Origin of the sequence: Nocardia sp. NPDC058114 (assembly GCF_042884695.1) — a bacterium.
GTDB lineage: Bacteria > Actinomycetota > Actinomycetes > Mycobacteriales > Mycobacteriaceae > Nocardia.
Map to the genome: position 1 here is coordinate 1 of NZ_JBHVTK010000010.1, position 57,671 is coordinate 57,671.

Annotated in this window: 48 protein-coding genes and 1 rRNA gene (1 of these 49 running past the window's edge); 25 read left to right on the forward strand and 24 right to left on the reverse strand. The window is 68.3% G+C overall.

What is annotated here, in order from left to right; all coding sequences use genetic code 11:
• The 5 genes from ACFVVI_RS28790 to ACFVVI_RS28810 form a co-directional block, all read right to left on the reverse strand.
• A 16S ribosomal RNA gene (locus ACFVVI_RS28790) occupies positions 1-986 on the reverse strand; the annotation flags it as partial.
• Positions 987-1,425: 439 nt separating this feature from the next.
• A complete protein-coding gene (gene bioD / locus ACFVVI_RS28795; protein ID WP_387447579.1) occupies positions 1,426-2,106 on the reverse strand; it encodes a dethiobiotin synthase in 681 nt (226 codons plus the stop codon).
• Positions 2,103-3,302: an 8-amino-7-oxononanoate synthase gene (locus ACFVVI_RS28800; protein WP_387447580.1), complete on the reverse strand. Its 1,200-nt coding sequence runs from the start codon at positions 3,300-3,302 to the stop codon at positions 2,103-2,105. Before ACFVVI_RS28800 ends, bioD begins: the two co-directional genes overlap by 4 nt.
• A complete protein-coding gene (locus tag ACFVVI_RS28805; RefSeq protein WP_387447581.1) occupies positions 3,299-4,576 on the reverse strand; it encodes an adenosylmethionine--8-amino-7-oxononanoate transaminase in 1,278 nt (425 codons plus the stop codon). Before ACFVVI_RS28805 ends, ACFVVI_RS28800 begins: the two co-directional genes overlap by 4 nt.
• Positions 4,577-4,636: 60 nt before the next feature.
• Positions 4,637-5,098 (reverse strand): MarR family winged helix-turn-helix transcriptional regulator, encoded by a 462-nt coding sequence (locus tag ACFVVI_RS28810; RefSeq protein WP_378992664.1) that lies wholly within the window; start codon positions 5,096-5,098, stop codon positions 4,637-4,639.
• A 35-nt stretch (positions 5,099-5,133) separates the two neighbouring features.
• Between ACFVVI_RS28810 and ACFVVI_RS28815 the strand changes: the two genes are divergently transcribed.
• The 3 genes from ACFVVI_RS28815 to treY all read left to right on the forward strand — a co-directional run bounded on the left by ACFVVI_RS28815 (position 5,134) and on the right by treY (position 10,285).
• Positions 5,134-5,679 carry a cupin domain-containing protein gene (locus ACFVVI_RS28815; RefSeq protein ID WP_378992663.1) on the forward strand — a complete coding sequence of 182 codons (546 nt, stop codon included), beginning with the start codon at positions 5,134-5,136 and terminating at the stop codon, positions 5,677-5,679.
• A gap of 67 nt (positions 5,680-5,746) precedes the next feature.
• Complete coding sequence (gene glgX, locus ACFVVI_RS28820) at positions 5,747-7,849, forward strand: glycogen debranching protein GlgX (RefSeq protein ID WP_387447582.1); 2,103 nt, start codon at positions 5,747-5,749, stop codon at positions 7,847-7,849.
• A gap of 48 nt (positions 7,850-7,897) precedes the next feature.
• Positions 7,898-10,285, forward strand: coding sequence for a malto-oligosyltrehalose synthase (treY, locus tag ACFVVI_RS28825; protein WP_378992690.1), 2,388 nt, complete (start codon positions 7,898-7,900; stop codon positions 10,283-10,285).
• Between the two features lie 72 nt (positions 10,286-10,357).
• Here treY and ACFVVI_RS28830 read toward each other — a convergent pair whose 3' ends face one another.
• On the reverse strand, positions 10,358-10,777 hold the full coding sequence (locus tag ACFVVI_RS28830; protein WP_387447583.1) for a hypothetical protein: 420 nt from the start codon (positions 10,775-10,777) through the stop codon (positions 10,358-10,360).
• Between the two features lie 26 nt (positions 10,778-10,803).
• Complete coding sequence (locus ACFVVI_RS28835) at positions 10,804-11,160, reverse strand: nuclear transport factor 2 family protein (RefSeq protein WP_378992660.1); 357 nt, start codon at positions 11,158-11,160, stop codon at positions 10,804-10,806.
• 158 nt (positions 11,161-11,318) lie between these two features.
• Here ACFVVI_RS28835 and ACFVVI_RS28840 point away from each other — a divergent pair, with 158 nt between their 5' ends.
• Positions 11,319-14,150: an AAA family ATPase gene (locus tag ACFVVI_RS28840; protein ID WP_387447584.1), complete on the forward strand. Its 2,832-nt coding sequence runs from the start codon at positions 11,319-11,321 to the stop codon at positions 14,148-14,150.
• A 41-nt stretch (positions 14,151-14,191) separates the two neighbouring features.
• On the opposite strand, the gene ACFVVI_RS28845 is transcribed toward ACFVVI_RS28840, so the two are convergent.
• Positions 14,192-14,407 (reverse strand): hypothetical protein, encoded by a 216-nt coding sequence (locus ACFVVI_RS28845; RefSeq protein WP_387447585.1) that lies wholly within the window; start codon positions 14,405-14,407, stop codon positions 14,192-14,194.
• A 97-nt stretch (positions 14,408-14,504) separates the two neighbouring features.
• Between ACFVVI_RS28845 and ACFVVI_RS28850 the strand changes: the two genes are divergently transcribed.
• The gene (locus tag ACFVVI_RS28850) at positions 14,505-14,939 is read left to right on the forward strand and encodes a nitroreductase family deazaflavin-dependent oxidoreductase (RefSeq protein ID WP_387447586.1); all 435 of its coding nucleotides are present in this window, start codon (positions 14,505-14,507) and stop codon (positions 14,937-14,939) included.
• 88 nt (positions 14,940-15,027) lie between these two features.
• Complete coding sequence (gene ilvA, locus ACFVVI_RS28855; RefSeq protein ID WP_378992653.1) at positions 15,028-16,380, forward strand: threonine ammonia-lyase IlvA; 1,353 nt, start codon at positions 15,028-15,030, stop codon at positions 16,378-16,380.
• Between the two features lie 16 nt (positions 16,381-16,396).
• Here ilvA and ACFVVI_RS28860 read toward each other — a convergent pair whose 3' ends face one another.
• The 3 genes from ACFVVI_RS28860 to ACFVVI_RS28870 form a co-directional block, all read right to left on the reverse strand.
• A complete protein-coding gene (locus tag ACFVVI_RS28860; RefSeq protein WP_387447587.1) occupies positions 16,397-17,647 on the reverse strand; it encodes a serine hydrolase domain-containing protein in 1,251 nt (416 codons plus the stop codon).
• A 75-nt stretch (positions 17,648-17,722) separates the two neighbouring features.
• Positions 17,723-19,474: a malto-oligosyltrehalose trehalohydrolase gene (gene treZ / locus ACFVVI_RS28865; RefSeq protein ID WP_387447588.1), complete on the reverse strand. Its 1,752-nt coding sequence runs from the start codon at positions 19,472-19,474 to the stop codon at positions 17,723-17,725.
• A 45-nt stretch (positions 19,475-19,519) separates the two neighbouring features.
• Positions 19,520-21,445: a hypothetical protein gene (locus ACFVVI_RS28870; RefSeq protein ID WP_387447589.1), complete on the reverse strand. Its 1,926-nt coding sequence runs from the start codon at positions 21,443-21,445 to the stop codon at positions 19,520-19,522.
• Positions 21,446-21,575: 130 nt separating this feature from the next.
• Between ACFVVI_RS28870 and ACFVVI_RS28875 the strand changes: the two genes are divergently transcribed.
• On the forward strand, positions 21,576-22,148 hold the full coding sequence (locus ACFVVI_RS28875; RefSeq protein WP_387447590.1) for a TetR/AcrR family transcriptional regulator: 573 nt from the start codon (positions 21,576-21,578) through the stop codon (positions 22,146-22,148).
• Positions 22,149-22,231: 83 nt separating this feature from the next.
• A complete protein-coding gene (locus tag ACFVVI_RS28880) occupies positions 22,232-23,428 on the forward strand; it encodes a Cmx/CmrA family chloramphenicol efflux MFS transporter (RefSeq protein WP_378992647.1) in 1,197 nt (398 codons plus the stop codon).
• A 56-nt stretch (positions 23,429-23,484) separates the two neighbouring features.
• On the opposite strand, the gene dnaE is transcribed toward ACFVVI_RS28880, so the two are convergent.
• Positions 23,485-27,030: a DNA polymerase III subunit alpha gene (gene dnaE / locus ACFVVI_RS28885; protein WP_387447591.1), complete on the reverse strand. Its 3,546-nt coding sequence runs from the start codon at positions 27,028-27,030 to the stop codon at positions 23,485-23,487.
• 219 nt (positions 27,031-27,249) lie between these two features.
• Here dnaE and ACFVVI_RS28890 point away from each other — a divergent pair, with 219 nt between their 5' ends.
• The 8 genes from ACFVVI_RS28890 to ACFVVI_RS28925 all read left to right on the forward strand — a co-directional run bounded on the left by ACFVVI_RS28890 (position 27,250) and on the right by ACFVVI_RS28925 (position 36,398).
• Positions 27,250-28,428: a sensor histidine kinase gene (locus ACFVVI_RS28890; RefSeq protein ID WP_387447592.1), complete on the forward strand. Its 1,179-nt coding sequence runs from the start codon at positions 27,250-27,252 to the stop codon at positions 28,426-28,428.
• A gap of 61 nt (positions 28,429-28,489) precedes the next feature.
• On the forward strand, positions 28,490-29,287 hold the full coding sequence (locus tag ACFVVI_RS28895; RefSeq protein ID WP_378992641.1) for a LytR/AlgR family response regulator transcription factor: 798 nt from the start codon (positions 28,490-28,492) through the stop codon (positions 29,285-29,287).
• Positions 29,284-29,649 (forward strand): hypothetical protein, encoded by a 366-nt coding sequence (locus tag ACFVVI_RS28900; RefSeq protein WP_379312525.1) that lies wholly within the window; start codon positions 29,284-29,286, stop codon positions 29,647-29,649. The genes ACFVVI_RS28895 and ACFVVI_RS28900 overlap by 4 nt, the downstream gene beginning before the upstream one ends.
• Positions 29,650-29,735: 86 nt before the next feature.
• Complete coding sequence (locus ACFVVI_RS28905) at positions 29,736-31,490, forward strand: cation acetate symporter (RefSeq protein WP_378992636.1); 1,755 nt, start codon at positions 29,736-29,738, stop codon at positions 31,488-31,490.
• A 152-nt stretch (positions 31,491-31,642) separates the two neighbouring features.
• Positions 31,643-31,999 carry a DUF485 domain-containing protein gene (locus ACFVVI_RS28910; protein WP_379312527.1) on the forward strand — a complete coding sequence of 119 codons (357 nt, stop codon included), beginning with the start codon at positions 31,643-31,645 and terminating at the stop codon, positions 31,997-31,999.
• Positions 31,996-33,633: a cation acetate symporter gene (locus ACFVVI_RS28915; protein WP_387447593.1), complete on the forward strand. Its 1,638-nt coding sequence runs from the start codon at positions 31,996-31,998 to the stop codon at positions 33,631-33,633. Before ACFVVI_RS28910 ends, ACFVVI_RS28915 begins: the two co-directional genes overlap by 4 nt.
• 77 nt (positions 33,634-33,710) lie before the next feature.
• Complete coding sequence (gene acs / locus ACFVVI_RS28920) at positions 33,711-35,615, forward strand: acetate--CoA ligase (protein ID WP_387447594.1); 1,905 nt, start codon at positions 33,711-33,713, stop codon at positions 35,613-35,615.
• A 162-nt stretch (positions 35,616-35,777) separates the two neighbouring features.
• The gene (locus ACFVVI_RS28925) at positions 35,778-36,398 is read left to right on the forward strand and encodes an LON peptidase substrate-binding domain-containing protein (protein WP_387447595.1); all 621 of its coding nucleotides are present in this window, start codon (positions 35,778-35,780) and stop codon (positions 36,396-36,398) included.
• Positions 36,399-36,400: 2 nt separating this feature from the next.
• Here the strand turns inward: ACFVVI_RS28925 and ACFVVI_RS28930 are convergent, their stop codons facing one another.
• On the reverse strand, positions 36,401-37,384 hold the full coding sequence (locus ACFVVI_RS28930; RefSeq protein ID WP_387447596.1) for an NAD(P)-dependent alcohol dehydrogenase: 984 nt from the start codon (positions 37,382-37,384) through the stop codon (positions 36,401-36,403).
• Between the two features lie 223 nt (positions 37,385-37,607).
• On the opposite strand from ACFVVI_RS28930, the gene ACFVVI_RS28935 reads away from it, so the two are divergent.
• Complete coding sequence (locus tag ACFVVI_RS28935) at positions 37,608-38,030, forward strand: ubiquinol-cytochrome c reductase iron-sulfur subunit (protein ID WP_387447597.1); 423 nt, start codon at positions 37,608-37,610, stop codon at positions 38,028-38,030.
• A gap of 56 nt (positions 38,031-38,086) precedes the next feature.
• Here ACFVVI_RS28935 and ACFVVI_RS28940 read toward each other — a convergent pair whose 3' ends face one another.
• Positions 38,087-38,557 (reverse strand): VOC family protein, encoded by a 471-nt coding sequence (locus ACFVVI_RS28940; protein WP_378992624.1) that lies wholly within the window; start codon positions 38,555-38,557, stop codon positions 38,087-38,089.
• A 191-nt stretch (positions 38,558-38,748) separates the two neighbouring features.
• Here ACFVVI_RS28940 and ACFVVI_RS28945 point away from each other — a divergent pair, with 191 nt between their 5' ends.
• Entirely contained in the window at positions 38,749-39,597 is an 849-nt protein-coding gene (locus tag ACFVVI_RS28945) for a TIGR03619 family F420-dependent LLM class oxidoreductase (protein ID WP_387447598.1), read from the forward strand.
• Positions 39,598-39,610: 13 nt separating this feature from the next.
• On the opposite strand, the gene ACFVVI_RS28950 is transcribed toward ACFVVI_RS28945, so the two are convergent.
• Entirely contained in the window at positions 39,611-40,327 is a 717-nt protein-coding gene (locus ACFVVI_RS28950; protein ID WP_387447599.1) for a hypothetical protein, read from the reverse strand.
• Complete coding sequence (locus ACFVVI_RS28955) at positions 40,324-41,277, reverse strand: hypothetical protein (protein WP_378992621.1); 954 nt, start codon at positions 41,275-41,277, stop codon at positions 40,324-40,326. Before ACFVVI_RS28955 ends, ACFVVI_RS28950 begins: the two co-directional genes overlap by 4 nt.
• Before the next feature lie 85 nt (positions 41,278-41,362).
• Between ACFVVI_RS28955 and lspA the strand changes: the two genes are divergently transcribed.
• From lspA to ACFVVI_RS28970, 3 genes are all read left to right on the forward strand, one after another.
• On the forward strand, positions 41,363-41,980 hold the full coding sequence (gene lspA / locus ACFVVI_RS28960; protein ID WP_378636736.1) for a signal peptidase II: 618 nt from the start codon (positions 41,363-41,365) through the stop codon (positions 41,978-41,980).
• Positions 41,977-42,903 carry an RluA family pseudouridine synthase gene (locus tag ACFVVI_RS28965; RefSeq protein ID WP_266299589.1) on the forward strand — a complete coding sequence of 309 codons (927 nt, stop codon included), beginning with the start codon at positions 41,977-41,979 and terminating at the stop codon, positions 42,901-42,903. Before lspA ends, ACFVVI_RS28965 begins: the two co-directional genes overlap by 4 nt.
• Positions 42,904-43,021: 118 nt before the next feature.
• Positions 43,022-43,723 carry a hypothetical protein gene (locus tag ACFVVI_RS28970; RefSeq protein ID WP_387447601.1) on the forward strand — a complete coding sequence of 234 codons (702 nt, stop codon included), beginning with the start codon at positions 43,022-43,024 and terminating at the stop codon, positions 43,721-43,723.
• Between the two features lie 34 nt (positions 43,724-43,757).
• Here ACFVVI_RS28970 and ACFVVI_RS28975 read toward each other — a convergent pair whose 3' ends face one another.
• Positions 43,758-43,931, reverse strand: coding sequence for a hypothetical protein (locus ACFVVI_RS28975; RefSeq protein ID WP_378992616.1), 174 nt, complete (start codon positions 43,929-43,931; stop codon positions 43,758-43,760).
• Positions 43,932-44,055: 124 nt separating this feature from the next.
• Complete coding sequence (locus ACFVVI_RS28980) at positions 44,056-46,479, reverse strand: cation-translocating P-type ATPase (RefSeq protein ID WP_387447602.1); 2,424 nt, start codon at positions 46,477-46,479, stop codon at positions 44,056-44,058.
• 34 nt (positions 46,480-46,513) lie between these two features.
• Here ACFVVI_RS28980 and rarD point away from each other — a divergent pair, with 34 nt between their 5' ends.
• Both rarD and ACFVVI_RS28990 read left to right on the forward strand, forming a co-directional pair.
• Positions 46,514-47,431, forward strand: coding sequence for an EamA family transporter RarD (gene rarD / locus ACFVVI_RS28985; protein WP_378992614.1), 918 nt, complete (start codon positions 46,514-46,516; stop codon positions 47,429-47,431).
• A 122-nt stretch (positions 47,432-47,553) separates the two neighbouring features.
• Positions 47,554-48,483: an ADP-ribosylglycohydrolase family protein gene (locus tag ACFVVI_RS28990; RefSeq protein ID WP_387447603.1), complete on the forward strand. Its 930-nt coding sequence runs from the start codon at positions 47,554-47,556 to the stop codon at positions 48,481-48,483.
• Positions 48,484-48,573: 90 nt separating this feature from the next.
• On the opposite strand, the gene ACFVVI_RS28995 is transcribed toward ACFVVI_RS28990, so the two are convergent.
• The 3 genes from ACFVVI_RS28995 to ACFVVI_RS29005 all read right to left on the reverse strand — a co-directional run bounded on the left by ACFVVI_RS28995 (position 48,574) and on the right by ACFVVI_RS29005 (position 53,771).
• Positions 48,574-51,810 (reverse strand): arabinosyltransferase domain-containing protein, encoded by a 3,237-nt coding sequence (locus ACFVVI_RS28995; RefSeq protein ID WP_387447604.1) that lies wholly within the window; start codon positions 51,808-51,810, stop codon positions 48,574-48,576.
• A gap of 105 nt (positions 51,811-51,915) precedes the next feature.
• Complete coding sequence (locus ACFVVI_RS29000; RefSeq protein WP_378992608.1) at positions 51,916-52,413, reverse strand: hypothetical protein; 498 nt, start codon at positions 52,411-52,413, stop codon at positions 51,916-51,918.
• 59 nt (positions 52,414-52,472) lie between these two features.
• Positions 52,473-53,771, reverse strand: coding sequence for a DNA polymerase IV (locus ACFVVI_RS29005; protein WP_387447682.1), 1,299 nt, complete (start codon positions 53,769-53,771; stop codon positions 52,473-52,475).
• Positions 53,772-53,948: 177 nt separating this feature from the next.
• Between ACFVVI_RS29005 and ACFVVI_RS29010 the strand changes: the two genes are divergently transcribed.
• The gene (locus ACFVVI_RS29010) at positions 53,949-54,830 is read left to right on the forward strand and encodes a UTP--glucose-1-phosphate uridylyltransferase (RefSeq protein WP_056816413.1); all 882 of its coding nucleotides are present in this window, start codon (positions 53,949-53,951) and stop codon (positions 54,828-54,830) included.
• Here ACFVVI_RS29010 and ACFVVI_RS29015 read toward each other — a convergent pair.
• Positions 54,827-55,342, reverse strand: a complete 516-nt coding sequence (locus ACFVVI_RS29015; RefSeq protein WP_387447605.1) for an NlpC/P60 family protein — start codon at positions 55,340-55,342, stop codon at positions 54,827-54,829. The two genes, ACFVVI_RS29010 and ACFVVI_RS29015, sit on opposite strands and share 4 nt — an antisense overlap.
• A gap of 337 nt (positions 55,343-55,679) precedes the next feature.
• Positions 55,680-56,213, reverse strand: coding sequence for a TetR/AcrR family transcriptional regulator (locus ACFVVI_RS29020; protein WP_378992604.1), 534 nt, complete (start codon positions 56,211-56,213; stop codon positions 55,680-55,682).
• A 110-nt stretch (positions 56,214-56,323) separates the two neighbouring features.
• Between ACFVVI_RS29020 and ACFVVI_RS29025 the strand changes: the two genes are divergently transcribed.
• Positions 56,324-56,737 (forward strand): organic hydroperoxide resistance protein, encoded by a 414-nt coding sequence (locus ACFVVI_RS29025; RefSeq protein ID WP_378992602.1) that lies wholly within the window; start codon positions 56,324-56,326, stop codon positions 56,735-56,737.
• A 62-nt stretch (positions 56,738-56,799) separates the two neighbouring features.
• Here ACFVVI_RS29025 and ileS read toward each other — a convergent pair whose 3' ends face one another.
• On the reverse strand, positions 56,800-57,671 hold the 3' portion of the coding sequence (ileS, locus tag ACFVVI_RS29030) for an isoleucine--tRNA ligase (RefSeq protein ID WP_379312909.1). It continues 2,263 nt past the right edge of the window; only the last 872 of its 3,135 coding nucleotides appear in the window; its start codon lies off the right edge, out of view; its stop codon occupies positions 56,800-56,802.

Here is a 57,671-nt window from a genome sequence, read left to right on the forward strand (position 1 = left end):
GCAGGTTTCCGGTGTATGTCAAACCCAGGTAAGGTTCTTCGCGTTGCATCGAATTAATCCACATGCTCCGCCGCTTGTGCGGGCCCCCGTCAATTCCTTTGAGTTTTAGCCTTGCGGCCGTACTCCCCAGGCGGGGTACTTAATGCGTTAGCTACGGCACGGATCCCGTGGAAGGAAACCCACACCTAGTACCCACCGTTTACGGCATGGACTACCAGGGTATCTAATCCTGTTTGCTACCCATGCTTTCGCTTCTCAGCGTCAGTTACTTCCCAGAGACCCGCCTTCGCCACCGGTGTTCCTCCTGATATCTGCGCATTTCACCGCTACACCAGGAATTCCAGTCTCCCCTGAAGTACTCTAGTCTGCCCGTATCCCCTGCAAGCTTAAGGTTGAGCCCCAAGTTTTCACAGAAGACGCGACAGACCGCCTACAAGCTCTTTACGCCCAGTAATTCCGGACAACGCTCGCACCCTACGTATTACCGCGGCTGCTGGCACGTAGTTGGCCGGTGCTTCTTCTACAGGTACCGTCACTTGCGCTTCGTCCCTGTCGAAAGGGGTTTACAACCCGAAGGCCGTCATCCCCCACGCGGCGTCGCTGCATCAGGCTTTCGCCCATTGTGCAATATTCCCCACTGCTGCCTCCCGTAGGAGTCTGGGCCGTGTCTCAGTCCCAGTGTGGCCGGTCACCCTCTCAGGTCGGCTACCCGTCGTCGCCTTGGTAGGCCGTTACCCCACCAACAAGCTGATAGGCCGCGGGCCCATCCTGTACCGATAAATCTTTCCACCCAAAGTCATGCAACCTTGGGTCATATCCGGTATTAGACCCAGTTTCCCAGGCTTATCCCGAAGTACAGGGCAGATCACCCACGTGTTACTCACCCGTTCGCCGCTCGTGTACCCCGAAGGGCCTTACCGCTCGACTTGCATGTGTTAAGCACGCCGCCAGCGTTCGTCCTGAGCCAGGATCAAACTCTCCGTTGAAGACTCTCGAAAACACCCCGAGGGGTGCAATCAAAATTATCTAACTAGAGTCCGAAAACCTAGCAAAGCCAAACACCAGCAAAAAAGTTTCGCTGTTGTTTTTCAATGTCCAACCTCCATGACCGGGGGGTACATGAAAGCTGGAACCAATATAAATATTGGCACTGACATTCATCGACACACTATTGAGTTCTCAAAGAACACACGCACACACTTCTACCCACAACTTCTCGTAGGGGTTTCGGTGAGGCAAGGGTTCAAACTTTAGCTCAGGAAGCTCACCGGAAGCAAGTTCCGATCAAGTAACCCTGAACACATGATCAGTCAGGCGCTCAACGTCCTACCTCGTGTCCCGGCCGCTGGGCGGCTGAGTCGGTGTCCGTGTCGCTCTGACTCGAATAAAGTTACGTGCCGACCAACACGAAGTCAAATCGGCTGGTCAAGGGTGGTTTCCAAGCAGCGGACCGGCGGTGAACCAGCTCGGTGCGGCCGCGGTGAAGCGGTGGCGGTCCCACTGTCCAGCGCCGGCGGGGATCGCGCCGACTATCGGGGTCTCGGTGACTCGCGGAAGGTCGTCGCGATTGCACCGGGAGGCGAGGTCGGGATCGGTCGGCCAGGAACCGATGACCAAGCCGGCGCAGGGAACACCTGCCGCGGCGAGGGTCCGGGTGGTGAGTTCACTGTGATTGAGGGTGCCCAGGCCTGCTGCGGCGACAACCACTACCGGTGCACCGATCTTCTGGGCGAGGTCGAGCAGGGTGAACTCGCCCATCCGCACCAGCAGTCCGCCCGCGCCTTCGACCAGCACCAGGTCGGCATCGGCGAGCGATTCGACGGCGGCGACGGTATCGCTCAGAGTCAGCAGCGGCATGGCCGCGCGCCGCGCGGCGGTGTCGGGAGCGAGTGGTTCCGGGTAGCGAGCGAGCTCGAGGGTGCGGGTCACCCCGGTCAGGCGGATGACCTCGGCGAGGTCGCCGGGTTCGCCGGGGGCGATGCCGGTCTGCGCGGGCTTGCAGACAGCGACCGTGCGTCCCGCCGCCTGCGCGGCCGCGGCCAGTGCCGCGGTGACGACGGTTTTGCCGACGTCGGTCGAGGTGCCGCTGATCAGCAGGACAGTCATGCCGTCACCGATTCCTTGCCGCGGGCCGACGCGAGAACGTCGCCGAGGACCTCGGCGATCGTCTCGAGTTCGGCGGATGTCAGGTCGGCGCGGGCGGTGAGCCGCAGCCGTGAGGTGCCTTCGGGAACCGACGGCGGGCGGAAGCAGCCGACGTCGAGGCCGCGGGCGCGGCATGCCTGCGCGGCATCGAAGGCGACTCGAGCTTCGCCGAGGACGACGGAAACAACCGCGGAATCCGGTTCGGGGACCCCGGCGATCCGGGCGATGTCGGCGGCGCGGTCGAGAACGCGGGTGGCCATCGACGGGTCGCGGCGCAGCAGCGACAGCGCGGCGCGAGCCGCACCGACGGCGGCGGGAGCCAGGCCGGTATCGAAGATGAAGGTGCGCGCGGCATCGATGAGGTGGGCACGGATTCTGGCATCGGCCAGGACGACGCCGCCCTGGGCGGCGAATGCCTTCGACAGCGTCGCGGTGATCACGAGGTCCGCTTCGCCCGCCAAGCCCAGCTCGTGCACGAGCCCGCGTCCGCCCTCGCCACGGACCCCGAGTCCGTGCGCTTCGTCGACGATCAGGATCGCGCCGTTCGCACGGGTGACGCGATGCAGGTCGGCCAGTGGTGCGAGATCGCCGTCTGCGCTGAAGACCGAATCGGTGAGTACCAACGCGCGCTCTTCGGTGCGCTCGGCGAGCAGTCGTTCGATCGCGGCGACATCGCGGTGCGCAGCGATCGCGACTCTGGCGCGGGAAAGCCTGCACGCGTCGACCAGTGAGGCGTGCGAGCCCGCGTCGGAGACCACGAGGGTGCCGCGTCCGGCCAGCGCGGTGACCACGCCGAGGTTGGCGGCGTAGCCGGTCGCGAAGACCAATCCTGTTTCGGCGCCGACGAATTCGGCCAGTTCGAGTTCGAGGAGCGCGTGCTCGGTGGTCGTTCCGGTGACCAAGCGAGAGCCCGTGGAGCCTGCTCCCCAGCGCCGCACCGCCTCGATCGCGCCCTCGACGACCTCCGGGTGCCGGTGCAGGCCCAAGTAGTCGTTGGAGGCGAGGTCGATCGCGGACGACTCGGCGACGCGCTCGCGCAGATGCCTGCGTAGCCCCGCGTCGACCCGTTCGGCCGCACGCTCGTCCAACCAGCTCAACGGATCCGTACTCACAGTTGAGCAGCATACTTGAACACCGTTCAGGACGGTCGGGCTCATGCGATCGAGGCCTTCACCGCCGCGCCCACGGCCTCGGTGATGGCGGCGATGTCGGCGCTGGTGCTGATGAACGGGGGCATCGTGTAGACGAGATTGCGGAACGGGCGCAGCCAGGCGCCCGCGTCGACGGCGGCATCGGTCGCGGCGCGCATATCGACGGGTTCGTCGAGTTCGACGACGCCGATCGCGCCGAACACGCGGACTTCGGCGACACCGGGCAGCTCGGCCAGCGGCGCGAGGCCGGCCCGCAACTCCGACTCGATCCTGGACACCTCGCCTCGCCAGTCCCGCGAGCGCAGCAACTCGATCGAGGCGACCGCGACGGCGCAGGCCAGCGGGTTGCCCATGAAGGTCGGCCCGTGCATCAGTCCGCCGTGTGCCGCGCTGATGGTCTCGGCGATCCGCGTGGTGCACAGCGCCGCCGCCAGGGTGAGGTAGCCGCCGGTCAGCGCCTTGCCGACGCACATCACGTCGGGCGCGACGCCCGCGTGGTCGGCGGCGAACAGCTCGCCGGTGCGGCCGAACCCGGTGGCGATCTCGTCGAAGACGAGCAGCACGTCGTTGTCGTCGCAGATCCGGCGCAGTTCGGTGAGGTAGCGCGGATCGTGCCAGCGCATGCCGCCCGCGCCCTGGACGACCGGTTCGACGATCACCGCGGCCAGTTCCTCGCGATGATCGGCGACCGCGCGTTCGAGTTCGGCGACGTAGCCGGGTTCGAACTCTCGTGGCGGCGCGGGGACGAAGACCTGCTCGGTGAGGACGTCGGTCCACAGTGAGTGCATGCCGCCATCGGGGTCGCAGACGCTCATCGGGGTGAAGGTGTCGCCGTGGTATCCCCCGCGCCAGGTGAGCAGCCGGTTCTTCGCCGGGCGCCCGGCGCCGCGCCAGTACTGCAGGCACATCTTGGTCGCGACCTCGACCGACACGGAGCCCGAGTCGCAGAGGAACACCTTGTCGAGACCGGCGGGCGTGAGTTCGACCAGCAGTTGGGTCAGCCGGGTGGCCGGTTCGTGGGTGAGCCCGCCGAACATCACGTGACTCATGCGCTGGGATTGCGCGAGCAGGGCCGCGTCGAGGACCGGGTGGCAGTATCCGTGGACGGCCGCCCACCACGAGCTCATCCCGTCGACGAGTTCGCGGCCGTCGGCGAGAGTGAGTCGCGTTCCTGCCGCGCTCGCCACGACCAGCGGCTCGGTGGTCGCGGGGAATCCGCCGTAGGGATGCCAGACGTGTTCGGCATCGAGGGCGGTGATCTGCTCGGGGGTCAGGTCCACAGGTTTCCTCGTCGTCGCCCGGTGCTGCCGAGACGACAGCCTTGAACACTGTTCAAGTTATCACCTGCCGTCATCGGCGGGCGGGGTGTCGGCATGATGGGCGATCGCGGCGGGGAGCCGGGCGAGGGCGTCGCGGACCACGGCGAGCGATTCCGCGCCCAGCTCGGCGGCGATCATCCGTTCGATGCGCTGGATGTGCTGCCCGGCCAGCGCCATCACCTCCCGACCGGCCGTGGTGGTGACCACCAGCCGCGCGCGCCCGTCCGCGGGATCGGGCGCGCGCTCCACGTATCCGCACTTCTCCAAGTGCGTGACCAACTCCCCCATCGACTGCTGGGTCATTCCGGCGGCCTCGGCCAGCGCGGTCACCCGGGAGCCTTCCGGTGCGAGGTATCGGAACACCGCGTAGTGCGCTGGGCGCAGATCGGTTCCGAGCCCGGCGCGCAGCGCGGGGTTCAGCGCGCGCTCGTAGGCATCGGCCGCCTGGACCAGCAGTTTCAGCAAGGAGGACCGCTCAGCCATTGACATAATAGGAAGGTTACCTTTATACCTGGATCATGGCTGACATCGGTTCCGTCCTCACCTTTCGCAACGGGCATCGGGTCACGCTCGTCGATCGTGGCGCCGACGCGCAGGGCGCCTATCTCCGACTCGAACACGTACTGCCCCACGTCGGCCGCGAAGCGGGCCCGCACTGGCATCCGGAGATCAGCGAAACCTGGACCGTTCGCACCGGTCAGGTGCGCTTCCGGATCGGCGGCGAAGAGATCGTCGCGAAGCCCGGCGACACGGTCACCGCTGCGCCGCGCGTCGTCCACGAGTTCTGGAACGAAGCCGGCGACACCGTGATGGACCACGTGATCCGTCCGCCGCTGCGGCACTGGGAGATGTTCGCGTTCTGGAGCGGCCTCGACAACGCGAACCAGACGACGACGAGCAAACTGCCCCGCAATCCGCTCGCCCTCGGGCTGCTGTGGGAGTACCAGGACGGCTATCTCGCCGGTCCGCCCGCATTCCTGCAACGGCTGATCTTCGGCGGACTGGCCGGGCTCGCGCGGCGCACGGGCTACGCGCGGCGGCTGCTCGCGACCACATCGGCCTGAGCGGCGGTCAGCGAGCGGCCGGTCACATCGTGCGCGGTGGGGCCCGGGGTTCCATTACTGTCGTAGCATGTCGAGCCCGAACGACCGACCCGAGGTGTGGCCGGGCACCCCGTATCCGCTCGGCGCGACCTACGACGGCGGCGGCACGAACTTCTCGGTGTTCTCCGAAGTCGCCACCGAGGTCGAGCTCTGCCTGATCGCCAAGGACGGCTCCGAGACCCGCGTCGACCTCGACGAAGTCGACGGCTATGTCTGGCACGCCTACCTGCCCTCCGTCACCCCGGGGCAGCGGTACGGCTTTCGGGTCCACGGTCCGTACGATCCGGAGCTCGGATTGCGCTGCGACCCCAGCAAACTGCTGCTCGACCCGTACGGGAAAGCGTTCGACGGCGAATTCGTCAACGATCCCTCGCTCTATACCTACGGGCTGGATTCGCTGGGCAACACGATGACCGGGGTGGTGATCAACCCGTTCTTCGACTGGGGCCCCGACCGCCCGCCGAACCGGCCGTACCACGAGACGGTGATCTACGAGGCGCACGTCAAGGGCCTGACGATGACGCACCCGGATATCCCGGAGGACCTGCGCGGCACCTATGCGGGCCTGGCGCATCCGGCGATCATCGGGCATCTGAAGTCGCTGGGCGTCACCGCGATCGAGCTCATGCCGGTGCACCAGTTCTTCCACGATCACGTGCTCACCGATCAGGGCTTGCGCAACTACTGGGGCTACAACAGCATCGGCTATCTCGCACCGCACAACCAGTATTCGGCCCGACCGCGTGGCGACGGTGCGGTCGCGGAGTTCAAGGCGATGGTGCGCGCGATGCATGCCGAGGGCATCGAGGTGATTCTCGACGTCGTCTACAACCACACCGGCGAGGGCAACCACAACGGGCCGATACTGAGCCTGCGCGGGATCGACAACGCCGCCTACTACCGGCTCGACGAGGCCGACCCCGAGCACTACAAGGACTACACCGGCACCGGCAACAGCCTCAATGTCCGGCATCCGCACACGCTGCAACTGATCATGGATTCGCTGCGGTACTGGATTCTGGACATGCACGTCGACGGCTTCCGCTTCGACCTCGCCGCCACCCTGGCACGCGAATTGCACGATGTGGACCGGCTTTCCGCGTTCTTCGACCTGGTACACCAGGATCCGGTGGTGAGTCAGGTCAAGCTCATCGCCGAACCGTGGGACGTGGGCGAAGGCGGCTACCAGGTCGGCAACTTCCCCAGCCTGTGGACCGAGTGGAACGGCAAATACCGGGACACAGTGCGTGATTACTGGCGCGGGGAGCCCGCGACACTGGGCGAGTTCGCCTCTCGGCTCACCGGGTCGTCGGATCTGTACGAGTCGACGGGCCGCAGGCCCGGTGCCAGCATCAACTTCGTCACCGCGCACGACGGCTTCACGCTGCGCGACCTGGTGTCCTACAACGAGAAGCACAACGACGCCAACGGTGAGGGCAATCGGGACGGTGAAAGCCACAACCGATCCTGGAACTGTGGTGTCGAAGGCGAGACCGACGATCCCCGGATCCTCGCGCTGCGTGCACGTCAGCAACGCAATCTGCTGGCCACGCTGATTCTGAGTCAGGGCACGCCGATGCTCGCCCATGGTGACGAGATCGGACGCACGCAGCTCGGCAACAACAATGTGTACTGCCAGGATTCGCCGCTGGCGTGGATGGACTGGTCGCTGGCGGAGTCGAATGCCGACCTGCTCGAGTTCACCCGCACGGTAATCGCCTTGCGCACCGACCATCCGATCTTCCGGCGTCGCCGCTTCCTGGCCGCGGGGCCGAGCGACGATCAGGGTCACCGACGCGAGATCGCCTGGTTCGCGCCCGCGGGCACCGAGATGACCAACGACGACTGGGACAGCGGCTTCGGGAAATCACTGGCCGTGCTCCTCGACGGTGACGGCATCGCCGAACCGGGTCCACGGGGTGAGCGCATCACCGACGACTCGTTCCTGCTGTGCTTCAATGCGCACGACGAAGCGATCGATTTCGTACTGCCCGGACCGGAGTTCGGCGCGCAGTGGTCGCTCGCCCTGGATTGTTCGACCCCGACCGGCGCGGCCGACGCGGTGTACGCCGCGGCGGCGACGCTGCCGGTCGCCAGCCGCTGCCTGCTCGTATTGCGCCGAACCACCTAGCCGCCGAGCGAGACGATGACCGAGACCTATGTGACCGACCCGCTGACCATGCTGCATCGCGCGCCCGTCCGGGCGGGCACGGTGCGCAGCACCTACCGGTTGCAGTTGCGCCCCGACGCGCTCACCTTCGCCGATGCCCGCGCCATCGCCGAATACCTGCAGCAGCTGGGTATCTCGCACCTGTACCTGTCGCCGATCCTCACCGCGACGCACGGGTCGACGCACGGTTACGACGTCACCGACCCCACCACGGTCTCCGCCGCGCTCGGCGGGCCGACGGGCCTCAAAGCGCTCTCCGACGAAGTGCGGAGCCGGGGTATGGGATTGATCGTCGACCTGGTGCCCAACCATGTGGGTGTCGCCGATCCGCGGCAGAATCGGTGGTGGTGGGATGTGCTGCGCAACGGCCAGAAGTCGCAGTACGCCAAGTATTTCGACATCGACTGGAGCTCGGGCAACGGCGCGGGCGGGCGGTTGGCGCTGCCGGTCCTGCAGAACGAGAACGACCCGGCCGCGCTCACCGTCGACCGGTCCGGCGCGGAACCGATGCTGGCCTTGCACGATCTGCGATTCCCGATCGCGGCGGGCACCGACGGTGACAACGCACTGCGCATCCACGACCGCCAGCACTACCGGCTGGTGAGCTGGAAGGCCGGGGTGTGCACGTATCGGCGGTTCTTCGCGGTGAACAGTCTGGCCGCGATCCGGCAGGAAGACCCGGAGGTGTTCGAGGCGACGCACCGGGAGCTGGCAGCCTGGTGCGAACACGATCTGATCGACGGCGTTCGCGTCGATCATCCGGACGGCTTGTCGCATCCGAGCGCGTATCTGACCCGGTTGCGCAGGCTGATCGGGCCGCAACGGCTCCTGCTCGTCGAGAAGATCCTCGCCAATCGCGAGCCGTTGGACGCGACGCTGCCGGTCGACGGCACCACCGGCTACGACGCGCTCGCCGATCTCGGTGGGGTGCTGATCGATCCGGCGGGCGAAGCGACGCTGACCGAACTGTCCCAGCACGTCGCGGGGCACGGCAGCGACCGGGCGTGGTTCGGTGAAACCGAGCATCGGATCAAACGCGCTGTCGCCGAAACCATTCTGGCGCCGGAGATCCGGCGATTGGTCGCCGCGATCAAACGCGACGGCAACGCGGGCAGTTTCGACACTCTCGCGGTGAGCAACGCGACCATCGAGGTACTGGCTTTCATGCCGGTGTACCGGGTGGATTACGCACCGCTGGCCGGGATGACGGCCGCGGTCGTGGCGGAGGTGGAGAAGCGCAACGCCGAGCTGACGGCGCCGCTGTCGGTGCTGGTGACCGCGCTGTCGGTGGGGGGTGAAGCGGCGACGAGGTTCTCGCAGGTGTGTGGGGCGATCACCGCCAAATCGGTCGAGGACACGATGTTCTATCAGGGTGCGCGGCTGGTGTCGCTGCAGGAGGTGGGCGGCAATCCGGCCCGATTCGGCCACTCCGTCAACGACTTCCACCTGTCCAACAGTGAACGCGCGCAGCGCTGGCCCGCGACCATGACGACGATCTCGACCCACGACACCAAACGCGGAGAGGATGTGCGTGCCCGGATCGGGGTGTTGTCGCAGGTCGCCGATGTCTGGTCGCAGCGGGTTCGAGGCTGGCTGGAGACCACCCCCGCGCCCGACGGGGCGACCGCGTTGTTCCTGTTGCAGAACATGTTCGGGGTGTGGCCCGCCGACGGGCGACCCGCCTCGTCGGTGCCGGGGCTGCGGGACCGGCTGCACATGTTCGCGGAGAAGTCGATTCGCGAGGCGGGCACGAAGACTTCCTGGGAGGAGCCGGACGCGGCGTTCGAATCGGCCGTGCACGGCTGGCTCGACGCGGTGATCGATGGACCGGTCGGTACCGGCATCGGCGATCTGGCCCACGAGCTCGCGCCGCACGCGTGGTCGGACGCGGTGGCGCAGAAGCTCTTGCAGCTGGGCGCGCCGGGGATTCCCGATATCTATCAGGGCACCGAGTTGTGGGAGGACTCCCTCGTCGACCCCGACAACCGGCGGCCGGTGAACTTCGCCACCCGGGTCGGGATGCTCCAGTCACTCACCGACACACCGACTTTGGACACCACCGGCGCGGCGAAGATGTGGGTGGTCGCCTACGCGCTGTGGTTGCGCCGGGAGCGGCCGGAGTGCTTCGTCGGCGGGATGTACCGCCCGCTCTATGCCATCGGTGAGCACGCGCATCGGTTCATCGCCTACGGGCGGGGGCCCGCGGGCGAAGCGCCGGAGGTGATCGTGGCGGCGACCCGGCATTCGGTCGGGCTCGGCACGACGGGCTGGCTGGACACCACTTTGCCGCTGCCGCAGGGCAACTGGACCGATCGGCTCACCGGGAACACCTTCGCGGGGAGTGCGCGGGTGGACAAACTGTTCGCTCGACTTCCTGTCGCGTTGCTGGTGCGCTGACAGCACTCACGGGCCAGAAGGCGCGCACCCGCGAGGGACCGACACTGCGCGAGCCGGTCCCTCGCGTCCATCTCAGCGACTACGACGTAGTCCCAGATACTGCAGCGCGGCGAAACCGCCGACAGTCACCGACTGCATCACCGCCCACACCACACCCACCGTGGTGAGACCGAGCGCACCGGTCGACAGCGCGGCGAGACTGGCCACGACCCAGACGGTGTTGCCCATCGCCACCGCCGACGCCGCGGCCCGGTTGACCGGCGCCGATCGGCCGACGACGGCGACGGCCAGGCCGTAGGCGGTGAGGAAGGCGCCGATCGCGAGGCCGACACCGGCATCGAGTCCGAGCAGCCGTTCCAGTGGTTGCGCCAGTGCCAGGTAGGCCAGGCCGTTGGCGGTGGTGACGACGGCGTCGAGGCGCAGCGACAGCCGCAGCAGGTTCTCGCCGGCGGCGAACAACGAGGACAGGCGGGACGGAGCGGTGGTGGTCATGGCGGATCTCCTTGGCTGCGAAGGGGTCAGGTGGTGGCGGGAACCTGGTCGAGGAAGCCGTAGACGCTGTCGATGCGGCCGTCGGTGAGGACGGCGACGTCGAAGCCGATCACCACGGCGGGGGCGTCGGCGGGGCCGAGACCCCAGGTGAAGCGGACCTGGTCGTGATGGGCGTCGACGGGACCGGCCAGGGTGAATGTCCAGTCGGGGAACTGAGCCTGGACACCGGCGATGGCGGCCTCGAGTTCGGCGTGGCCGGTGACCGCGACCAGCGGGTCGACGTAGCGGGCCCGCGGGGTGAACAGACGGGCGACGGCGGAGCGGCGGGCGGCGGGCTCGCGGGTGTTCCACGCTTCCAGGTACTGTGCGACGACGGTGTTCATCTCGACCTCCGAAATAGGTTGTGAGCTGGTGTTTCGCTGGTAGTTCCTGCGATGGGCACAACGTTATGGCGCGAGGGGGGTCGGTCGAATCAGTCGCGTATAGGTACTTTTCCCGGCGCGGCTGCCCGCGGTACCGGTACGGCGATACGGTGGAGCCCATGCTGCACGGACGCGATGCCGAACAGGCCAGGATCGATGACCTGCTCAGCGGGGCGCGCGCGGGGCGAAGCGGGGCCATGGTGGTGCGCGGCGAGGCCGGGATCGGGAAGACCGCGCTGCTGGATTACGCGGCAGCGCAAGGTGTTCCGACAGTGCGTAGCGCGGGGATCGAGTCCGAGGCCGAATTGCCCTTCGCGGCACTGCATCTGCTGGTCCGGCCAGGTATGGAGCTCGTGCGCCACCTGCCGTCGCGGCAGCGTGACGCGCTCGAGTCGGCGTTCGGGCTCGGCGAGGGCGCACCCGCCGATCGGATGCTGATCGGGCTGGCGGTACTGACCCTGCTCGCCGAGGAGGCAGCCGACGGGCCGCTGCTGTGCCTGATCGACGACGCGCATTGGCTGGACCGGGCCAGCGCGGAGGCACTGCTGTTCGCGGCGCGCAGGCTCGAGGCCGAGGGAGTGGTGATGCTGTTCGCCACGCGCTCGGGACCGCAGGATTTTCCCGCGCCCGGGCTGACAGAACTCGCCCTGTCCGGTCTGCGTCCCGAGGCGTCGGCGGCACTGCTCGATGCCGGTACGACCCCGCTGAGTCCGGCCGTCCGGTATCGATTGCTCACCGAGTCGGGCGGTAATCCCCTTGCACTGCTGGAACTTCCGGCAGTAGTCGGCGACGGCAGTGTCGACGATGCGAATCCGCTGCCGTTGTCGCAGCGGTTACAGCTGGCCTTCCACGGCCGCGTCACCCGCTTGCCCGCGTCGACGCGGACCGCGCTTCTGGTCGCGGCGGCGGCCGGTGCCGCGGACCTGGCGCCGATCCTGCGTGCCGCGGCCGGTCTCGGTGCGTCACTGCGGGATCTGCAACCCGCCCAGGACGCGGGCATGATCGGCACCGACGGTCAGGTGCTGACCTGGCACCACCCACTGCTGCGGTCGGCGGTGTATCAAGGCGCCGCGCTCACCGACCGGCTGGCCGCCCACCGCGCCCTGGCCGACGCACTGAGCGGCGACGACACCGCGGACCTGCGGGCATGGCATCTCGCCAGTGCCGCAACAGGTCCCGACGAGAACACCGCCACCACACTCGAGCACACAGCCGACCGTGCCCGCCGCCGCCACGGCCTCCATGCCGCCGTGACCGCCTACGATCGCGCGGCCGCGCTGAGCATCGACACGAACGCCCGCGTGCGCAGACTCGTCCTCGCCGCCGAGTCCGCGACGGAGGCGGGCCTCACCGACCGCGCAGAGCGACTGGCCGAGCGAGCCGCGTCCCTGTGGAGCGACGTCCGCGAGCCGGCAGGCGATGCCCCCGGCGCGCCAGCAACCGGCGGCCCGGCGCAGCAGGCGGCGCGACCTGGCGAACGAGAGGCTGTCGGCGCTGCCGGGGTAGTCGGCGGGGGCGGCGAGCAGGGCAGCGCGGCCGAGGAAGGCGGAGCCGCGTTCGAGCTGCGGCTGGACCTGGTGCGGGCGCAGGCCGAATTCGCGGGCGGCAAACCGGGTTCCGCACATCGGCGGTTGATGTCAGCGGCCGTCGCGATGCGCGAATCCGATCCCCGTGGCGCGGCCCGGATTCTGACCAAGGCCGTGCACACCGCCTGGTACCTCGGACCCGATGAGCTCGACGAGGTCGCCGATGTCCTGGCGACGCTGCGGCTGATGGAGGAAGACCCCGCGACGCCGATCGCGCGCTACCTGACCGGGTCGGTGACAGGTCAGCGGGTCGCCGACCTGCGGGACGCGGCGGCCGCCGCCCGGACCGGCGGGGCGGACAGTCCGGCCGACCTGGTGCAGCTGTGTGGCAGCGGTTTGGTCGTCGGGCAAGACGAGCAGGTCGAGGAACTGGCCGGCGAGTTGATCAGGGAATGCCGGGAGCAGGGGCGGATCGGGTTGCTGGCGCCGCTGCTGTTCTTCCGATCGGAGGGGTTGTTGTTCGGCGGGCGACCGAGGGAGAGCCGGATCGCGGCCGAGGAAGGGCTGCGGATCGCACAGGACAGCGGACAGGCGCAGTGGATCAGTCAGATCCACGCATTTCTCGCGTATCTCGCCGCGCTACAGGGTGATTCGGCAGCGTGTCGCGACCATGCCGAGCGTGCGGCGGCCGAGGAATTCGGCGGGCCGGGCGCGGTCGGTGCGTCGTGGGCGCACGCGGCCGTGGCGCTGCTGGCCCTCGGCGAAGGCAGGCTGGAGCAGGCAAGGACCGAGCTCGCGCAGATGACGATCGAACCGGCGCGGCACCACGTCATCGGGCTGCGCACACTGCCGGATCAGATCGAGGTAGCGGTTCGGCTCGGCGCGACCGACCGCGCGACCGAGGCGCTGGATCGGCTCACCGCCTGGTCGCAGCGGACCGCGCAGGAGTGGATCGCGGCGCTGGCGGCCCGTGGCCGGGCGTTGCTGGCCGACGGCCCGGCGGCCGAACAGCATTTCGTGGCCGCGCTCGCCGCCAACCGGCCGTTCGACGAAGCCCGCACTCGGCTGCTCTACGGCGAGTGGCTACGCCGCGACAAGCGCAAGGTCGACGCGCGGACCCAGCTGGAACAGGCGACAGCGCTGTTCGATCGGCTCGGCGCGGCACCGTGGAGCGAACGCGCGCGCACCGAACTGGGCGCGCTCGGTGTCGGAACCGGTACGCGTGCGAGCGGCGGCCCGCTGAGCCTGCTCACTCCGCAGGAATCACAGATCGTGCGGCTGGCCGCGCAGGGATTGTCGAATCGGGAGATCGCGGCACGGCTGTTCCTGAGCCACCGCACCGTCGGCCATCACCTGTACAAGGCGTATCCGAAGCTGGGCGTGCTGTCGCGCGGTGAGTTGAGTTCGCTCGACCTGACGGAATGATCCGCCATCCGGGGAGCACGAACCTGGCCTGGCGCCCCGAATCAGTGGCGCGAGGCGGTGCGGGTGGCGCCGACGGTCCAGCGAACGGCGGCGACCGCGGCGGCCGCCAGCACCGCGACCTGCGGCGACCCGACGATCAGCAGCAGCAGCGCGGCGACCACGAGCGCGGCAACGAGCGCCTCGAGCTTGTAGACCGGCCAAGCACTACCCGCGATGTCGACGGTCGCGGATGCTGCCGATGAGGTGAGCACTGCCATGCAGACCAGGATAGGCGTACATCGAAGTTCGGTCCACCGAACTTGTTCGAGTGGCTCTATCGGGAACATCACAGGGCGATGGTTCGTTGTGCAGGTCATGCCACTCACAGGAGAGTACGCACCGAGCACTTCGGACTGGGCACGCGAACAGGCCGAGACCTACGAGAACTCCGGCGGCGCCGAGGGCACCTCGTTGCAAGGCAAGCCCGTCATCCTGCTCACCACCAAGGGCGCCAAGACCGGCAAGCTGCGCAAGACGCCGCTGATGCGGGTCGAGCACGACGGCGAGTACGCCGTCGTCGCGTCGCTGGGCGGGGCGCCGAAGAATCCCGTCTGGTACCACAACATCAAGGCCGATCCGCACGTCGAACTGCGCGACGGCACCACCACCAAGGACTACACCGCACGCGAGCTCGCCGGCGACGAGCGAGCGCAGTGGTGGGAGCGCGCGGTCGCCGTGTGGCCCGACTACGACGAGTACACGAAGAAGACCGATCGCGTGATCCCGGTCTTCGTCCTCACGCCGCGCTGAACCGCAGGTCCGAGCCCACCCGCCGTGGTCGCCACGGCGGGTGGTTCCGCTCGCCGAGCGCGCGAACCGCCTCGGTAGCATTGTCCGGGTGTCCCCCATCGCTGACGTCGCCGAAGTGTCCGTAATCCGTCCGCCGCTCACCGCGGACGAGATCGACGCCGCCGCCAAGCGAATTTCCGACATCATCGAGCCGACTCCGCTGCAGTACAGCGCGCGGCTGTCGGCGAGCACCGGTGCGCAGGTGTACCTCAAGCGCGAAGACCTCACCGCGGTTCGCTCCTACAAGCTGCGCGGCGCCTACAACCTGATGGTGCAGCTCACCGCCGCCGAGCGCGCGGCCGGTGTGGTCACCGCCAGCGCGGGCAATCACGCGCAGGGCGTGGCGTTCGCCTGCCGGGCGATGGGTGTGCGCGGGCGCATCTATGTGCCGACCACCACCCCCAAGCAGAAGCGCGACCGCATCCGCGTGCACGGCGGCGAGTTCGTCGAGCTGATCGCCGTCGGCGAGACGTACGACGCCGCGGCCGCGGCCGCCGCCGACGATGTCGCCCGCACCGGCGCCACCATGGTGCCGCCGTTCGACGACCCGCGCACCGCCGCGGGCCAGGGCACCATCGCCGCGGAGTTCCTCGACCAGCTCGGCACGGCCCCCGACCTGGTGATCGTCCCGGTCGGCGGCGGCGGCTGCCTCGCCGGCATCGGCACCTACCTGCGCGAACGCGCACCGCACACCGGTCTGCTGGCCGTCGAACCCGCGGGTGCGGCCTCGCTGACCGCCGCGCTGGTCGCCGGCGCACCGGTGACGCTGCCCGAGATCGACCCGTTCGTCGACGGCGCCGCCGTGCGCCGCATCGGCGAACTGCCCTACCGGGCGGCGGCGTCGTTCGGCGGCCGGATGGTCTCGCATGCCTCGCTGCCCCTGCTCACCACACCCGGATCCTCCACCGGGACAGCGGCTTTCCGGGTGATGCTGGTCGACGAGGGCGCTATCTGCACCGCGATGCTCGACCTCTACCAGAGCGAAGGCATCATCGCCGAGCCCGCGGGCGCGCTGGCCACCGCGGCCTTGGCCGAGATCGACATCGCGCCCGACAGCACGGTCGTGGTGCTGGTCTCGGGTGGCAACAACGATGTGTCGCGCTACGGCGAGATCATCGAGCGCTCACTGGTGCACCGCGGTCTCAAGCACTACTTCCTGGTCGACTTCCCGCAGGAGCCCGGTGCGCTGCGCCGCTTCCTCGACGATGTCCTCGGCCCCGACGACGACATCACCATGTTCGAGTACGTCAAGCGCAACAACCGGGATACCGGGGCCGCACTGGTCGGCATCGAGCTCGGTGCCACCGACAATCTGGCGTCGCTGATGCACCGTATCGAGGAGTCCCCGATCCAGGCCGAACGCCTGGAACCGGGCTCCCCCGCCTATCGCTACCTGACGTAGGTCCGCCGCGCGGCGGTCACGCCGCCGCGCGGTCCTCGCGGTGTCCCGACGTGCGACTCGCGCGCACGCTCGACACGACCAGCGGCAGTAGCCAGCCCATGGCGAGCTGGTCGTAGGGCAGCAGTATCTGGTCGAGACGGTTGTGAACGTAGGCCACCGAGAGACCCGACTGCGGGTCGACCCAGCCGAACGAACCGCCGAGCCCGATATGGCCGAAGCCGTGCCGCGCGCCGGGGACGGGCAACGAGTGATAGCCCAGGTGCCACATCATCGGCAGGTAGAACAGCGCGTGGTCGAGCTGGTAGCTCTGCACCCGGCGGATCGCGGCGTGCGTGCTCTGCTGCAGGTACGGCATGCCGTCGACGGTGACGCCGTCGGCCAGCGCCGCGTACATCTTCGCCAGTCCGGCGGCCGTCGCGACACCGTTGCCCGCGGGCATCTCGGTGTTCAGGATCGTGGGGTCGTCACCGTCGAGAATGCCGTCGAGACCGGGCACGAACAGGCAGCGAGCGGCCGCGCCGAGCGGTCCGGGCAGCCGGAATCCGACATTGGCGAGGAAACTGGCGCCGACGGGATGCGCGGCGAAGCTCAGGTGCGCACCGGCCAGCCGGGCGTATTCGGTCGACGAGTCCGCGGCGGGGCGACCGAGGTGGATACCGTCGATACCGAGCGGATCGGTGACCTCGGTGCGGATCAGCTCGCTCATACTCCGGCCGGTCACGCCCCTGGCCAGGCCCGCGAGCAGCCAGCCGTAGGTCAGGGCGTGATAGGTGGGGGTGCCGAGCATCCGGTCCGGGGTGGCCAGTGCCAGGCGGTCCTCCATCAACTCGTGATCGAGGGCTTCCGCGGCGGTGTTGGCGACCGAGGACAGCGACGACAGCCCGGAGCGGTGGGTGAGCACGTCGGCGACGGTGATCGCACCCTTGCCGTGCGCGGCGAAACGCGGCCAGTATTCGGCGACCGGCGCCTGGTAGTCGATCAGTCCGCGGTCGGCGAGCCGGTGGATGACGGTGGCGGTGACACCCTTGGTCGCGGAGAACACGATCGCGCCGGTCTCGGCGTTCCATGGTCGGTCACCCGCACTACCGGTCCAGAAATGGGCGAGTGGTTCACCGTGCCGATAGATCGCGAGCGCACCGCCCGCGTCGCGGCGATGGCCGATCAAGGTGGCGAAAGCGCGCACCAGCGGACCGAATCCGGCCGGGGCGAAACCCCCGATACCGGCCGGGAGGGCAGCGCTGTCCTGCCCGTAAGCGTCGTTGCTCATCATCCGACTATACGGCGTTATGCCTATTCGGCAACGCCACGTTTCGGAATGTGGCCGACCCGTAGCCCGGCGTCATCACTCGGTGACCACCGTGCCCGCGCCGTCACCTTCCTCGAGCACCGCGAAACTGTGACCCGAAATCAGTGTTCCCGCACCGCTTTCGGTGGCAGGCGACCAGGCCAGCAGCACCCGACCGTGCACCGGGATCACCACTTCGTCCTCGGCGAGGTTGCACACCACCGAGATTCGGCCACGACGCAGGACGAACCAACGCTGTGCTTCGTCATAGTCGGCCCACACCCGTTCCAGCCATGGATCGGCGAACTCGGGCCGCGACTTGCGCAGGGCGAGCAGGCCGCGATAGCAGGCGAGCAATCGGGCATGCGGTTCGCGACCGACCTCGGTCCAGTCGAGCTTGGAGCGGGTGAAGGTGTCCGCGTCCTGCGGGTCGGGCACCTCGTCGCTGGACCAGCCGTGCTCGGCGAATTCGGCGCGACGCCCGGTGGCGGTGGCCGCGGCGACGACCGGGTCGGTGTGGGAGGTGAAGAACTGGAACGGGGTGCGCGCGCCCCACTCCTCCCCCATGAACAGCATCGGCGTACTCGCCGAGAGCAGCACCAGCGCCGCCTTCACCGCGAGTTGCCCCGGGGTGAGGTAGGCGCTGGGGCGATCACCGGTCGCACGATTGCCGATCTGATCGTGATTGCAGGTGTAGCCGAACAGCGCGCTGCCGGGGACGAGGTCGCGACGCAGCGGCGCGCCGTGGGTGCGGCCGCGGAAACTGGAATAGGTCCCGGCGTGGAAGAAGCCGTGGGTGAGTGTCTGCGTGAGGCAGGCCAGTGAGCCGAAATCGGCGTAGTAGCCCTGTCTTTCGCCGGAGACGGCGGTGTGCACGGCGTGGTGCAGGTCGTCGTTCCACTGGCCGGTGAGCCCGTAGCCGCCTGCCGCGCGCGGGGTGATCAGGCGGGGGTCGTTGAGGTCGCTTTCCGCGATCAAGCTGAGCGGTCGACCCAGATGTGCTGCCAGCGCGGTGGTTTCGACGACCAGCTCGTCGAGCAGGTGGGTGGCGGTGCGGTCGACCAGCGCGTGGACGGCATCGATACGCAAGGCGTCGAGGTGGAATTCGCGCAGCCAGCGCAGGGCGTTGTCGATGATGTAGGCGCGGACCGCGTCGGAGCCGGGGCCGTCGAGGTTGAGGCTCTGACCCCAGGTGTTGCGGCCCGCGGTGAGGTAGGGGCCGAAGCGCGGCAGGTAGTTGCCGCACGGGCCGAGGTGGTTGTAGACCACGTCGAGGCAGACCGCGAGACCACGGGCGTGGCAGGCGTCGACGAAGCGTTGCAGGCCGTCGGGACCGCCGTAGCTTTCCTGTACCGCGTACCATCCGACGCCGTCGTAGCCCCAGTTGTGGGTGCCGTCGAAGGCGTTCACCGGCATGAGTTCGACGGTGGTGACGCCCAGTGTCACGAGATGGTCGAGGTGCTCGATCGCCGCGTCGAAGGTTCCCGCGGGGGTGAAGGTGCCGATGTGGAGTTCGTAGAACACCGAGCCGGCCACGGGTCGGCCGGTCCAGTTCCGGTCGGTCCAGACCGTCTGATCGAGATCGTGGACTGCGGAGGTTTCGTGCACGCCGTCGGGTTGGCGAGCCGAGCGCGGGTCGGGCAACACCGTCGGGTCGTCGTCGATCAGGAAGCCGTAACGGGCACCCTGACCTGCGTCGACGCGGACCGACCAATTGCCGCCACCGTTTCTTCGCATCGGGTGCTCGACCCCGTCCAGTTGCAGCCGCACCGCCCCCGCCTCCGGCGCCCACACCCGAAACTGCCTCATCGGCCCAGCATCGCATGCCCCGCGCCGGTGTGCTCGATCAACGATTCACCGCGCGTGCGCGGCGACCCCGACCGGTCCCGCGCCGACGCACAGCGACTGCCGCTCGTCGAGGGATCTGATCCGCAGGGTGTCGCCACCGCCGAGCAGCCGGACGTACACGGTGTTCAAGCCCGCGCGCACGTCGGCGATCGTCTCGGTCTCGCCCTCGAAGGACAGCGCGATCCGGCCGTCCCGTTCGGCGTTGTAGTTCACCTGGGCGGTCCAGTCGCGGATCTGCATGGGGCCGTCGAGGGGGAGGTTGGCGCCGGCGGTGCCGTGCACGCGGTACCCACAGCGGGGTTCGGGGCCCTCGACGATGGCGCGGTTCCACCAGACCTGCGCGTCGACGACGGCGCCCTCATCGGTGATCATCCGCAGGCGCGGAGTCGAAAGGGCGAAGGTGGTGGGGGTCGCGATCGGGGCGAAGACACGGTCGGTCATGTTCTCGGGGAAGGCCAACGGGTTCAAGACATTCCACGGAACCTCTTGGGGCAGCAGCGGCGCGTCGGCGGCGCCGGGGAGCGCGGCTCGCACGCCGCTCACGTAGGTGCGGGCCGGGCTCGGTTCCCAGGACCTGGTGAAGGTGATCGTCGAGTACACACTGCTCGCGAGGAACACGATGATCGCCGAGATACCCACTGCCTGCCGAGCTCGGCCATCACGCCCCACCGCGACCGGAGCCGATCCGCTGACGGTGCGCGCACGTGCCGGATCGATGTCAGCCGGAATTCGCCGGTGTGCGGGCTCGTTCGATCCGAATGCAGAACTCGACCGGCGCCGACGGGGTGCCAGCGTGATCAACGCGAGCGCGACGGTCGCGATGACGGCGAAATCGGCGAAGTAGCGCACCGATTGGAGGAGCAGACCCGCGGTACTCGGGCCGTCACGCAGCAGGACGACGGGCGCGATGGTCAGGACCGCGTATCCGGCGGCGCTCACCCAGATCGCGATGACCCGGCAGCGGGTACGAATCGTCCACGCCGCGAACAGGATCAGCGACAGCCAGCTCAGCGCGACCAGCAAGCTCGGCGAGTCCGCCCACGGCGTGGCGGGTTGCCAGCGTTCCCAGCGCCATGGACCGCCGAACAGCGCGGGTACCAACCCGTCGGACAGCGCGCGGCTCCACAGGGACCCGGGATGTTCGGGAGCCGAGAGCCCCCTCGGACGTTGGATGACGAGCAGAAAACACGCCGACCACGTCAGCAGCACCGCGCCGCCCGCCGTCCACAGCGCGCCTCCACGCCGAGCGGCCGCCTGTACGGATCCGCCCGTCACGTGCGCGGCCAGCACTGCCACCGCGAAAGCCACCGGCAGCACGAGCACCGATTTCTCGAAGAACAGCAACGCCACCGCGAACACCGCGGCCCCCGACACCGCATATCGACGCCGCCCCGTTCGCACCAACAGCACCGCGTCCGCGCTCACCCACGCCAGCGCGATCTGCAACGGCAGCGCGTTCACCGCCGCCGACCACCAGGCGAACGCGGGCACCGACAACGGGACGAACAGGTAGAACGCCAGGGGTCCGAGCAGACGGGTGCGGACCCCGAGCAGCACGATCAACAGTCGCAGCACCGCCAGCGAAGCGAGCAGTTGCAACCCGGCCAGCACCACGACGGCGGCTGCCCAATTCAACGGCGCCACCTCGGTGACCAGCCAGGTCAGCACGAACGCCAACGGCATCACGTGCCCGTCGTGACTGGTGAACAGCAATTCCGTCGAGAACACCGGCTGGCTGCTCACCCGGCCGATCAGCAGGAAATCGTCCCAGTAGAAGAATCCGGACGCGGCCACCCAGCCGCGCAGGACCAGCTGCGCCACGATCAGCGCCGTCGCGACGAGCAGCACCGTCCGCCCGGTGATCCGCCACGGCACCGGCCGCGACGGGTCACGGGAGTGCGGTGGCGAGTCGAGCAGCGGCACGGACGTCACGTCTCTCGACGCTAGCCCGTAGTTCGCGAGGCGGCCATCACGACCCACCACAGGGGAGTCACCGAGGGGCTGTGTCCACGGACAGTTCGGTTTTGGACTGATCTGTTCAAAATGTGTTACGGTCGTCGGCATGGCCAGACCCAAAGAATTCGACGAGCACCGCGCCGTGGATGCCGCGATGCGGGCGTTCTGGTCCGCCGGTTACGAGGCGACCTCCACCCAGGACCTCTGCGCCGCGACAGGCTTGGGCCGCAGCAGCATCTACAACACCTTCACCAGCAAGCGCGATCTGTTCGATCGAGCTCTGCGCCACTACATGACCACCCGGAACGCCCCCCTCTTCGACATCCTCGACAGCGACGCACCGGCCAGGGAGCGGATCGCCGAGATCCTGCGCCGGACCGCCGAGGCGCCCGAAACCGAACCGTCGGGCTGCCTCGTGGTGAACTCGATCGTCGAACTCGCCCCCCACGATGCCGCTGCGCGCGCGCTCCTGGATGCCGATGGCGAGCGCCGTCTCGACGCACTCACGGCGACTGTCGAAAGTGGTCAGCGCGCAGGCGAATTCGCCGCCGATCGGGACGCACGCGCCATCGCCCAGTTCCTGACCGCCACCATCAGCGGCATGCGCGTCGCGGCGCGCGGCGGCGCGGATCACGCCACCCTGACCGCGATCGCCGAGACCGCGATGCGCTGCCTCTGAGATCCACCGGCTCCCATCGCCTTTCATCATGGCTTGATTTTGAACTGACTGATCCAAAATAGTTCGACGTACGAGAGGTTGTCATGCCGACCGCTGTCTACATCCTGGGCCTGTCCATCTTCGCCCAGGGCACCTCCGAGCTGATGCTGGCCGGACTCCTCCCCGACCTGGCCGCCGACCTCGGTGTCTCCATTCCCCGTGCGGGACTGCTCATCTCGGCCTTCGCGCTCGGCATGCTGGTCGGCGCGCCACTGCTGGCCGTGGTGACGCTGCGCTGGCCACGCCGTGACGCACTGCTGGCCTTCCTCGCGATCTTCGTCGCGGCGCATGTCGTCGGCGCGCTGAGCGGCGACTACTCGGTGATCTTCGCGACCCGGGTGGTGAGCGCCTTCGTCTACGCGGGGTTCTGGGCGCTGGCGGCGGCGACCGCGGTGAGCCTGGTGGCCCCGCAGTTACGCGGACGGGCGATGAGCATCGTCGCGGGTGGACTCACCATCGCCACGATCATCGGGGTGCCCGCGGGCACCGTCATCGGCCAGCATCTGGGCTGGCGCGCGGCCTTCTGGGCGGTCGCCGGGCTGTCCGCACTGACGATGATCGGTGTGTTCACGAAGATTCCCGGCGGTCGACCCGCCAGGGTCGCGGACTTGCGGGGCGAATTGCGGGTGATGGCGAATGTGCGGCTGTGGGTGTCCTACGGCGCCACCGCGCTGTCGACGGGTTCGGCGTTCGTCACCTTCGCCTACCTCGGCGCGATGCTGGCCGACACCACCGGCATCTCGGCGGCGTGGGTCCCGGCGGTGCTGGGTCTGTACGGCGTCGGCGGGTTGATCGGTATCACGATCGGCGGTCGATTCGCCGACGCGCACCCGTTCCGCACGCTGTACGTGGGCGCCGCGGGGATGACGGTGATCGCGGCCGCGATCGCTGTCACCGCGCGCTTCCCGGCGCCGACGATCGTGCTCGTCTTGTTGCTCGGCGCTGTCGGTTTCGCCACGAACCCGGCCCTGAACACCCGCGTTTTCACGCTGGCCGACGGCGCCCCGACACTGGCCGCGGCGACCAACTACTCGGCGTTCAATGTCGGAATCACCGTCGGTCCATGGCTGGGCGGACTGGCCATCGGCGCGGGGCTCGGCTTCGCTTCGGTCGGCTGGATCGGCGCCGGACTCGGTCTGGCCATGCTCGCCACCGTCGGGCTGTCCCATCGGCTGGAACGTGAACCCCGCACGGCCGCCGGCACTTCCGAGCCGCGACTACCAGCGCTCACCCACCCGTAGGTCATGAGACGTCGAAACCACCCGCGACAGATACGGGTGGTTTCGACGTCTCGGGCTCAGCCCAGGCAGCCCGGGCCGAGTAGCGCTTTCAGGTCTCCCATCAACGCGGAGGAGGGAGACACTCGCCAGGCGTCGTCGAGTTTGAGCATGGTGGTCTTCTCCCGGGCGCCGACATGGCGGATGAAGACATCCGAGGTGCCCTGGTGCCGGGTGAGGACCTTCTTCAGCTCACCGAGCTTGTCGGGCGTGCACATCCGGGTCGTCATCACCACCGCCACCGGCTTGGCCACGCCGATGGCCGAGAGGTCGGGAACGACGAGGTCGTTGGCGATCAGGGAGATGCGGTCGTCACGCACCGAGACGCGGGCCTTCACCAGCACCACGGCGTCTTCGACCACATCCATGCCGTACACCGAGTACGACTGCGGGAAGAACAGCACCTCCACGCCACCGGTGAGGTCTTCCAATTGGGCCGAGGCCCAGGCCAACCCGTTCTTGTTGATCCGGCGGTTCACCGAGGCGAGGATGCCGCCGATGGTCACCTGCGCGCCGTCCTTGACGTCGCCTTCCAGGATCGCCGGGATGGGGGTGTCGACCTGCGCTGCCAGCACGTGCTCGACGCCGTTGAGTGGGTGGCCGGACACGTAGAGGCCCAGCATCTCCCGTTCGAGGGCGAGCTTGTGCTTGGTCTCCCATTCGTCCTCGGGGACTTTGACATTGAATACCGACGCCATCGAGTCGTCGCCGTCGCCGAGGCCGCCGAACAGGTCGAACTGGCCGATCGCCTCGGCCTTCTTGGTCGACATCACCGCGTCGATCGCGTCGGAGTGGATCAGCAGCAAGCCCTTGCGCGGATGCCCGAGGGAGTCGAATCCGCCTGCCTTGATGAGGGATTCGGTGACCTTCTTGGAGCAGGCGATCGCGTCGATCTTGTTCAGGTAGTCGGAGAAGTCGGTGAACTTCGACTTCTCCTTGCGCGCGGTGATGATCGAGCCGACCACGTTGGTGCCGACGTTGCGGACCGCGCCGAGACCGAACCGGATATCGGTGCCGACGGAGGCGAAGTTCAGCTCCGATTCGTTGACATCGGGCGGCAGCACCGTGATACCCATCTTGCGGCAATCCGACAGGTAGATGGCGGCTTTGTCCTTGTCGTCACCGACGGAGGTGAGCAGACCGGCCATGTACTCGGCCGGGTAGTTGGCCTTGAGGTAGGCCGTCCAGAAGGAGACGAGGCCGTAGCCGGCGGCGTGCGATTTGTTGAACGCGTACCCGGCGAACGGGAGAATCGTGTCCCACAGCGCCTTGATGGCGGGCTCGGAGAAGTCGTTGGCCAGCATGCCGTCACGGAAGCCCGCATAGGCCTCTTCCAGGACGGACAGCTTCTTCTTACCCATGGCGCGGCGCAGGATATCGGCTTGGCCGAGCGAGTACCCGGCCACCTTCTGCGCGATCTGCATGATCTGTTCCTGATAGACGATCAGGCCGAAGGTGTCGGCGAGGATCTCTTTCAGCGGCTCTTCGAGTTCGGGGTGGATCGGTTTGACTTCTTGCCGGTTGTTCTTGCGGTCGGCGTAGTCGTTGTGGGCGTTCATGCCCATCGGGCCGGGGCGGTACAGCGCGAGGACGGCGACGATATCGCCGAAGCCGGTGGGTTGCATGCGGCGCAGCAGGTCGCGCATGGCGCTGCCGTCGAGCTGGAACACGCCGAGGGTGTCGCCGCGGGCGAGCAGTTCGTAGGTGGCCGGGTCGTCGAGCGGCAGGTTGTCCATGTCGAGATCGATGCCGCGGTTGGCCTTGATGTTCTCCAGGGCATCACCGATGACGGTGAGGTTGCGCAGACCCAGGAAGTCCATCTTCAGCAGGCCGATGGCCTCGCACGACGGGTAGTCCCAGCCGGTGATGATCGCGCCGTCCTGGGCGCGCTTCCACACCGGGATCGCGTCGGTGAGCGGCTCCGAGGACATGATGACCGCGCAGGCGTGCACGCCCGCGTTGCGGATCAGACCTTCCAGGCCTTTCGCGGTCTCGTAGATCTTGGCGATGTCGGGATTGGAGCCGATCAGTTCGCGGACCTCGGCAGCTTCCTTGTACCGCTCATGGTCGGGATCGGTGATGCCGGAGACCGAGATGTCCTTGGCCATGATCGGCGGCGGCAGCGCCTTGGAGATCTGGTCGGCGATGGCGAAACCGGGCTGGCCGAACAGGACTCGCGCGGAGTCCTTGATCGCGGCCTTGGTCTTGATGGTGCCGAAGGTGATCACCTGCGCCACGCGGTCGCTGCCCCACTTCTCGGTGGCGTAGCGCACCATCTCACCGCGGCGGCGATCATCGAAGTCGATATCGATATCGGGCATCGACACGCGCTCGGGATTGAGGAATCGCTCGAACAGCAGACCGTGCGGAATGGGGTCGATATTGGTGATACCCATCGCGTAGGCAACCAGCGAACCGGCGGCCGAACCACGACCGGGACCGACCCGGATACCGACCTCGAGCGCGTGCTTGATCAGGTCACCGACGACGAGGAAGTAGGCCGGGAAACCCATCTCGCAGATGACTTTGAGCTCGAAGTCGGCACGGTCGAGGTATTCGCGCGAGGGACCGTCCGGGAAGCGGCGATCGAGACCGTCGAGGACTTCCTTGCGCAACCAGCTGGCCTGGTCGTGGCCTTCGGGCACCGGGAAGATCGGCATCCGGTCGCGGTGAGCCCACACGTCGTCGTAGGACTGCACCCGCTCACCGATGAGCTCGGTGTTGTCGCACGCGCCGGGGACTTCGGCGTCCCAGATGGCGCGCATCTCCGCGGCGGACTTGAGGTAGTAGCCGTCACCATCGAACTTGAACCGAGTCGGGTCCGACAGCGTCTTGCCGGTCTGAATGCACAGCAGCGCTTCGTGGTTGACCGACTGGTCCTTGGTGACGTAGTGGCAGTCGTTGGTGGCGATCGGCGGGATGCCGAGCTGCTTGCTGATGTCGATCAGGCCCTCGCGGACCCGGCGCTCGATGGACAGACCGTGGTCCATCACCTCGAGGAAGAAGTTGTCGGCGCCGAAGATCTCCTGCCACTTCGCGGCGGCTTCGAGCGCTTCGCGATCGTGGCCCAGACGCAGGCGGGTCTGTACTTCACCCGACGGGCAGCCGGTGGTCGCGATGATGCCCTCGGCGTGCTGGGCGATGATCTCCTCGTCCATGCGCGCCCACTTGCCGAGCTGGCCCTCGATCGAGGCGAGCGAGGACAGCTTGAACAGGTTGCGCAGGCCGGTCGCGTTCTCGGCGACCATCGTCATGTGGGTGTAGGCACCCGAGCCCGAGACGTCGTCGCCCTTCTGACCCGGATCGCCCCACTTCACCCGCTTGGTGTCGAAGCGCGAGCCCGGTGCGATGTAGGCCTCGATGCCGATGATCGGCTTGATGCCCGCCTTCTTGGCCGAGTTGTAGAACTCCGAGGCGCCGTACATGTTGCCGTGGTCGGTCATGCCGACCGCGGTCATGCCCAACCGATCCGCCTCCGCGAACAGCGGCGAGATCTTCGCCGCTCCATCGAGCATCGAGTACTCGGTGTGGTTGTGCAGGTGAACGAACGATCCGGACGGAGCCAAGACGGTCCTTCCTCCCATAGAGTCGGCGGGGGTTGGCCTTGGCATTCTATGCACGGGGGTCCGACAGATTCGGCACGCCACGAACCGCGCCTGGGCGAGGGGCGGCGTGTCGTGGTGAACGTCACCGACGGGCCCTCGATCTCGCGAAGAAGGCGGCCTGATCCGATTCCGGCGCTCGCCCCGACATAATCGATCGGTGCACACCGATCGGCCGACTCGATGACCCCCTTCATCGTGGCCGCCGCGGCCCTCGCCCTGCTGGTCGTGGCGTTGCTGGTCTGGCGGCGAACCCAGCGGGTCGTCACCACACCCGCCCAGCGGGCCGTCCACCAAGCACTGCACACCGCGTCGCTGGCCGCCGTGCCGTTGCGGCGCGGGCTGACCGAGGAGTCCGCGAGTGAAGCGGCGCCACACCTGCGGGCGCTCGCGGGTGCCGAGGCGCTGGGTGTGGCCGATGCCGAGGGGACGCTGCTGGCGTGGGACGGTCCGCAGACCGGGATGTTCGCCTCGTTCGCCGAGGCTGCGCGCCGCGCCGTCGCCGATGAGCGGCCCGTGCTGGTCACCGGTGACGAGCACACGTTGATCGCGCAACCGTTGCCGATCGACACGGGGGCGGCGGTCGGTGCGCTCGGCATGGTGACGACCGGGAAGCCGGGGCCCGGCATGCTCGGGGCGGTCGCGGAGGTGGCGCGCTACGCGTGTGGACAGCTGGAACTCGCCGAGCTCGACGCGTCGAGGGCGCGGGTCGACCGGGCGGAATTGCGGGCGCTGCGAGCCCAGATCAGCCCGCATTTCATCTACAACGCGCTCAACACGATCGCCTCGTTCGTCCGCACCGACCCGGATCGGGCTCGCGAACTGATCCTCGAATTCGCCGACTTCACCCGCTATTCCTTCCGCGCCGCAGGCGAATTCACCGTGCTCGCCGACGAACTACGCAACATCGAGCGATATCTGGCATTGGAACAGGCCCGCTTCGGCGACGCGCTCGACGTGCGGCTGCGCATCGCACCAGAAGTTCTCGGTGTCGTGCTGCCCTTCCTCGCCTTGCAGCCACTCGTCGAGAACGCGGTCCGGCACGGCCTCGCCGGCGGCGGCCGAGGCGGCCAGCTGAGCATCGTCGCCACCGACGCCGGCACCGACTGCCTGATCAGTGTCGAAGACGACGGCATCGGCATGAACCCGGACCTGTTGCGCTCCGGCGCACTCGACGCCGTCGACACCGGCTCCGGCCCCGCCCGCACCGGCGAGGCGGCCCACGTGGGCCTGGCCAACGTGGACGACCGCCTCCGCGCCGCTTTCGGCAACGACTACGGCCTGGTCGTGGAAACCGCACCCGGCGCAGGCACGAAAGTCAGCATGCGGGTCCCGAAGTTTCGCGCCGGTATTCGCGCCTGATCCCGGTCTCATGGCGGCGTTCGGCACCGCCGCCGACCCTGCCGGTTACGATGGATGGGTTGTGACTTGGAACACCGATGAACCCTCGACCGCTCTGCGGGTGCTCGCCGTCGATGATGAGAAACCGGCGCTGGACGAGCTCGTGTATCTGCTGAGCACGCAGGCGGGAGTCGGTGAGATCTATCGAGCCGGTGAAGCGACCGGGGCTTTGCGGTTGTTGCGGGCACATCCGATCGACGCGGTATTTCTCGATATCGATATGCCGGGGCTCACGGGGATGGAATTGGCGGGAATCCTGTCGGAATTCGCTGAGCCGCCCGCGGTGGTGTTCGTGACCGCCCATGATGATCACGCGGTGGCCGCCTTCGATCTGGGGGCCGTGGATTACCTGTTGAAGCCCCTGCGAGGTGCTCGATTGGGTGAGGCGGTGCGACGAATTCTGGCGGGGCGTATTTCGGTGCCCGCGACGGTCGTGGCGCAGTCCGCGCATCCGAGCGAGGTGATTCCGGTGGAGCTCGGCGGGGTGACCACCTTGGTGAACCGGGCTGATGTGGCGTGGGTCGAAGCGGATGGGGATTACGCACGGTTGCACACCGGCAGCGGGTCGCATTTGGTGCGAATTCCACTGTCGGCGCTGGAATCACGGTGGGAGGATGCCGGATTTCTGCGGGTGCATCGGTCCTATCTGGTGGCCTTGCGATTGGTGACCGGGCTGCGGAGCGCGGGCAACGCGACGGTGGTGTGCCTGCGGGCCGAAGGGGCGGCGGGCGCGGTGGAATTGCCGGTGAGTCGTCGCCAGGTGCGCGAACTCAAGCAGCGGCTGGTGCACGGACCTCGACAGAACTGGTCACAGCGGTGACGGGTCCGCAGCGACCGCCGCGGGAACGCGTGGTGCTGGCGCAGCGGCGGGGTGCGCGCCAGGTGCGCACGCGCACGGAGATGGTCGAGCAGACCGACCTCGGCGCGGCGCTGATCGGTGGGCTGATCCGGGCGCAGCTGGGCCTGGCATTGCGCCTGGGACTGATGGTGGCGGTCGGGTTCGGCGCGCTGCCGGTGCTGTTGCGCGTCGACGCGATCGCCGAGGCGACGGTGGCCGGCATCCGGCTGCCCTGGCTGATTCTCGGCGTGCTCGCGTTCCCGGCGCTGTACGCGGTGGGGTGGTCGTATGTTCGCCTCGCCCAGCGCAACGAAGACGATTTCCTGGAACTGGCCGGGGACTGACACATGCCGTACGAGCTGTCGACAGCGCCGTATGGGCCTGACCACGCCCGCGGATCGAAACCGGTACCGTCCGGCGGGCCGAGCTCGTGAGCCCCGACAACCCGGCGCTCACGGTCGCCGCACTGCTGCTGGCGGCGCTTGCCACTGTCGGCATCGGGTTTTATGGAGTGCGCCTGTCCCGCACGACTTCGGATTTCCTGGTCGCGTCACGCACGGTGGGTTCGCGATGGAACGCCGCAGCGGTCTCCGGTGAATATCTCTCCGCCGCTTCCTTTCTCGGTGTCGCCGGACTGATCGCCAAATACGGTGCGGACGCCCTGTGGTATCCGGTGGGTTTCACCGCTGGCTATCTGGGCCTGCTGATGTTCGTGGCCGCACCGCTGCGCCGATCCGGCGCGTACACCGTGCCGGACTTCGCCGAATTCCGGTTGGGATCTATTCGGTTGCGGCGCATGGCCGCCGGTCTCGTGGTGCTGGTCTGCGCGGTGTATCTGATTCCGCAGTTCCAAGGAGCCGGATTGACGCTGCACATTCTGCTCGGCGTACCCGCCTGGGTGGGGGCGGTCGCGGTGGGCGCGATCGTGTCGGCGAATGTGATCGGCGGCGGCATGCGGTCGGTGACCCTGGTGCAGGCATTCCAGTATTGGCTGAAATTGACCGCGGTGGCGGTACCCGCATTGGTGCTCGGAATGCATTTCCTCGCCGACGAACGACCGGTCGCCACCCCGGTGCCACCCACGGTCGACGAGCGCACCACCGTCGACATCTCGACCGATGTCGTCGTGCACCTCGACGTTTCGCAGCAGGTGACGATCACCGGAACACTCGACGGACACCCCACCGCGGGCCCGGTCGTGCTGACACCGGGCAACCACACCCTCGACGAAGGCACCGAACTGATCCTCGCGCCGGGCTCGGCCGTTCCGGTGGTGGCCGGCGCACCGGCCGACGGCGCCGGCTGGGTGGCGCCCGGCGGCGGATTCGGCGGGGAACACCCGCAGTACCAGGTGTTCTCGCTGATCGTGGCGACCTTCCTCGGCACCATGGGATTACCCCACGTGCTCGTCCGCTTCTACACCAATCGCGACGGCCCGTCCGCGCGCCGGACCGCGCTGACGGTGATCGGGCTGGTCGGCGTCTTCTACCTGTTCCCGATCCTGCTCGGCGTCTTCGCCCGCCTCTACGTGCCCCAACTGCTGATCACCGGCGCCTCCGACGCGGCCGTCGTGCTGCTGCCCGGTGCAGTGCTCGGTGGACTCGGCGGACAGCTGCTGGCCGCGCTGGCGGCGGCCGGGGCGATCGCGGCATTCCTGTCCACCTCGTCGGGGCTGCTGGTCAGCTTGGCGGGAGTGCTCAGTACCGACGTGCTGCGCGGCCGGATCCGGGACTTCCGCCTCGCCGCCCTGGTCGCGGGCCTGGTCCCGCTGACGCTCGCGGTCACCGTGGCGTCCCTGGATCTGTCGCGCACTGTCGCCCTGGCCTTCTCGGTGGCCGCGTCGACGCTGTGCCCGCTGCTCGTGCTCGGCATCTGGTGGCGCGGACTCACCGCGACCGGCGCGGCCGCGGGCATGCTCACCGGCGGGGTTACCGCGGGCGGCGCGACCGTGCTGGCGGTGCTCGGTGGCGTCTCCCCCGACCTGGCGAACGGCTGGCCGGCCGCGATCGTCGACTATCCGGGCGCGGTCAGTGTTCCGCTGGCCTTCGCGGTGACCATCCTGGTGAGCCTCGCCACCACGGGTCAGGACCCCCGGGCGGTGGCGGGGGTGTTCCTGCGCATGCACGCCCCCGAACGGCTCGGGATGAGTGCCGATCGCGACCCCGAAACCGCCACTCATCGGTGATCTCGCACCGACCGTTCGTCGCACCACACCGACCGCTCACCGCACGGGCGGCCACCTTCACCGAGTGACCCACGCCACACCCTCATGCGCCCGCGTCCGGGGACCTACCGTCATCTCCACGCACGACCCCCCTTCACGCTAGGACGACCGGCATGACCCAAACCGACACCGAGGCGCCAGATCCGCGCACGCCGAGTGCCGACGAATGGCTCGCGGTACAAGCGAGTCCGCAGTTCCAAGATCTGCGAAACCGGCTGCGCCGCTTCATCTTCCCGATGACCGCGCTGTTCCTGGTGTGGTACCTGAGCTATGTGCTGCTCGGCGCGTACGCGCACGACTTCATGGCCCAGAAGGTCTTCGGCAACATCAACGTGGGCCTACTGCTCGGACTCGGGCAGTTCGTCTCCACGTTCCTCATCACCGGGCTCTACGTCCGTTTCGCCAACCGTGAACTGGATCCGCGCGCCGCGGCCATCCGCGAAGAACTCGAAGGGGGCCAGGCATCATGAGCGTCACCCTTGCCGCGTCGTCGACGGTGGGCAATCCCATCGCCAACATCGCCATTTTCCTGCTGTTCGTCGCGGTCACCATGGTGGTGGTGATCCGGGCCAGCCGCAACAACGCCAGTGCCGCCGACTATTTCACCGGCGGACGCGGCTTCTCCGGTCCGCAGAACGGCATCGCCATCGCCGGTGACTACCTGTCGGCCGCGAGCTTCCTCGGCATCGCGGGCGCGATCGCCGTCTACGGCTACGACGGGTTCCTGTATTCGATCGGGTTCCTCGTCGCCTGGCTCGTCGCGCTGCTGCTGGTAGCCGAAATGCTGCGCAACACCGGCAAATTCACCATGGCCGACGTCCTCAGCTTCCGGCTGAAGGAAGGCCCGGTGCGCACCGCGGCCGCGCTGACCACCCTCACCGTCTCGCTGTTCTATCTGCTCGCGCAGATGGCGGGCGCCGGCGGCCTGGTGGCGCTGCTGCTCGATATCTCCAGCCGCACCGGGCAATCCATCGTCATCGCGGCCGTCGGTGTGCTGATGATCGTGTATGTGCTGGTCGGTGGCATGAAGGGCACCACCTGGGTGCAGATCATCAAGGCGGTGCTGCTGATCGCGGGCGCCGCGCTGATGACGGTGATGGTGCTGGCGAAGTTCGGCTTCAACTTCTCCGACATCCTCGGTGCCGCACAGGAATCGGTGAGCGAGTCCACCAGCAAGGCGGTCGCCGCCCGCGACGTGCTCGCGCCCGGCGCGCAATACGGCGGCAGCGAGATGTCGAAGCTGAACTTCCTGTCGCTGGGCCTGGCCTTGGTCCTGGGCACCGCGGGTCTGCCGCACGTGCTGATGCGCTTCTACACGGTCCCGACCGCGAAAGAGGCTCGGCGCTCGGTGGTGTGGGCGATCGGCCTGATCGGCGCCTTCTACCTGTTCACCCTGGTGCTCGGTTACGGCGCGGCGGCCATCGTGGGCCCGGACAGGATCCTCGCCGCGGCGGGTGGCCAGAACTCGGCGGCGCCGCTGCTGGCGTTCGAACTCGGCGGGGTGATCCTGCTCGGGGTGATCTCGGCGGTCGCGTTCGCGACGATCCTCGCGGTCGTGGCCGGTCTCACCATCACCGCGTCGGCCTCGTTCGCCCACGACATCTACGCCAGCGTGCTCAAGAAGGGCAACGTCGACGAGGTCAAACAGGTGCGGGTCTCGCGGATCACCGCGGTGGTGATCGGTGTCCTCGCGATCGGTCTCGGCATCCTCGCCAACGGCCAGAACATCGCGTTCCTGGTGGCGCTGGCGTTCGCGGTGGCGGCGGCGGCGAACCTGCCGACGATCCTGTACTCGCTGTTCTGGAAGCGCTTCAACACCACCGGTGCGCTGTGGTCGATGTACGGCGGCCTGATCTCGACCATCGTGCTCATCGTGTTCTCGCCCGCGGTGTCGGGCAACAAGACCGCGATGATCAAGGGCGCGGATTTCGACTGGTTCCCGCTGTCCAACCCGGGCATCGTGTCCATTCCGCTGGCCTTCGTGCTCGGCATCCTCGGCACCTACCTGGGTGGCCGCGGCGAGCAGATCGACCAGGCCAAGGCCGCGGAGATGGAAGTCCGGTCCCTGACCGGCGTCGGTGCGGAGAAGGCGATCTCGCACTGACGCCAACCCTGCCCGTGCCGGTGGTTCGCCCCACCGGCACGGGTTGTACCCCCATGCTTTTCGAAGGAGAGATTCTTGTGACCAGTTACCCGCCCGCCCCGGAGTTCGTCGCGCAGGCCAATGCCGATGCCGCGCTGTACGAGCGGGCGCGCACCGACCGCGACGGTTTCTGGGCCGAGCAGGCCAACCGGCTGCACTGGCACAAGCCCTTCACCGAGGTACTCGACTGGACCGACGCGCCGGTCGCACGCTGGTTCGGCGACGGCGAGCTCAACGTCGCCTACAACTGCCTCGACCGCCACGTCATCGACGGCCACGGCGGCCAGGTCGCCATCCACTGGGAGGGCGAACCCGGCGACTCCCGCGCGATCACCTACGCGGAGTTGCTCGATGAGGTGTGCAGGGCCGCGAACACTTTCACCGCGTTGGGACTAGAGGCGGGCGATCGCGTCGCGATCTACATGCCGATGGTGCCCGAGGCGATCGTGACGATGCTGGCGTGCGCACGGCTCGGTCTCACCCACTCGGTGGTGTTCGCCGGGTTCTCCCCCACGGCACTGCGCCAGCGGGTCGACGACGCCGAGGCCAGGCTGATCGTGACCACCGACGGGCAGTGGCGTCGCGGCAAGCCCGCCGCGCTGAAGTACGCCGTCGACGAGGCGCTGGGTTCGGATCCGTCGAGCGTCGAGCATGTGCTCGTGGTGCGCCGGGTCGGCCTCGACGTGCCGTGGACCGAGGTGCGCGATCTGTGGTGGGACGAAACCGTCGCTGTCGCTTCGCCTTCCCACGAGGCACAGCCCTTCCCCGCCGAGCACCCGCTGTTCATTCTCTACACCTCTGGCACCACCGGAAAACCCAAGGGCATCCTGCACACCACCGGCGGCTACCTCACCCAAACCGCCTACACCCACCACAACGTCTTCGACCACAAAGCGGGACAGGACGTCTACTGGTGCACCGCCGACATCGGCTGGGTCACCGGGCACAGCTACATCGTCTACGGTCCCCTCGCCAACCGCGCGACGCAAATCGTGTACGAGGGCACTCCGAACTTCCCTGACGAGAATCGTCATTTCGAGATCATCGAGAAGTACGGCGTCACGATCTATTACACCGCCCCGACATTGATCCGCACGTTCATGAAGTGGGGCCGCGACATAGCCGACGCGCACGACCTGAGCACGCTGCGACTGCTGGGCTCCGTCGGCGAACCGATCAACCCCGAAGCCTGGCGCTGGTACCGGGAAGTCTTCGGCGCCAACGAGACTCCTATCGTCGACACCTGGTGGCAGACCGAGACCGGCGCCATCATGATCGCGCCGCTGCCCGGCGTCACCGACACCAAGCCCGGCGCCGCGATGGGCCCGCTGCCGGGGATCTCCGCGAAAGTCGTTGACGACGAGGGCACACCGCTGGGTCCCGACGGGTCCGGTCTGCTCGTCCTGGATCAGCCGTGGCCGTCGATGCTGCGCGGCATCTGGAACGACATGGACCGCTACCGCGAAACCTATTGGCAGCGTTTCGCTTCCGAAGGCTGGTATTTCGCTGGGGACGGGGCCAAGCTCGATGCCGACGGTGATCTGTGGATTCTGGGGCGCGTCGACGACGTGATGAATGTGTCCGGTCACCGCATCTCCACCGCCGAGGTGGAATCCGCGCTCGTCGGGCACCCGGCCGTCGCCGAGGCCGCGGTGGTCGGTGCGTCCGACGAGACCACCGGGCAGGGAATCGTCGCCTTCGTCATCCTCACCGGATCGGCGGCCACGGCCGACGGGCTCGTGTCGGAGCTGAAGGCGGCGGTGTCGCTCGAGATCAGCCCGATCGCGCGGCCACGCGAAATCCACATCGTGCCGGAACTGCCCAAGACCCGCAGCGGCAAGATCATGCGCAGGCTGCTGCGTGATGTCGCCGAGGGACGCGAGCTCGGCGACACCTCGACACTGGTAGATCCGACGGTGTTCGAGTCGATCGCCACCGCGTGACGACAGGACAACAGCCCGCGCCACCGGTCGGTGGCGCGGGAAGCATCGGCCGGCCCCTGTCACCGTGGACCGGACCCGAACCTGCCGAAAGGACACAGCGTGAGCGCGCCGGATGGACGTAGTTCGCGCGGCACCGGGCATGCTGGGACGGTGGAGATACCTATGTTCCCGCTGGGAGCGGTGCTGCTACCCGGTGAGTCGTTGTCGTTGCAGATCTTCGAGCCGCGGTACGTAGCGCTGATCGAGGACTGCATGGACGGTCGGCGGGAGCCGGAATTCGGTGTCGTGCTGATCGCGCGCGGGCACGAAGTGGGCGGCGGTGAGGTACGCACGGAAGTGGGCACCGTCGCCCGGATCACCGAGGTCATCGAACTGCCCGGCTCGCGATACCGGCTGCGCTGCAAAGGAACCGACCGCATTCGCATCGAGAAATGGCTCGTCGACGCGCCGTATCCCCAGGCGGAAGCCGAGACCTGGCCGGACGACCCCGGCATCGACGACAGCGCGTTGCTGGCGGGTTTGCGTGAACGCGCGGACCGCCTGCACACCCTCACGGCCCAGTTCGCGCGACGCAACGGCATCCGCCGTCCGCCGCCGTCGGCCTCGCTGAACGATCTGTCCGATGATCCGACCACTCGCTCCTACGAGCTCGCGGCTCGCCTGCCGATCGGACCGACCGACCGTCAGTCGGCCCTGTCCGCCCCGAACGCGCACAGCCGGCTCGAGGCCCTGTCCACCTCCGTCGACGACGCGATCGCGATGATGGAGTTCCGTCTGCTGTGACGTCAGCCCGCCGGCGCGAGGGTGATCACGATCTTCGCGCGGGCGTGTTCGGTCTCCATGTACTCGATGGCGGCCGGCGTATCCGCCAGCGGATAGGTCCGGTCGATGGCCGGGCGGAGCAAGCCCGACTCGATCAGCTCGCGAAGCTCGGTCAGCGACTCCGGCGTCTGCTCCGCCAACGGAGCACGGACGGCCGGTTTCACGAACGGTCGAGCCAGCTGACCGCGCGCGAGCAGGCCGACCGGGCCGAACCAGCTGCCGCCGTCGAAGTTGCCGCCACCGGACAGGACCAGCGTGCCGGTGGGTTCGACCAGGCGGAGCAGTTCCCGCAGCGTCCGCGTTCCGGCCAGGTCGAGGACAGTGTCGTAGCGGCCGGTCAGAGTGTCGCGGGTGTAGTCGACGACGTGTTCGGCGCCGAGTCTGCGCGCCGCCTCGACATTGCGGGTGCTGCACACCGCGCTGACTCGCGCACCCCGTGCTCGGGCGATCTGAACCGCGAAGGTGCCGACGCCACCGGACGCGCCGATGATCAGCACCCGCTCGCCCTCGCCGACGTGACGCAGGCAGGTCAGGGCGGTGTTGGCGGCCAACGGCACCGCCGCTGATTCCTCGAAACTCAGGTTCGCCGGTTTCCGATCGAGCAACCCCCGCGGCACCGCGACGTATTCCGCGAACGCACCGCTGACCGCCTCCCCGAAGACTTCGTCGCCTACCGCCAGCTCCGTGACACCGTCCCCCACCTCCTCGACCGTCCCCGCGAAATCACCGCCCGGCACCGGATTCGCCGGCCCTCGTCGGCCGAAGACCGACCGGTCCATCCACCGCGCGATCTTCGGATCTCCCCGCATCACATGCCAATCCCGCGCATTCACCGACGCGGCGTGAACCCGGACCAGCACCTGCCCCGCTCCCACCGGCGGCCGCCCGACCTCCGCGGTCGCCAACATCGCCGATGACCCGTATACCTGCTGCACGATCGCCCTCACACCGAGAACGCTAGGCGCCCGACCCGCCCACCCACATCAGGGAATTCCCCGATGTCTCCGGAGATTTCACGCCAGGTGCGGAATTGCCCGCGTGGCACCGAACGCTTCGAAATCTCGAGGAATCGGTCGAACCGCGAGGGGGTGTGGGCCGTTGACAGGGAAGGAGCCGGTGGGCATGGGGCCACGGACCGGCGGCCGCACCAACGGAAGCGGAGAACGACCGATGACCATCAACGATTTCTCGCTGAACCGCCGCACCGTCGTGGTGGGTGTCGGCGTCTTGGCCGCCGCGGCGGCGATGACCGCGTGCAGTGCCGACGACAACACCGAGTCGGCGGCCGCCGCGTCACCCGAACCGGGGGCGCCGGCGGGTGCGCTGACCAAAGCGGCGGATGTTCCGGTAGGCGGTGGGGTGATCGTCGGTGACACCGTCGTCACCCAGCCGACCGCGGGTAACTTCATCGGGCTGTCGTCGACCTGCACGCACGCTGGATGCAAGGTCGCCACGGTGGCCAGAGGCACGATCAACTGCCCCTGCCACGGCAGCCGATTCGAGCTCGACGGCGCGGTGCGCGGCGGTCCCGCGACCGAGCCGCTGCCCGCCAAACCTGTTCGCGTCGAGGGAGACTCGATCGTTCCCGCTTAGACGCGCGGCACGCCCGCACTGCGGTCTTCGCCGACGGTGCGGGCGTGCCGTTCAGCTCAACCGGCGGCGTCCATCATTTCGGACATACGCCGTTCCATTTCTTCCGCCGAGACGTCTTCGATGTGGGTGGCCACGGTCCAGCGGTGACCCCACGGGTCCTCGAAGGCGCCGCTGCGGTCGCCGTAGAACTGGTCGGTCATGGGAGTGATGGCGGTAGCGCCCGCGTCGAGGGCCGCGCCGAAGGCAGCGTCGGCGTCGGCGACGTAGACCATCAGGTTCACCGGCGAACCGCCGACGGCCTTCGGGTCGTTGAAGCCGATCTCGGGGACCGGATCGCCCACCATCAGCACCGAATCGCCGACGAGCAGTTCACTGTGGACGATGGTGCCACCGGGGCCGTCCATTTTCATGCGCACAGTGGCGCCGAAGACCGCGGTGTAGAAGTCGATCGCGGCGGCCGCTCCCACGCACGCCAGGCCGGGACAGATCCGCGGATAACCTTCGGGAAAAGGAGAAACATCAGACATCGGATACCTCCGTGTCGAGAGTGATGCTCGGACGACCACCAGCGTATTCCCCTCGCCTGATCGGGAAAAGGGCCTCGCCGTTTCGGCCGTCCGATGAGATCAGGACTAGTAGAACTCGTTTTACTCCTGTAGAACTTGTCTCAGGTTTAGAACCTGTTTCAGTTTTGCTGCCGAAGTCGGAGGGCCGGGACGTGCGCTACGGGGTTGTCTTGTTCACCAGTGACCGGGGCATCGCGCCCGCCGATGCGGCCAAGGCCGCCGAGGACGCCGGATTCGACGCGTTCTACGTCCCCGAGCACACCCATATCCCGGTCGTGCGGGCCGCGGCCCATCCGCAGACCGGCGACTCCTCGCTACCCGACGACCGGTACCTGCGCACGCTCGACCCGTGGGTCGCGCTGGCCACCGCCGCCGCGGTCACCGAGCGGATCACCCTGTCGACAGCGGTCGCGCTGCCCGCCGAACACCACCCGATCACCCTCGCCAAGACCATCGCCTCGCTCGATCACCTGTCCGGTGGACGGGTGGAGCTGGGCGTCGGATTCGGCTGGAACACCGACGAACTCGCCCATCACGGCGTTCCGGCGAACAAGCGGCGCACGGTGTTGCGCGAGAACCTCGACGCGATGCGGGCGCTGTGGTCGCAGGAGGAAGCAGAATTCGCCGGCGACTTCGTGAAGTTCGGCCCGAGCTGGTCCTGGCCGAAGCCGGTACGCGCCGGGGTTCCGGTGTTGCTCGGAGCGGGCGGTACCGAGAAATCGTTCGGATGGCTGGCCGCCAACGCCGAGGGTTGGATCACCACCCCGACCGAAGGTGACCTGGGCGCCAAAGTCGATCTCCTGCACAGGGTCTGGAAGGAAGCAGGCCGCGAGGGCACCCCGCGGGTGATCGCGCTGGCCGGTCGTCACAACGCCGAGCAGCTCGCGAGTTGGGCCGACCAAGGCGTCACCGAGGTGGTCTTCGGGCTGCCCGACAAGAGTGCCGACGAGGTCCGTGGCTACCTCGGCCATCTCGGCGGGAAACTCGCCGTATCGGCGTGAACCCGAGCCGGTCTCAGCCGCGGAGTTTGCGCACTTGCGCCGCGGTGAGATCGGCGAGTACACCGGGATCGACGACTTCCGGTGCCGTGACGACAACCTGAACCAGCGTGTTCCCCACTTGGACAAGCGATGTCGCCGACGTGAGGGTGAGCCCCTCACTCGTGGCGGTCAGGGTGAACGCCGAGCCCGCGTCGCCCGCGACCGGCTGCGCGAGCGCGCTGGTTCGATACTCGATCCGCACGCCCGCATCGTCGCCGGAGTAGCTGGTGCAGCGCCGAGGCTGCGCCTGGAGCGCGTCGAATGCCGGCACCAGTGCCGCGTCGGAGTAGCTGGCGGCGTCGATGTCGATGGTGGCGAAGCTGGGCCCCGCGAACTGCACCGACGCGGCGGCAGCCGACCCCGGCCACTGCTGCGCGATCGGCGAGAGCAGGCGCCCGCAGTCCGGCGGATCCGTCAGCGCCGCGGGCGGCACTGCGGGCTCGTCGGATTCACCGCGCGACGGTACGACCGCGAAATCACCGGGCAGATCGGTAGCGGCGAGCAGACCGGCCGACAACTGTGCCGCATCGCCGATCACGGCCCCGGTTCCCGGTGCGGCCGTGACGGCGGCGGAGAACGGACCCGATCCCGGCGTGTCCACCGTGTCGTCGGACCCACAGCCCGCAACCCCGACCAACCCGACACACGCCGAAACCACCGCGCCTACGCGCAGCGAATCCGCCCGCATCATTCCGTCCAGGAGACGCGGGTCGACTGCGTCTGCACCAAGGTGCTCACACTGCGGGCGTCGCGGTAGGTCTGCTGTCCACCGATCTCGATGGAACCCGAAACCGGCAGTGGCATACCGAGATCGATGGTGATCGAGCCGACGCCTTCCATGACGTAACCGTCGATGTCGAGCTCACCGGCGTCGTTGGGCAGCTCCCACACGTTGTCGGTGGGCGTCTGATTCACCTGGAGATCGATGGTGAGCCGGTCGCCCTCGCGGCTGGTGAGCGTGGCGGTGGTGATCTGGTCCAGGGTCACCCCGCCGGTGATCTGCTGGTGCACCGTCCAGACCGCGCCGACGCCGACGGGCTGGTCCGGGAACGCGATCGACTGGTACACAGCCTGATAGAAGGCCTGTTCGAGCGCGGCCCGCGCGGTGTTCGGGGTGTCCGGCGAGGGCGCCATGCGCAGCTCGGTGATCGCACCGAAATCGCTCATCCCCAAACCGGCGTGTGAACCGTCGGCAGAGGTGAACGCCTTGTTGAGCGCGGGGTCGGGCGTGGTGACCGCACCGACGGTGAGATCGACGCCGTCGGCGCCCGTGCGCGCGGTCATCGGGATGGTCAGCGCGGCAGGCGAGAAGTCGCGAGCGGGCTGATCGTTGACCTGCTGCTGGATCCGGTAGTCGGTGCGCAGCGTCACCTCCTGCGTGGTGCCCGCGGCATAGCGCGGCCGCAGCAGATCGCGCGGCTCCTCGCCGGGCGAGACCATCGTGGTGACCGCGGCCGAGATCGGCACGGTGACTTCCTTGCCGATACCGAGCGGCTCGGTGCCGTCGACCTCCGCGGCAGGGGCCGAGCGATCGGCGCAGCCGGCGCCGAAGGTCGCGAACCCGAGCACGAGCGCCACCAGTAACACCCCGGGGCGCGCGATGCGGGGTAAGCGAGATCTAGACAACACCGTCACAGCCATCAGGGTACGACCGCTTCCTGAGTAACACCTGGGACTCCTCGGCACCGCGGCGCGGGCCGGATCGCCACTAGGGAATGATGGACGCGTGAGTGAAGACCGGCCAACCGACAACGCTGCTGTCCCCGAGACCGGCGACGACTCAGCCACACCGTCGGCGGCTGCCGTGCCCGAGACGGCCGAGACGGCGAAACCCGCTGGTCGCCGTCGTTTGACGACGTTGCTGATCATCGCCGTCGTGCTGTTCGGGCTCGACCTGCTGACCAAGTGCCTCGCGGTCGCCTTCATCGACCCGGGCGAATCGGTGCCGATCATCGGCGATTTCGCGCGGTTCACCCTGGTCCGCAACCCGGGCGCGGCGTTCTCGATGGCGACCGGCATGACCTGGCTGCTCACGCTGATCGCCGCCGCGGTGGTGATCGGCGTGATCCGGATCGGACGCACCCTGCGATCACTGTGGTGGGCCATCGGCCTCGGCATGGTCCTGGGTGGCGCGCTGGGCAACCTGGTCGACCGGCTCTTCCGATACCCAGGCCCGCTGCAGGGCCATGTGGTCGACTTCGTCGCCGTCGGCTGGTGGCCGGTCTTCAACGTCGCCGACTCGGCCATCGTGTGCGGGGCGATCCTGCTGGTCGCGCTCACCGTGTTCGGTTTCGAACCGGACGGCACCCGCAGCGGTCGCAAACACACCGAGGAGACCGCATGAGAGAAACCAGGACAATGCCCGTTCCCGACGGACTGGACGGGATGCGGGTGGACGCGGGACTCGCCCGCTTGCTCGGTCTCTCACGGACCGCGGTCGTGGCGCTCACCGAGGACGGCTCGGTGCAGATCGACGGCGTCGCCGCGGGCAAGTCCGACCGGCTGACCGCGGGCGCGTGGCTGGAAGTGATCTTCCCCGAACCCAAGCGCGAGCTCACGGTCGAGGCCACTCCGGTCGACGGGATGAACATTCTCTACGCCGACGACGACATCGTGGCCGTGGACAAGCCGATCGGGGTCGCCGCGCACTCCGGCGTCGGCTGGACCGGTCCGACCGTGGTCGGCGGCCTGGCGGCGATGGGTTACCGCATCTCCACCTCGGGCGCGCACGAACGCCAGGGCATCGTGCACCGGCTCGACGTGGGCACCTCCGGGGTGATGGTGGTGGCACAATCCGAACACGCTTACACGATGCTCAAGCGCGCCTTCAAGGAACGCACGGTCGACAAGCAATACCATGCACTCGTGCAGGGACACCCGGATCCGAGCAGCGGCACCATCGACGCGCCGATCGGGCGTGCGCGGGGCAATGCCTGGAAGTTCGCGGTGACCGGCGACGGCAGGCCCAGCGTCACCCACTACGACACCATCGAGGCGTTCCAGGCCGCCAGCCTGCTCGACGTCCACCTCGAGACCGGCCGCACGCACCAGATCCGGGTGCACTTCTCCGCGGTCCGCCACCCCTGCGCGGGTGACCTCACCTACGGCGCCGACCCGACGCTGGCCAAACGCCTCGGTCTGGAACGGCAGTGGTTGCACGCGCGTCAGCTCGGCTTCCACCATCCCGCCGACGGTCGCTGGCTGGAGATCACCAGCGAGTACCCCGACGATCTGGCGGGCGCCTTGGACGTACTACGCAATGCCTGACGACCCGCGGTCGTCCGAACCGGCGCCGGATACGGCGTCGGACGACCGCGGGAATTCATCGGCCGGGCAGGCGCCGCGGGACGGTGGTCCGGGTTCGACCGCCGAGGACCTCGGGAACATGCCCGCCGAATCGACTGCCGCCGAAGATGATTCAGCCGACCGGCAGATGTCGCTGCGCAACTCGGTGATCTTCGGGATCGCGGCTGTCGGCGCGGCGATCCTGTTGGTGATCGCCTTCCGCGAGCCGCGGCCCGCGTCGGCGGTGGCCACCGATCGACTGGGGCCCGCGCCCGGCGAGCAGGTCGAGCACTACCTGGTCGACGCGAAGGCTTCCCTCGACGGCGCCGATACCGACCAGCACTGGGCGCTGGTGTCGTTCACCGAATACATCGCACCCCAACAGCTTCCGGCCACGGCCGACGGCTTGCGGATCTCCGGGGTGATCCAGCACGTGCCGGTCGACCGGGTGCAGACACCGGTGATCACCGTCGCGACGCCGGGCGGTGACGAACCCGCGGTGAAGTCCGGCGAGGCAGCCGCGGGATTGGTCGCGGCCCAGCAGTTCCGCGACGAGCGCAGCGCCGCGATCGCGCACGTCACCGAGAGCCGACTGCGTGCGGGCTGCGCGTGCACGGCGGGCCTCGTGGTGCGCGGCACCCTGCCCCAATTACGTGACCTGGCAACACAACCCGGCGTCAGAGCAGTGCAGGCGTTGCCGGCCGACGCCGTCGCGGGACGGTTCGCGGTGAGTCCCCTACTTCCCGGCAGCAGCGACACCGTCGCACCGAGCCCCGACGACGGCCCGGTTCCCACCGAGTAGGTCCGCGCCGCTCGATCGCGCCGAGCCGCTGCGTCTACGGCCGATCACTGCCGCGACGCGTCTCGGCCATCACCCACAGCTCGCGGGCCCGGTCGACATCTCCGGCCTGGTCATAAGCGGCTGCCATCAATTCCAGCGCATCGACGTCGAGCCGATCGATCTGCCCGATGAGGTCGGCGAACAGATCATCCAATTCGTCGGGGGTCACCGGGTGGTCCCGAGACGGTGCGACAGCGGCAGCAATACCTCCATAACCGGCAAAGGTACTCCAACACCGAATGTTCGTCGGGCACAAGGGTTCTCGAAACCACCCGACCCGCGTCAGCGGCCGGTCACGCCCCCTGCGCGCCCACCGGGGGAAAGAGCTTGCCCGCGCCGCCCGAGCGCCGCGCCTGCACCCACCATGCCAGCTCGACCAGCACGATGCCGATCACACCGCAGACCACCGCCGCCAGCGTCAGGCGCGGGTTGGACGGGTCGAGTTTGAAGAACTCGCGGGTGAACGGGATCGTGAACAGCGCGACATAGGCCAGCACGGACACCGCGATCAGCACCACCTTCCACCACACATACGGCCGCGCGACCAGCACGAGCACCCACACGGCGATCATGATCAGCGTGATCAACGCGGTGGTGCCCGCCTGCACCTTCTGCGTTTCCGTGGCTTCCGGTCCGGCGTAGGCGATGAGGTAGGCCACGAACGTCGCCACGCCGATCACCACGCCCGAGGGCACGGCCAGACGCATCACCCGGCCGACGAAGCCGGTGCGGGCGCGCTCGTTGTTCGGCGCGAGCGAGAGCACGAACGCGGGGATGCCGATGGTGAACCAGGCCGCGATGGTGACGTGGCGCGGCAGGAACGGATACCCGATGGGGTCGTAGCCGAAGATCTGCGAGCCGACACCGGCCAGCCCGACGAGGAAGGCCAGCAGCACCGAGTACACGGTCTTGGTGAGGAACAGGTTCGACACGCGTTCGATATTGCCGATCACCCGGCGCCCCTCCCCCACCACGTAGGGCAGGGTCGCGAACTTGTTGTCCAGCAACACGATCTGCGCCACCGCGCGGGTGGCCGGGCTACCGGCGCCCATCGCGACACCGATATCGGCGTCCTTGAGCGCCAGCACGTCGTTGACGCCGTCACCGGTCATGGCGACGGTGTGCCCGCGCGATTGCAGCGCACCGACCATGGCGCGCTTCTGATCGGGACGCACCCGGCCGAAGGTGGTTTCGTGATCGAGCATGTCGGCGAGCGCGGCCGGATCGTCGGGCAGGGTGCGCGCGTCGACGGCGTGGTCACCGCCGGGCAGGTCGAGCGAGGAGGCGACCGCGCCGACCGATACGGCGTTGTCGCCGGAGATCACCTTGATCGAGACCTGCTGACTCGCGAAGTATTCCAGCGTCGCCTTGGCATCGGGACGCACCTTCTGTTCGAGCACCACCAGCGCGGCGGGCTCGACCCGGCCTGGCGCGTCCTCGGCGTCGACCGCACGGTCGCTGCGTGCCAGCAGCAGCACGCGCAGCCCCGACGAGCCCAGTTGCTCGGCGTGGGCGGCGTCCTCGGAGTCGGGGTCGAGCAGCACGTCGGCGGCGCCGAGCAGCCAATCACCGTGGTCGCCATAGGAGATGCCGCTCCACTTCTTGGCCGAGGAGAACGGCGCGACGGCGGTCTGCGACCAGCCGGGCGAGTCGGGCAGCGCTTCGGCGATGGCCTGGACGCTGGCATTGGGGCGCGGATCGTCGCTCGCCAGCGCGGCCAGCGCGGCCTTCACCTGTGCCTCGTCGAACGCGCCGAGCGGTTCGACCTGCGCCAGGCGCATACCGTTCTCGGTGAGCGTGCCGGTCTTGTCCGCGCACACTACGTCGACCCTGGCCAGGCCCTCGATCGCGGGCAATTCCTGTACCAGGCACTGACGTTTACCCAGGCGGACCACACCGACCGCGAAGGCGATCGACGTCATCAGGACCAGGCCCTCGGGGACCATCGGCACCAACGCCGCGACCATGCCGGTGACGGCCGGGCGCCACGATTCCCCGCTCGAGACCAGCTGGTTGTAGATGCTGAGCAGGCCGGCGGGAATGAGCAGGTAGGTGATGAATTTCAGGATCTTGTCGATGCCCGAACGCAATTCGGAGTGCACCAGCGTGAACTTGCTGGCCTCCTCGGCCAGTTTCGCCGCGTAGGCGTCCTTGCCGACCTTGGTGGCGCGGTAGGCGCCCGAACCCGACACCACGAAACTGCCCGACATCACCGGCGCGCCGACGCCCTTGTCGATCGGGTCGGCCTCGCCGGTCAGCAGCGATTCGTCGATCTCGAGCGCGGCGGCCTCCTCGACCTCACCGTCGACCACGATCTGGTCGCCGGGGCCGAGCTCGATCAGATCGTCGAGCACCACTTCGCCGGGGGAGATCTGCTGGGCGACGCCGTCGCGGCGCACCGTCGGCTTGGCCTGGCTGACGATCGCCAGCTCGTCCAGGGTCCGCTTCGCCCTGACCTCCTGGATGATGCCGACCGCGCTGTTGGCCACGATGAGCAGCCCGAACATACCGTCGATGATCGAGCCCGTCGACAGCACCAGCAGGAACAGCACACCGAGAATGGCATTGATGCGGGTGAACACATTCGCGCGGACGATCTCGCCGACCGACCGGCTCGCCCTGGCGGGGACGTCGTTGGTGCGCCCGTCGCGGCGGCGCTCGTCGACCTGTGCGGCGGTGAGCCCGGCAGCCGCCGGTTCCTGCACGGAAATGGACATGCTCGCCAGATTAGCCGGTCGTAACATGGGATGAATGCAGCGCAGCTCATCCCCGCCCGGTGTCGTTTTCGGGGCGGGGGCCTACCTCATCTGGGGTTCGTTCGCCGCCTTCTTCGGACTGTTGTCGTTCGCCTCGCCCGCCGAGGTGGTGGCGCAGCGGATCGTGTGGACGCTGGTCGTGGTCCTGCTGGTGCTCACGCTGACGGGACGGCTGGGAAACCTGCGCGGCATCGATGCCAGGACCTGGCGCCTGGCGGCCGCGGCCTCGGCGGCCTTGTCGCTGAACTGGGGTGTGTACGTCTTCGGCGTCACCACCGGGCACATCGTCGAATGCGCGCTCGGTTACTTCATCAACCCGCTGGTCACCGTTGCCATCGGCGTGTTGCTGTTCCGGGAGCGGCTCACCAGGGCGCAGTGGGCGGCGTTGGGGCTGGGTGCGCTGGCGGTGGTGGTGCTCACCGTCGACTACGGCAGGCCGCCGGTGATCGCGCTGATCCTGGCCTGCTCGTTCGCCACCTACGGGCTGGTGAAGAAGGTGATCCGGCTCGACGCGCTCCCCGGCATCGCGGCCGAGGGGATTGTCGCCGTGCCGTTCGCGCTGGCTTTTCTGATCGTCTCGATGGCCACCGGCCGCAGTGAGATGACCTCCAGCCCCGCCCATTTCGGTCTCATGCTGGCCACCGGGCCGGTCACGCTGCTGCCGCTGCTGCTGTTCGCCGTCGCGGCCAAGCGGGTCCCGCTCTCGACGATGGGCATTCTGCAATACCTCACCCCCGCCCTGCAGATGGCCTGGGGCGTGGCGGTGATGCACGAACCCATGCCCGTGTCGCGCTGGGCCGGATTCGCCCTGATCTGGACGGCGCTGGCGGTGTTCACCACCGACGCCCTGCTGCGTGCGCGCCGCACCAGGCAGCTCTCGGTGGCAGAGACGGTGGACGCGACCACGCACTAGCCCATTCGGTGTCACACCCGAAGCTCGATTCGGTGTCACACCGGCACGAATCGCCGGAGGACCACAAGCCGACCGGTAGGCTTGCCCATCGAACAATCGGATAGTGGGCACACCCGAGAGGGGTGGATTCTGTGCACGATGCGGGGTACTCGGATCGGGTCGCCGGCGTGCTGGTCGGTACCGCCGCCGGCGACGCGCTGGGGGCAGGCTACGAGTTCACACATCCCGGACCGGACACGGTGATCGACATGATCGGCGGCGGAGTATTCGACTGGGCGCCGGGCGAGTGGACCGACGATACGTCGATGTCCGTCGCCGTGGCGGTCGCCGCTGCCGGCGGCCCGGGCATCGATCTCGACGCGGTCGCGGCCGGGTTCGTCTCCTGGTACGACTCGAAGCCGCCCGACATCGGGAACCAGACGCGAAACGTGTTGTCCGCCAGACCTTCCTCCGCACTGGATATGCAGGCGGTGGCGATGTCGCTCACCGGCCGAACCGGTGGCAACGGCTCGCTGATGCGGACCGCGCCGGTCGCGCTGGCCTATCTCGACGATGCCGCCGAATGCGTCGCGGCGGCGGGCCGGGTCGGGTTGCTCACGCACCACGACGACAACGCTGTCGAGGCGTGCAAGATGTGGACCTACGCGATCCGGCATGCGGTACTGAACGCCGATTTCGACGGCGTTCGCGAATACGTCAGCGGCTCACCCCAGTCCGACTATTGGACCGACCGTCTCGACGAAGCGGAGAAGGGCACGCCCGCCGACTTCCCGAACAACGGCTGGGTCGTGCACGCCCTCCAGACCGCGTGGTGGGCGATCACGACCACCGATCAGTCGACGCCCGAGCACCTTCCGCTCGCCTTGGAGGCGTGCGTCCGGGCCGGAAACGACACCGACACCACCGCGGCCATCGCGGGGGGCCTCCTCGGCGCCCGCTGGGGCGCCTCGGCGGTCCCCGCTCGCTGGCGCGCCATCCTGCACGGCTACCCCGGCCTCACCGGCGCCGACCTGCCCGATCTGGCCCTGCGCATCGCCACCAACTCCCGCTGACGGTGGGCAGCTGATCACCACACCGTGGTGCGGACCGCACTCGGCGGCGCTCCCCTGGCAGCGTGGTGATCGACCGGCCCACCGCCGTGGCTACCAGGCGGTGATGATCGGACCGGGGGTCCAGGTGCCCCAGCGGTTTTCGGAGTCGACGGTGATCTTCGCGGGGCCGGCGGTGGGGTCGAGGGGAAGGTACTGCTCGAGGGAGCCCCAGTCCCTGTCCCAGTCGTTGTTCAGGTACGTCGGCAGGGTGCGGGCAGTGAAGAGGAGCTGGGTCCAGCCGAGCGGGCCGCCACCGTCGTGGCCCTGCCAGAGGTTGGTGATGGTGGCACCGTTGCGGTCGGGCAGGATGCGGTATTCGGGGAGCTCGGCGACGCCGTTGTAGGTGGGCATCTGGTTCTGGCACGGGAAGTGCAGCCCCACAGCCCAATCCAGCAGCACCGGCGCCGCACGGCCGACCAGCGCGCTGAGCGTGGTGGTCTGCGGCATGCGCGGCGGGGTGAGAGCGAGCCACTGGTCGGGGCCGAGATCCTTGTCGGCGGCGACCAAGCGGACAACGCTCGTCTCGGACGGCAGCTGATCCATCGGGACGCGCAGATTGCGCCACATCGGCGCCGGGCCGATATCGGTCGGCGCGATCTGGCCGGTCACGGTGACGGTGCCGTCGGCCGCGGCGGTGCCGTATTCGAGGGCCAGTTCCTGGCCGGGGTGGACGATGCCGTCAGCGTCGACCGAGCGGATCCGGCCTGCCACCGACATCGCCAGCAGCGGGCCGCGCGGGCCGTCCGGCAGCCGGAACCAGCCCGTGGTCAGCGCGGCGGGCTCCTGGGCACCGGGGCGGTAGCTGCCCAGAACCGGGGTCGCGGGGTCGAGACCGAAGGGCAGTTGCAGCGAGCCCTGTCGTGATTCCGAGCCCGCCGAGGTGGAGGCGTCGCGCAGCTTGTCGGGGTCGTCGGATACCGAATTCGCTTGGCCGGTGGTCGATTCCACCTCGTCGGAGGTGAGCACCGGCGCGACTCCGCCGGCCCGGAAGCCGGTGGAGTCGGTGCCGTTCATCGTGCTGGTCATGTCGCCGGACAGCGGCGCGAGCATCGAGGCGTTCGGGTCGGTTTCGACGAGCACCTCGTCGGCCATCCCGCACCCGCCGGCGAAGGCCGCGGAGAGGTTGGAGCCGGCCAGGGAGTACGCGGGATACTGGGCGACGGTGGCCTTGGCGAAGGATGCCACCTCGAACAGCACCATCACCGCGGCGGCGACAGCGAGAACGGGTGTCCCCGCGAACCAGCCGACCTCGGCCTTCGGGTTCAGGTTCGGATGGACGTGGTACCACGCGGCCGCGGCGAGCGCGAGCAGGGTCAGACCGACGAACACGGTCGAGACGCCGTATCCGGCGACGGTCGGCGGCTTGTCCCACCAGGGGATCCCCCACGAGGAGACGTACCAGTAGCCGTTGGCGCCGACCCAGGTCATGGCGAGGGCGAAGAAGACACCCGCGGCGAACAGCGCGCGATTACGCATCGGCCGCAGGACGTGCGCGCTCACCGCGACCGCCGTCACCGCGGCGACACAGGTGGCCAGGCCCGCGAACACGCCGAACTGGTGGGTCCACTTGGTGGGCGAGAACATCATCAGCACCATGGCGGCCAGGGTGATGCCCAGCATGCGCCGAGTCGGGCCGACGGCGATGCCGGGGATACGGCCGCCGCGCCGCAACATGACGGCAGTGCACACGATCAAACCGATCAGCATCGCGAAGACACCGAATCGCCTGGTCAGCCAGCCATCAGCATTGAGCTGCAGAAGATATTGATAGCGCAGGAACTCGAAGAACCAGGACTCCCCCGGCCCGATCACGCTGTGCACGGCGAACATCTCCCGCACCCCGGCGAACGTCCGGTCGGCGAAGACGACGGTGAGCACCACCGTGCCCGCGGCCAGGATCGGCAGCAGTTGCGCGAGGTAGCCCACCGACTTCGACCGCGTCACGATCATCGCGGTGACGACACGCGCGCCGGCCACCAGCGCGCCGAGGCAGATCAGGCCCGAGGGTGCGCCGGTGAGGGTGAACGCGGCCACGATCACCGCGACGGCGAACGGCACGAGCCGCCGGGTCGCGATCGCTCGTTCGACCGATACCCAGGTGACCAGAACACCCAGCGCGACAACGAATTCCGCGCGCAGCCCGTTGTTGTAGGGCAGCCAGAAGGCCAGAAACACGAAGGCCGCGGTCCAGGTGGCGATGCGTTCGCGGCGCACCGCGACGCCGAGGCGGGGCAGCACTTCGCGGCTGATCAACCACCAGGTGAGCACGCCCGCAGCGAGGGCGGGCAGCCGAACCAGCGGGCTGACCGCGGAGATGTGGGTGAGCCAGCCGATGATGTCGACATAAGGGGTGTAGAACGGGCCCTCGTCGACGCTGAACCAGCGGTAGTAGTTGGACATGTTGCCCGAACTGCGCGCACCTCTCGCCATCCCGAGGATGTAGCCGTCATCGGAGGTGTTGGCGCCGATGAAATGCCAGACGAGCAGCACCGCGAACACCAGCCAGTCGACCGGGCGCAGCCGCCACCAGCGTTGCGGCAGGAATCGGCGCGCGGAGCGGCCGTCGAGGGCGTCGAGACGGTGCAGGGCGAACAGTGACACCGCGGTGGCCACCAGGCACAGCACGATGGCGGCCAGTTTGAGCCAGGTCGGCGACGACGTGTAGCGGGCGTCGACGTCGACGCGCACCGCCAGGTCCGCGGGGGCGGCGCCGGTGAGCTCACTGAACACACCCACGACCTGGGGACGCAGGTCGGCGGCCACGGCGGCGCCCGTACCGAGACCTGACGTAGTGACCGTGGATTCCTGCGGAGTGATCGCGATCGTCAGCGCGCAGGAGCGGTCGAGCACGTCGGCGAGCGGGGCCGTCCACACCAGGGTCGAACGCGAGACCACGTCCACCCGGCCGGGGCGTTCGGCGGTGTCGGCGACCACCTTCACGACGAAGCCGTACTTCTCCATATCGGCCGATTGCCGCGGCACGGTCGAGACCGCGACACCGCCGGTCGCGGCCAGCGAACTCAGCGCGGCACACGGCACCGTCGCCGAGAGGGCGGCGGGTGCGTAGGCGACGAGCGGCGATTCGACCGCGGCGGGCGACCCCTGCTGGGGCCAGGACACCGTCGCGGCGTCGACCCGCACGGGCAGGAACGGGATCACCGCGGCGCTGAGAATGCCGATCAGTCCCGCGACGATCGCGACGATGCGCGCCCACCCCGGGCGATCACGTCGCGCCGGCTCCGACACATCCTTGGGCGGATGCCCCTGCCGCACGATCGTCTCTACCACGGGGCCCGATAGTAGCCGCGCCACCGGCAGCAGGCGAAACACCGTCGCGACTCACACGCGAAAGCCCCGCCCGGAAACATCCGAACGGGGCTCGAGCGTGGCAGATCAGGGGCAGGCGACCGAGGTCTGACCCAGGTTGGTCATCATGCCGCAGGCCCACGACTTCTGGACCTTCCACTTGCCGTCTTCGGCCACGAACGGCACGTCGACGACATTGGTCTGGCCGTTGACGGTGAAGTTGGCCTTGGCGTTGACGCTGTCACCGAAGGAGGTCACCTCGGTGACCTGCACCTGCACATTGGCGTCCGAGGCGGCCTGGGCCAAGCGGTTCGGCAGCTCGGGGTCGGCCTCGCCGCCCTGCACGAAGTCCAGCTTCTGGTCGTTGGGGACCGCGGGATCCAGCGCGGTGGTGAGCTGCTGGTTGAGCTGTTCCACGGTCGGCACGGGGGGCAGGTCCGTGGCCGCCGAAGCCGAAGCCTTCGCGCTGGTGGTGGCTTTGGCGGCGGGCTTGTCACCCTTGTCGTCGCTGCACGCGCTCAGGCCGAGGGCGGCGACCACGGCCAGTCCGGCGATCGCTACACGTCCGGTCGTACGAAGCTTCAACTGCTCGTCCTTTGCGTTCGAGGGGGGAGTCGTTCCATCGCGGTAGCCGAGGCTACTCTTCACGCGAGACTGGCGAGCGGATCGGCCCGTGTCAGCCCCGTGTCGTCGGCTGGAAAGGTACGCGCCGCACCGGGACCTGTCGAGCTGGTCTCGAATCGCACGGTCACCACGCCGTAGCCCGCGCCCTGCACCCAGCCGTGCCCGAATTCCGGATGATGCACATCCATTCCCGGAAACCACAGTCCCACAGGCAGATTCGGCTCTTCCGGTGACGGCGGCGGCGGATCCTCGTCGGTGCCGAGATCGGCGGGCACCGCCTGATCCAGTTCGGGGAACAGCGATTCCTGGCGCACCAGCGACAATCCCCCGTACCCGACACCGACGAGCCGGATCGGGCCCAGTTCCGCGGGATCGATCGCCGAACGCTGCGCGGCCGCGGCCAGGGTGGTCAGGTCGGCGGTGGCGTACGGCAGGGTGAAGGACCTGGTCACGATGCCCATATCGGATTTCTTGAGTTTGAGGACCACGGTGCGGGCGGCGCGGCCGTCGCGTTCGAGCCTGCGATGCGCCGACGCGGCCATCGCGGTGACGGCGGCCCGCAGGTCGGCCATCGTGACGATGTCGCGCTCGTAGGTGTTCTCGGCGCTGATCTGCTTGGCCTCGGCGCGTTCGGTGACCGGGCGATCGTCGATCCCGCGCGCGAGCCGGTGCAGGGCGGCGCCCATGCTGCCGCCGAGGGTCGAGACGGCCTCCGATTCCGGCAGCGCGGCGAACGCGCCGACCGTCTCGATGCCGAGGCTGCGCAGCCTCGACTCGGCGACCGGGCCGATCCCCCACAGCTTGCGCACCGGCAGCGAGGCGAGCAGCTCGCCCTGCTCCGAGGGCGAGATGACCCGCATCCCATCGGGTTTGGCGAGACCGGAACCGATCTTGGCGAGCTGTTTCCCGGTCGCCGCGCCGATCGAGGCGGTGAGCCCGGTCTGCGCTCGGACGAGCGCGCGCAGCATCGCGCAGTAGTCCTCGACCTGCGCGACACTCGCTCCGGCCAACTCGGCCGGTTCGGCGAAGGCCTCGTCGAACGACAGCGTCTCCAGCACCGGGACACAGCTGCGCAACGCGTCGAACACCTGCCCGCTCAGCACCGAGTACAGCGCGCCACGCGGCGGGACGACCACCGCCGACACGCCGATCAGCCGCCTGGCCTGGTGCATCGGCATGGCCGAACGCGCGCCGTAGACCCGAGCCTCGTAGCTGGCCCCCGCGACGACGCCACGCTGACTCGCCCCGCCCACGAGGACCGGGCGGCCACGCAGCGTGGGTCTGGTCAATTGTTCTACCGAGGCGAAGAAAGCGTCCATATCGATATGCAGCACCCAGCGACGGGCGGTGACCGCCGCATCGGGCCTGGCCGGAGCCCCGGCGACAGGAGTGTGAGTGCTCACGAGCGCAATCTACGCCGGGTCACCGACAATTCCTCGAGCCCGTTGCCAGCCGTCGCACACCGATCACACAGCCGAATATGTGATGATCGGGAGATGAAGATCCGCAAGGCTGTCATTCCGGCGGCGGGAATCGGCTCCCGGCTGCTTCCGCTGACCAAGGCGACGCCGAAGGAGATGCTGCCGGTCGGGGACAAACCGGTCATCGAGCACACCGTGCGTGAGTTGGTGGCCTCCGGGATCACCGACATCACCATCGTCGTGAGCAGCGGCAAGTCGTTGATCCAGGATCACTTCCGGCCCAATCCGGCACTGGTCGCGCAGCTGCGCGCCGACGGCAAGTCCGCCTACGCCGACGCCGTGGAGGAGGTCGGCGAGCTCTCCCGCGAGGGCCACATCACCTACCTCGACCAGCACGGCCCGTACGGCAACGGCACGCCGGTGCTCAACGCCGCACGTCATCTGGGCGACGAGCCGATGCTGGTGCTGTGGCCCGACGACGTGTTCGTCGCCGAGGTACCGCGCGCTCAGCAGCTGATCACCGCCTACGAATCCACCGGATGCCCGGTGTTGGCGCTGCTGCCGATGTCGCCGGGTGAATCGCAGCGCTACGGCGTGCCCGTGGTGCGTGAGGACCTCGACGACGGCCTGCTGCGCATCTCCGGCCTGATGGAGAAGCCCAAGCCCGAAGACGCGCCGTCGGCCTTCGCCGCGATCGGTGGCTACGTGGTGACGCCGGGCATCATCGACGAGCTGCGCATCCAGACCGAGAACTGGTACACCCACCAGACCGGCGAGGTGTACCTGACCGACGCGATCAACAACTACGCCGCCGAGCACGCGGTGTACGGCCAGGTCATCCAGGGCCGCTGGTACGACACCGGCAACCCGGCCGACTACCTGGTGGCCCAGTTCGCCTCGGCACTGGCCCATCCCGAATACGGCCCGCTGTTGCGTCAGCTGGTGGACGAGAACTAGAACCGGCGAATCGCGAAGATATCGAATTCGCGCAACGGGTGCAGGCCGACCGGGACGCCCCAGTCATGGGCGTCGAGCAGCTGGCCCAGGCCCGCGTAGATGCCGACGTGGGAGCCGTCGCCGTTGAGGATGACGACATCGCCGGGTGCCAGGCCGCCGAAGGTCACCGGAAGTCCGACCTTCGCCTGCTCCCACGTGGTGCGCGGCAAGGTGACGCCGACCTGCCGGAATGCCCATTGCACCAGCGCCGAGCAGTCCCAGGAATGCGGTCCCACGGCGCCCCACTCGTAGGGTTTGCCGAGCTGGGTCATGGCGGCGGTGAGTGCGCCGATGCCGGTGGCGCTGGGCAGCGGAATCATGCCGGAGCCGCTGGAACTCCCCGACGAGGAACCTGACGTCCCCGAGCCCGACGAGCTGCCCGGCTGCGACCACACGGGCCCAGCGAGGACCATGGTGGTGGTGACGGTGGCGACGAAGCCGAAGGCCAACCGTCCCAGGAGTTTTCGCTTCATGTGCGCGCCCTTCCTCACGGCCGGGAGCTGAGCTTCCGGCTGGTCGGCTATCGGGCGGCATCGCCTGATCCGGGTGAGCCACCCACTGATCCGGTGTCGCGCCGGGATGTGGCCATCATCGGCGCGGCACCGTTTCCACAGGACAAACGTCACGAGCAGTCACTGTCGCCTCAGCGGTTCCATGCGCATCAGCAGTAACGTCACAATTCTGCACGACTGTGCGGCCACTCGGCGACTTCTGCCGGTCGTGACGGCGTGGCCACGAGGTTGCCGGGCCGACGGTCGGGTCGAAGCCGAGTCGTGGGCGTATCCGGTGAGTCGCCCCGGTCTCGCGTGATCAGCCGATGAGTTTCAGAGCCGCCTCGATGCCGGCGCGCACGGTGTCTGTGTCGCCTACGCCGCCGCTGATGGTGACGCCGTCGCGGGTGAGCAGCAGGGCGCGGGCCGCGTCGCCGGGGGCGGAGTGACCGCCGGCGCGCAGGTGTTCGGCCATGAGTTCACGGAACCAGGTGCGGTAGTCGTCGACGACGCGGCGGACCGGGTGCGCCGGGTCGGTGAATTCGACGGCGGCGTTGAGGAACGGGCAACCGCGGAAGCCGGGGCCGCAGCTGATGTCACGGAGCGCGTCGAAGGTGGTGGCGATCGCGGCGAAGCCTTCGCCCTCGACCGATTCCAGCGCCTCGCGCTGGCGCGCGTATTCGCGCTGCAAATAGGCGACTACCAGGTCATCTTTGCTCTTGAAGTGCCGGTAGAACGTGGCCTTGGCGATACCGGCCTCGGCGATGATCCGGTCGATGCCCACCGTGTGGACACCCTCGGCATAGAACAACCGGGTTGCTGTATCGAGCAGACGTTCACGAGCCGCACTCATCGCCTGACCTGTGTCCTTTCCGGGATTCAGCGCTTTCCCTTGACGATACCAGACAGGTCTGTCTACTCTGAGATCACAAGCGAACAGACAAGTCTGTCTAGGAGGACACCATGGCATCCATCTACACCGCAGTAGCCACCTCGGTCGGCCGCGACGGCCGTTCCTACAGCGACGACGGCGTGCTCGATCTGACGCTCGCCCGCCCCAAGGCGATGGGCGGCGACGGCGCGGGCACCAACCCGGAGCAACTCTTCGCGGCGGGCTATTCGGCCTGTTTCGCCAGTGCGCTGCAGTTGGTCTCCAAGCGGATGAAGCTGGACGCCGACGACGCGTCGGTAACCGCCGAAGTCGGCCTGAACCCCCTCGACGGCGGCCGGTTCGGACTCTCGGTCGTGCTGCGGGTGGAACTGCCCGAGCACCTGCACAACGAGCAGGGGCAGCAGCTCATCGAGGCGACCCACCAGGTGTGCCCGTACTCCAACGCCACCCGGGGCAACATCCCGGTGGAACTGGTCGTCGAGTAACCGCATTCACGCGAAAAAGGGCGGGACCAGCTGGTCCCGCCCTTTTTCGCTGTCCCGACGTACTAGACCTTCGCGACCGATACCTTCACGCCGCCCGTGATCTCGGCGGCATCGGCACCGGCGTCACCGAAAGTCAGTGTGGTGGCGAGGATTTCCCCGGCGATCAGGTCCCGGTGGGTCGCAGCCCACTCGGCCCGCTCCGCGGGCACGTCCAGCACCACACTGATCCGGTCGGACACCTCCAGACCCTGCGACTTGCGGGTTTCCTGCAGGTCGCGGATCAGGTCGCGGGCCCAGCCCTCGGCCTCGAGCTCCTCGGTGACCACCGAGTTCAGCACCACCAGGCCGGCATTGCCGGGCAGGGCGGCAGTGAACTCGGGTTCGGCGGCCACCAGACGCTGGGTGTACTCCTCGGGCAGCAGGGTGATCCCGGCGGCGGTGACGACACCGTCGGCGGACTCGCTCCACTCCCCCGCCTTCACGGCCTTGATCACCGTCTGGACCTGCTTGCCGATGCGCGGTCCCGCGGCGCGCGCGTTCACGACCAGCTCGAACCGGCCGTGCGCGGAGACGTCGGTGGTCAGGTCGACCTTCTTGACGTTGACCTCGTCGGCGATCAGCTCGGTGAACGGCGCGAGCCGCTCGGCATCGGCCGCGGCGATGGTGACCTCGGCCAGAGGCAGCCGCACCCGCAGGTTCTGCGCCTTGCGCAGGCTCAGCACCGTCGAGCACACCACCCGCACCTCGTCCATGGCGGCGACGAGTTCGGGATCGTGCGGCAGCTCGGTCTCGGTCGGCCAGTCGGTGAGGTGCACCGAACGCTCGCCGGTGAGCCCCCGCCAGATCACCTCGGTGATCAGCGGCAGCAGCGGCGCGGCGAGCCGGGTGACCACTTCCAGCACCGTGTGCAGGGTGTCGACCGCGTCGCGATCCT

Excerpts from the sequence above, each read along its gene's own strand:
- bioD (WP_387447579.1), bottom strand. The coding sequence starts at position 2,106 with ATGACTGTCCTGCTGATCAGCGGCACCTCGACCGACGTCGGCAAAACC.
- ACFVVI_RS28800 (WP_387447580.1), bottom strand. The coding sequence starts at position 3,302 with ATGAGCCCGACCGTCCTGAACGGTGTTCAAGTATGCTGCTCAACTGTG.
- ACFVVI_RS28810 (WP_378992664.1), bottom strand. The coding sequence starts at position 5,098 with ATGGCTGAGCGGTCCTCCTTGCTGAAACTGCTGGTCCAGGCGGCCGAT.
- ACFVVI_RS28815 (WP_378992663.1), top strand. The coding sequence starts at position 5,134 with ATGGCTGACATCGGTTCCGTCCTCACCTTTCGCAACGGGCATCGGGTC.
- glgX (WP_387447582.1), top strand. The coding sequence starts at position 5,747 with ATGTCGAGCCCGAACGACCGACCCGAGGTGTGGCCGGGCACCCCGTAT.
- treY (WP_378992690.1), top strand. The coding sequence starts at position 7,898 with ATGCTGCATCGCGCGCCCGTCCGGGCGGGCACGGTGCGCAGCACCTAC.
- ACFVVI_RS28830 (WP_387447583.1), bottom strand. The coding sequence starts at position 10,777 with ATGACCACCACCGCTCCGTCCCGCCTGTCCTCGTTGTTCGCCGCCGGC.
- ACFVVI_RS28835 (WP_378992660.1), bottom strand. The coding sequence starts at position 11,160 with ATGAACACCGTCGTCGCACAGTACCTGGAAGCGTGGAACACCCGCGAG.
- ACFVVI_RS28840 (WP_387447584.1), top strand. The coding sequence starts at position 11,319 with ATGCTGCACGGACGCGATGCCGAACAGGCCAGGATCGATGACCTGCTC.
- ACFVVI_RS28845 (WP_387447585.1), bottom strand. The coding sequence starts at position 14,407 with ATGGCAGTGCTCACCTCATCGGCAGCATCCGCGACCGTCGACATCGCG.
- ACFVVI_RS28850 (WP_387447586.1), top strand. The coding sequence starts at position 14,505 with ATGCCACTCACAGGAGAGTACGCACCGAGCACTTCGGACTGGGCACGC.
- ACFVVI_RS28860 (WP_387447587.1), bottom strand. The coding sequence starts at position 17,647 with ATGAGCAACGACGCTTACGGGCAGGACAGCGCTGCCCTCCCGGCCGGT.
- treZ (WP_387447588.1), bottom strand. The coding sequence starts at position 19,474 with ATGAGGCAGTTTCGGGTGTGGGCGCCGGAGGCGGGGGCGGTGCGGCTG.
- ACFVVI_RS28875 (WP_387447590.1), top strand. The coding sequence starts at position 21,576 with ATGGCCAGACCCAAAGAATTCGACGAGCACCGCGCCGTGGATGCCGCG.
- ACFVVI_RS28880 (WP_378992647.1), top strand. The coding sequence starts at position 22,232 with ATGCCGACCGCTGTCTACATCCTGGGCCTGTCCATCTTCGCCCAGGGC.
- ACFVVI_RS28890 (WP_387447592.1), top strand. The coding sequence starts at position 27,250 with ATGACCCCCTTCATCGTGGCCGCCGCGGCCCTCGCCCTGCTGGTCGTG.
- ACFVVI_RS28910 (WP_379312527.1), top strand. The coding sequence starts at position 31,643 with ATGACCCAAACCGACACCGAGGCGCCAGATCCGCGCACGCCGAGTGCC.
- ACFVVI_RS28915 (WP_387447593.1), top strand. The coding sequence starts at position 31,996 with ATGAGCGTCACCCTTGCCGCGTCGTCGACGGTGGGCAATCCCATCGCC.
- ACFVVI_RS28925 (WP_387447595.1), top strand. The coding sequence starts at position 35,778 with ATGTTCCCGCTGGGAGCGGTGCTGCTACCCGGTGAGTCGTTGTCGTTG.
- ACFVVI_RS28935 (WP_387447597.1), top strand. The coding sequence starts at position 37,608 with ATGACCATCAACGATTTCTCGCTGAACCGCCGCACCGTCGTGGTGGGT.
- ACFVVI_RS28940 (WP_378992624.1), bottom strand. The coding sequence starts at position 38,557 with ATGTCTGATGTTTCTCCTTTTCCCGAAGGTTATCCGCGGATCTGTCCC.
- ACFVVI_RS28950 (WP_387447599.1), bottom strand. The coding sequence starts at position 40,327 with ATGATGCGGGCGGATTCGCTGCGCGTAGGCGCGGTGGTTTCGGCGTGT.
- ACFVVI_RS28955 (WP_378992621.1), bottom strand. The coding sequence starts at position 41,277 with ATGGCTGTGACGGTGTTGTCTAGATCTCGCTTACCCCGCATCGCGCGC.
- ACFVVI_RS28965 (WP_266299589.1), top strand. The coding sequence starts at position 41,977 with ATGAGAGAAACCAGGACAATGCCCGTTCCCGACGGACTGGACGGGATG.
- ACFVVI_RS28970 (WP_387447601.1), top strand. The coding sequence starts at position 43,022 with ATGCCCGCCGAATCGACTGCCGCCGAAGATGATTCAGCCGACCGGCAG.
- ACFVVI_RS28980 (WP_387447602.1), bottom strand. The coding sequence starts at position 46,479 with ATGTCCATTTCCGTGCAGGAACCGGCGGCTGCCGGGCTCACCGCCGCA.
- rarD (WP_378992614.1), top strand. The coding sequence starts at position 46,514 with ATGCAGCGCAGCTCATCCCCGCCCGGTGTCGTTTTCGGGGCGGGGGCC.
- ACFVVI_RS29005 (WP_387447682.1), bottom strand. The coding sequence starts at position 53,771 with ATGGACGCTTTCTTCGCCTCGGTAGAACAATTGACCAGACCCACGCTG.
- ACFVVI_RS29010 (WP_056816413.1), top strand. The coding sequence starts at position 53,949 with ATGAAGATCCGCAAGGCTGTCATTCCGGCGGCGGGAATCGGCTCCCGG.
- ACFVVI_RS29015 (WP_387447605.1), bottom strand. The coding sequence starts at position 55,342 with ATGAAGCGAAAACTCCTGGGACGGTTGGCCTTCGGCTTCGTCGCCACC.
- ACFVVI_RS29020 (WP_378992604.1), bottom strand. The coding sequence starts at position 56,213 with ATGAGTGCGGCTCGTGAACGTCTGCTCGATACAGCAACCCGGTTGTTC.
- ACFVVI_RS29025 (WP_378992602.1), top strand. The coding sequence starts at position 56,324 with ATGGCATCCATCTACACCGCAGTAGCCACCTCGGTCGGCCGCGACGGC.